General features: G+C 35.6%; 62 protein-coding genes, 1 CRISPR repeat array and 1 other annotated feature (1 of these 64 only partly in view). Of the genes, 9 read left to right on the top strand and 53 right to left on the bottom strand.

Annotated elements, in window-relative coordinates:
* Positions 1-982: the 5' portion of a peptide chain release factor 3 gene (locus tag JZO69_RS09460; protein ID WP_207112629.1), read on the bottom strand. Its footprint begins 596 nt before the window's first position; 982 of the gene's 1,578 nt are visible here — the first part of the coding sequence; the start codon lies at positions 980-982; its stop codon lies off the left edge, out of view.
* 527 nt (positions 983-1,509) lie between these two features.
* Between JZO69_RS09460 and JZO69_RS09455 the strand changes: the two genes are divergently transcribed.
* Positions 1,510-3,003, top strand: coding sequence for a helix-turn-helix domain-containing protein (locus JZO69_RS09455; protein ID WP_207112628.1), 1,494 nt, complete (start codon positions 1,510-1,512; stop codon positions 3,001-3,003).
* 48 nt (positions 3,004-3,051) lie between these two features.
* Here JZO69_RS09455 and JZO69_RS09450 read toward each other — a convergent pair whose 3' ends face one another.
* The 3 genes from JZO69_RS09450 to JZO69_RS09440 form a co-directional block, all read right to left on the bottom strand.
* Positions 3,052-4,428, bottom strand: coding sequence for a hemolysin family protein (locus JZO69_RS09450; RefSeq protein ID WP_207112633.1), 1,377 nt, complete (start codon positions 4,426-4,428; stop codon positions 3,052-3,054).
* A 166-nt stretch (positions 4,429-4,594) separates the two neighbouring features.
* Positions 4,595-5,731, bottom strand: coding sequence for an AI-2E family transporter (locus JZO69_RS09445; RefSeq protein WP_207112627.1), 1,137 nt, complete (start codon positions 5,729-5,731; stop codon positions 4,595-4,597).
* Positions 5,732-5,929: 198 nt separating this feature from the next.
* Positions 5,930-6,118: a hypothetical protein gene (locus tag JZO69_RS09440; RefSeq protein ID WP_207112626.1), complete on the bottom strand. Its 189-nt coding sequence runs from the start codon at positions 6,116-6,118 to the stop codon at positions 5,930-5,932.
* Positions 6,119-6,261: 143 nt separating this feature from the next.
* Between JZO69_RS09440 and JZO69_RS09435 the strand changes: the two genes are divergently transcribed.
* Positions 6,262-6,696 carry a GNAT family N-acetyltransferase gene (locus tag JZO69_RS09435; RefSeq protein ID WP_207112625.1) on the top strand — a complete coding sequence of 145 codons (435 nt, stop codon included), beginning with the start codon at positions 6,262-6,264 and terminating at the stop codon, positions 6,694-6,696.
* Positions 6,697-6,798: 102 nt separating this feature from the next.
* Here JZO69_RS09435 and JZO69_RS09430 read toward each other — a convergent pair whose 3' ends face one another.
* The 4 genes from JZO69_RS09430 to recX form a co-directional block, all read right to left on the bottom strand.
* On the bottom strand, positions 6,799-7,626 hold the full coding sequence (locus JZO69_RS09430) for a hypothetical protein (RefSeq protein WP_207112624.1): 828 nt from the start codon (positions 7,624-7,626) through the stop codon (positions 6,799-6,801).
* Between the two features lie 155 nt (positions 7,627-7,781).
* The gene (bph, locus tag JZO69_RS09425) at positions 7,782-8,315 is read right to left on the bottom strand and encodes a biofilm phosphatase Bph (protein WP_207112623.1); all 534 of its coding nucleotides are present in this window, start codon (positions 8,313-8,315) and stop codon (positions 7,782-7,784) included.
* Positions 8,316-8,584: 269 nt separating this feature from the next.
* Positions 8,585-9,023: a CRISPR direct-repeat array (repeat unit 33 nt; unit sequence ATTTCAATCCACTAGCTCTAAACAGAGCTAGAC).
* A gap of 165 nt (positions 9,024-9,188) precedes the next feature.
* On the bottom strand, positions 9,189-10,364 hold the full coding sequence (gene mutY, locus JZO69_RS09420; RefSeq protein WP_207112622.1) for an A/G-specific adenine glycosylase: 1,176 nt from the start codon (positions 10,362-10,364) through the stop codon (positions 9,189-9,191).
* Entirely contained in the window at positions 10,354-11,154 is an 801-nt protein-coding gene (recX, locus tag JZO69_RS09415) for a recombination regulator RecX (protein WP_086312086.1), read from the bottom strand. Before recX ends, mutY begins: the two co-directional genes overlap by 11 nt.
* A 137-nt stretch (positions 11,155-11,291) precedes the next feature.
* Here recX and rlmD point away from each other — a divergent pair, with 137 nt between their 5' ends.
* Positions 11,292-12,662, top strand: a complete 1,371-nt coding sequence (rlmD, locus tag JZO69_RS09410; RefSeq protein ID WP_207112621.1) for a 23S rRNA (uracil(1939)-C(5))-methyltransferase RlmD — start codon at positions 11,292-11,294, stop codon at positions 12,660-12,662.
* Positions 12,663-12,723: 61 nt separating this feature from the next.
* Here the strand turns inward: rlmD and JZO69_RS09405 are convergent, their stop codons facing one another.
* From JZO69_RS09405 to JZO69_RS09390, 4 genes are read right to left on the bottom strand one after another with little or no spacing between them, the layout of a single operon-like run.
* Positions 12,724-14,148, bottom strand: a complete 1,425-nt coding sequence (locus JZO69_RS09405; RefSeq protein WP_207112620.1) for a glycoside hydrolase family 1 protein — start codon at positions 14,146-14,148, stop codon at positions 12,724-12,726.
* 18 nt (positions 14,149-14,166) lie between these two features.
* Positions 14,167-14,511, bottom strand: coding sequence for a PTS lactose/cellobiose transporter subunit IIA (locus JZO69_RS09400; protein ID WP_207112619.1), 345 nt, complete (start codon positions 14,509-14,511; stop codon positions 14,167-14,169).
* 4 nt (positions 14,512-14,515) lie between these two features.
* On the bottom strand, positions 14,516-15,769 hold the full coding sequence (locus tag JZO69_RS09395) for a PTS sugar transporter subunit IIC (protein WP_207112618.1): 1,254 nt from the start codon (positions 15,767-15,769) through the stop codon (positions 14,516-14,518).
* A gap of 21 nt (positions 15,770-15,790) precedes the next feature.
* Positions 15,791-16,111: a PTS sugar transporter subunit IIB gene (locus JZO69_RS09390; RefSeq protein WP_207112617.1), complete on the bottom strand. Its 321-nt coding sequence runs from the start codon at positions 16,109-16,111 to the stop codon at positions 15,791-15,793.
* A 190-nt stretch (positions 16,112-16,301) separates the two neighbouring features.
* On the opposite strand from JZO69_RS09390, the gene JZO69_RS09385 reads away from it, so the two are divergent.
* Positions 16,302-18,200 carry a PRD domain-containing protein gene (locus JZO69_RS09385; protein ID WP_207112616.1) on the top strand — a complete coding sequence of 633 codons (1,899 nt, stop codon included), beginning with the start codon at positions 16,302-16,304 and terminating at the stop codon, positions 18,198-18,200.
* Positions 18,201-18,270: 70 nt separating this feature from the next.
* Here the strand turns inward: JZO69_RS09385 and JZO69_RS09380 are convergent, their stop codons facing one another.
* From JZO69_RS09380 to rplK, 6 genes are all read right to left on the bottom strand, one after another.
* A complete protein-coding gene (locus JZO69_RS09380) occupies positions 18,271-18,513 on the bottom strand; it encodes a GlsB/YeaQ/YmgE family stress response membrane protein (protein ID WP_010765775.1) in 243 nt (80 codons plus the stop codon).
* A 124-nt stretch (positions 18,514-18,637) separates the two neighbouring features.
* On the bottom strand, positions 18,638-18,901 hold the full coding sequence (locus JZO69_RS09375) for a hypothetical protein (protein WP_207112615.1): 264 nt from the start codon (positions 18,899-18,901) through the stop codon (positions 18,638-18,640).
* 159 nt (positions 18,902-19,060) lie between these two features.
* Positions 19,061-19,426 (bottom strand): 50S ribosomal protein L7/L12, encoded by a 366-nt coding sequence (rplL, locus tag JZO69_RS09370; RefSeq protein ID WP_025872833.1) that lies wholly within the window; start codon positions 19,424-19,426, stop codon positions 19,061-19,063.
* Positions 19,427-19,488: 62 nt separating this feature from the next.
* Positions 19,489-19,989 (bottom strand): 50S ribosomal protein L10, encoded by a 501-nt coding sequence (gene rplJ, locus JZO69_RS09365; protein ID WP_010760578.1) that lies wholly within the window; start codon positions 19,987-19,989, stop codon positions 19,489-19,491.
* A 42-nt stretch (positions 19,990-20,031) separates the two neighbouring features.
* Positions 20,032-20,159 (bottom strand) — a sequence feature (ribosomal protein L10 leader region).
* Between the two features lie 65 nt (positions 20,160-20,224).
* A complete protein-coding gene (gene rplA / locus JZO69_RS09360) occupies positions 20,225-20,914 on the bottom strand; it encodes a 50S ribosomal protein L1 (RefSeq protein WP_010760577.1) in 690 nt (229 codons plus the stop codon).
* A gap of 111 nt (positions 20,915-21,025) precedes the next feature.
* Positions 21,026-21,448 carry a 50S ribosomal protein L11 gene (gene rplK / locus JZO69_RS09355; protein WP_069645399.1) on the bottom strand — a complete coding sequence of 141 codons (423 nt, stop codon included), beginning with the start codon at positions 21,446-21,448 and terminating at the stop codon, positions 21,026-21,028.
* Positions 21,449-21,747: 299 nt separating this feature from the next.
* On the opposite strand from rplK, the gene sdaAB reads away from it, so the two are divergent.
* Together sdaAB and sdaAA are read left to right on the top strand one after the other, a co-directional pair.
* Positions 21,748-22,416 carry an L-serine ammonia-lyase, iron-sulfur-dependent subunit beta gene (gene sdaAB, locus JZO69_RS09350; protein WP_207112614.1) on the top strand — a complete coding sequence of 223 codons (669 nt, stop codon included), beginning with the start codon at positions 21,748-21,750 and terminating at the stop codon, positions 22,414-22,416.
* A 25-nt stretch (positions 22,417-22,441) separates the two neighbouring features.
* Complete coding sequence (gene sdaAA, locus JZO69_RS09345) at positions 22,442-23,329, top strand: L-serine ammonia-lyase, iron-sulfur-dependent, subunit alpha (protein ID WP_207112613.1); 888 nt, start codon at positions 22,442-22,444, stop codon at positions 23,327-23,329.
* 49 nt (positions 23,330-23,378) lie between these two features.
* Here the strand turns inward: sdaAA and JZO69_RS09340 are convergent, their stop codons facing one another.
* The 13 genes from JZO69_RS09340 to JZO69_RS16865 all read right to left on the bottom strand — a co-directional run bounded on the left by JZO69_RS09340 (position 23,379) and on the right by JZO69_RS16865 (position 34,157).
* Positions 23,379-23,825, bottom strand: a complete 447-nt coding sequence (locus JZO69_RS09340) for a carboxymuconolactone decarboxylase family protein (protein ID WP_207112612.1) — start codon at positions 23,823-23,825, stop codon at positions 23,379-23,381.
* Positions 23,826-23,903: 78 nt separating this feature from the next.
* A complete protein-coding gene (locus tag JZO69_RS09335) occupies positions 23,904-24,764 on the bottom strand; it encodes a sigma-70 family RNA polymerase sigma factor (RefSeq protein ID WP_207112611.1) in 861 nt (286 codons plus the stop codon).
* 157 nt (positions 24,765-24,921) lie between these two features.
* Positions 24,922-25,821, bottom strand: a complete 900-nt coding sequence (gene rbsK / locus JZO69_RS09330; RefSeq protein WP_207112610.1) for a ribokinase — start codon at positions 25,819-25,821, stop codon at positions 24,922-24,924.
* A gap of 16 nt (positions 25,822-25,837) precedes the next feature.
* Positions 25,838-26,305, bottom strand: a complete 468-nt coding sequence (locus JZO69_RS09325; protein WP_207112609.1) for a GNAT family N-acetyltransferase — start codon at positions 26,303-26,305, stop codon at positions 25,838-25,840.
* Positions 26,306-26,331: 26 nt separating this feature from the next.
* A complete protein-coding gene (dcuC, locus tag JZO69_RS09320) occupies positions 26,332-27,705 on the bottom strand; it encodes a C4-dicarboxylate transporter DcuC (protein WP_207112608.1) in 1,374 nt (457 codons plus the stop codon).
* A 16-nt stretch (positions 27,706-27,721) separates the two neighbouring features.
* Positions 27,722-28,642, bottom strand: coding sequence for a ribonucleoside hydrolase RihC (rihC, locus tag JZO69_RS09315; RefSeq protein WP_207112607.1), 921 nt, complete (start codon positions 28,640-28,642; stop codon positions 27,722-27,724).
* Positions 28,643-28,786: 144 nt separating this feature from the next.
* Positions 28,787-29,803: a LacI family DNA-binding transcriptional regulator gene (locus JZO69_RS09310; protein WP_207112606.1), complete on the bottom strand. Its 1,017-nt coding sequence runs from the start codon at positions 29,801-29,803 to the stop codon at positions 28,787-28,789.
* Between the two features lie 36 nt (positions 29,804-29,839).
* Positions 29,840-30,706 (bottom strand): alpha/beta fold hydrolase, encoded by an 867-nt coding sequence (locus tag JZO69_RS09305; RefSeq protein WP_207112605.1) that lies wholly within the window; start codon positions 30,704-30,706, stop codon positions 29,840-29,842.
* A 91-nt stretch (positions 30,707-30,797) separates the two neighbouring features.
* A complete protein-coding gene (nusG, locus tag JZO69_RS09300) occupies positions 30,798-31,340 on the bottom strand; it encodes a transcription termination/antitermination protein NusG (protein ID WP_086345316.1) in 543 nt (180 codons plus the stop codon).
* Positions 31,341-31,514: 174 nt separating this feature from the next.
* A complete protein-coding gene (gene secE, locus JZO69_RS09295; protein ID WP_207112604.1) occupies positions 31,515-31,685 on the bottom strand; it encodes a preprotein translocase subunit SecE in 171 nt (56 codons plus the stop codon).
* Positions 31,686-31,702: 17 nt separating this feature from the next.
* Complete coding sequence (gene rpmG, locus JZO69_RS09290) at positions 31,703-31,855, bottom strand: 50S ribosomal protein L33 (protein WP_010760564.1); 153 nt, start codon at positions 31,853-31,855, stop codon at positions 31,703-31,705.
* 512 nt (positions 31,856-32,367) lie between these two features.
* Positions 32,368-33,816 (bottom strand): ISLre2 family transposase, encoded by a 1,449-nt coding sequence (locus JZO69_RS09285; protein ID WP_207112603.1) that lies wholly within the window; start codon positions 33,814-33,816, stop codon positions 32,368-32,370.
* A 44-nt stretch (positions 33,817-33,860) separates the two neighbouring features.
* The gene (locus JZO69_RS16865; RefSeq protein ID WP_430733257.1) at positions 33,861-34,157 is read right to left on the bottom strand and encodes a CPBP family intramembrane glutamic endopeptidase; all 297 of its coding nucleotides are present in this window, start codon (positions 34,155-34,157) and stop codon (positions 33,861-33,863) included.
* Positions 34,158-34,263: 106 nt separating this feature from the next.
* Between JZO69_RS16865 and JZO69_RS16860 the strand changes: the two genes are divergently transcribed.
* The gene (locus JZO69_RS16860; protein ID WP_207112601.1) at positions 34,264-34,542 is read left to right on the top strand and encodes a DUF687 family protein; all 279 of its coding nucleotides are present in this window, start codon (positions 34,264-34,266) and stop codon (positions 34,540-34,542) included.
* Here the strand turns inward: JZO69_RS16860 and JZO69_RS09270 are convergent.
* The 12 genes from JZO69_RS09270 to JZO69_RS09220 all read right to left on the bottom strand — a co-directional run bounded on the left by JZO69_RS09270 (position 34,513) and on the right by JZO69_RS09220 (position 43,419).
* The gene (locus tag JZO69_RS09270) at positions 34,513-34,932 is read right to left on the bottom strand and encodes a hypothetical protein (RefSeq protein WP_207112600.1); all 420 of its coding nucleotides are present in this window, start codon (positions 34,930-34,932) and stop codon (positions 34,513-34,515) included. The two genes, JZO69_RS16860 and JZO69_RS09270, sit on opposite strands and share 30 nt — an antisense overlap.
* Before the next feature lie 86 nt (positions 34,933-35,018).
* The gene (locus JZO69_RS09265) at positions 35,019-35,309 is read right to left on the bottom strand and encodes a hypothetical protein (protein ID WP_207112599.1); all 291 of its coding nucleotides are present in this window, start codon (positions 35,307-35,309) and stop codon (positions 35,019-35,021) included.
* Positions 35,310-35,326: 17 nt separating this feature from the next.
* Positions 35,327-36,127 (bottom strand): ParA family protein, encoded by an 801-nt coding sequence (locus JZO69_RS09260; protein WP_207112598.1) that lies wholly within the window; start codon positions 36,125-36,127, stop codon positions 35,327-35,329.
* 157 nt (positions 36,128-36,284) lie between these two features.
* Positions 36,285-36,569, bottom strand: coding sequence for a hypothetical protein (locus JZO69_RS09255; RefSeq protein WP_207112597.1), 285 nt, complete (start codon positions 36,567-36,569; stop codon positions 36,285-36,287).
* A gap of 16 nt (positions 36,570-36,585) precedes the next feature.
* Positions 36,586-37,206 (bottom strand): thermonuclease family protein, encoded by a 621-nt coding sequence (locus JZO69_RS09250; RefSeq protein ID WP_207112596.1) that lies wholly within the window; start codon positions 37,204-37,206, stop codon positions 36,586-36,588.
* Positions 37,203-37,694, bottom strand: coding sequence for a single-stranded DNA-binding protein (locus tag JZO69_RS09245; protein ID WP_207112595.1), 492 nt, complete (start codon positions 37,692-37,694; stop codon positions 37,203-37,205). The genes JZO69_RS09250 and JZO69_RS09245 overlap by 4 nt, the downstream gene beginning before the upstream one ends.
* Before the next feature lie 23 nt (positions 37,695-37,717).
* Positions 37,718-37,849 (bottom strand): hypothetical protein, encoded by a 132-nt coding sequence (locus tag JZO69_RS16745; protein ID WP_277989628.1) that lies wholly within the window; start codon positions 37,847-37,849, stop codon positions 37,718-37,720.
* A gap of 207 nt (positions 37,850-38,056) precedes the next feature.
* Positions 38,057-38,353, bottom strand: a complete 297-nt coding sequence (locus JZO69_RS09240; RefSeq protein ID WP_207112594.1) for a hypothetical protein — start codon at positions 38,351-38,353, stop codon at positions 38,057-38,059.
* 13 nt (positions 38,354-38,366) lie between these two features.
* A complete protein-coding gene (locus tag JZO69_RS09235) occupies positions 38,367-38,669 on the bottom strand; it encodes a DUF960 family protein (RefSeq protein ID WP_207112593.1) in 303 nt (100 codons plus the stop codon).
* A gap of 64 nt (positions 38,670-38,733) precedes the next feature.
* A complete protein-coding gene (locus tag JZO69_RS09230; protein WP_207112592.1) occupies positions 38,734-39,234 on the bottom strand; it encodes a molecular chaperone DnaJ in 501 nt (166 codons plus the stop codon).
* Positions 39,235-39,780: 546 nt separating this feature from the next.
* Entirely contained in the window at positions 39,781-40,557 is a 777-nt protein-coding gene (locus tag JZO69_RS09225) for a replication-relaxation family protein (protein ID WP_207112591.1), read from the bottom strand.
* A gap of 840 nt (positions 40,558-41,397) precedes the next feature.
* Entirely contained in the window at positions 41,398-43,419 is a 2,022-nt protein-coding gene (locus JZO69_RS09220; protein WP_207112590.1) for a type IV secretory system conjugative DNA transfer family protein, read from the bottom strand.
* A 90-nt stretch (positions 43,420-43,509) separates the two neighbouring features.
* Between JZO69_RS09220 and JZO69_RS09215 the strand changes: the two genes are divergently transcribed.
* The gene (locus tag JZO69_RS09215; RefSeq protein WP_207112589.1) at positions 43,510-43,956 is read left to right on the top strand and encodes a hypothetical protein; all 447 of its coding nucleotides are present in this window, start codon (positions 43,510-43,512) and stop codon (positions 43,954-43,956) included.
* A 195-nt stretch (positions 43,957-44,151) separates the two neighbouring features.
* Here JZO69_RS09215 and JZO69_RS09210 read toward each other — a convergent pair whose 3' ends face one another.
* The 10 genes from JZO69_RS09210 to JZO69_RS09165 form a co-directional block, all read right to left on the bottom strand.
* Entirely contained in the window at positions 44,152-46,740 is a 2,589-nt protein-coding gene (locus JZO69_RS09210) for a TrlF family AAA-like ATPase (RefSeq protein WP_242586668.1), read from the bottom strand.
* Between the two features lie 100 nt (positions 46,741-46,840).
* A complete protein-coding gene (locus tag JZO69_RS09205; protein WP_207112588.1) occupies positions 46,841-49,501 on the bottom strand; it encodes an MFS transporter in 2,661 nt (886 codons plus the stop codon).
* Between the two features lie 3 nt (positions 49,502-49,504).
* A complete protein-coding gene (locus JZO69_RS16815) occupies positions 49,505-52,003 on the bottom strand; it encodes an ATP-binding protein (protein ID WP_207112587.1) in 2,499 nt (832 codons plus the stop codon).
* Complete coding sequence (locus JZO69_RS09195) at positions 51,984-52,409, bottom strand: TcpE family conjugal transfer membrane protein (RefSeq protein ID WP_207112586.1); 426 nt, start codon at positions 52,407-52,409, stop codon at positions 51,984-51,986. Before JZO69_RS09195 ends, JZO69_RS16815 begins: the two co-directional genes overlap by 20 nt.
* Before the next feature lie 13 nt (positions 52,410-52,422).
* Complete coding sequence (locus JZO69_RS09190; protein WP_207112585.1) at positions 52,423-52,734, bottom strand: hypothetical protein; 312 nt, start codon at positions 52,732-52,734, stop codon at positions 52,423-52,425.
* 53 nt (positions 52,735-52,787) lie between these two features.
* Positions 52,788-53,903: a conjugal transfer protein gene (locus tag JZO69_RS09185; protein ID WP_207112584.1), complete on the bottom strand. Its 1,116-nt coding sequence runs from the start codon at positions 53,901-53,903 to the stop codon at positions 52,788-52,790.
* Positions 53,893-54,231: a hypothetical protein gene (locus JZO69_RS09180; protein WP_207112583.1), complete on the bottom strand. Its 339-nt coding sequence runs from the start codon at positions 54,229-54,231 to the stop codon at positions 53,893-53,895. The genes JZO69_RS09185 and JZO69_RS09180 overlap by 11 nt, the downstream gene beginning before the upstream one ends.
* 17 nt (positions 54,232-54,248) lie before the next feature.
* A complete protein-coding gene (locus tag JZO69_RS09175; RefSeq protein ID WP_207112582.1) occupies positions 54,249-54,845 on the bottom strand; it encodes an EF0163 family protein in 597 nt (198 codons plus the stop codon).
* Between the two features lie 19 nt (positions 54,846-54,864).
* The gene (locus tag JZO69_RS09170) at positions 54,865-55,890 is read right to left on the bottom strand and encodes a glucosaminidase domain-containing protein (RefSeq protein WP_207112631.1); all 1,026 of its coding nucleotides are present in this window, start codon (positions 55,888-55,890) and stop codon (positions 54,865-54,867) included.
* Positions 55,891-55,952: 62 nt separating this feature from the next.
* The gene (locus JZO69_RS09165) at positions 55,953-56,813 is read right to left on the bottom strand and encodes a hypothetical protein (protein ID WP_207112581.1); all 861 of its coding nucleotides are present in this window, start codon (positions 56,811-56,813) and stop codon (positions 55,953-55,955) included.
* A gap of 59 nt (positions 56,814-56,872) precedes the next feature.
* On the opposite strand from JZO69_RS09165, the gene JZO69_RS09160 reads away from it, so the two are divergent.
* On the top strand, positions 56,873-57,502 hold the full coding sequence (locus JZO69_RS09160; RefSeq protein ID WP_207112580.1) for a hypothetical protein: 630 nt from the start codon (positions 56,873-56,875) through the stop codon (positions 57,500-57,502).
* The last annotated feature ends 169 nt before the right edge of the window (positions 57,503-57,671 follow it).

The raw sequence follows: 57,671 nt of genomic DNA, 5'->3' as shown, positions 1-57,671 counted from the left end.
CGCGTTCAAAGGTTCCCGAACAAATCCGTACAAATGCAATTCGATCTCGATGAGCAGGATTCATATTCGCTTGGATTTTAAAAACAAATCCAGAAAATTCTTCTTCGTAAGGACTAACTTCTTCACCATCTTCTGTCTTATGACCATATGGAGATGGAGCGAATTGTAGAAATGTTTCTAACATCGTTTGTACACCAAAGTTTGTTAACGCTGAACCAAAGAAGACTGGAGTTTGATCACCACGAGCAATTTTCTCTGTATCAAACTCGTCGCCTGCTTCAACTAATAATTCAACTTCTTCTAATACTTGTTGATAAACACTATCCTTATGAAGTGGTAAATCACTCGGGATATCGCCATCCACTAATGGAATGAAACGTTCACCATTATTATTTTCAGGTCTATAGACCTCTACACGCTTGTTGTAAATATCATATAACCCTTCTAAACCTTTCCCCATGCCAATCGGCCAGTTCATTGGGTAAGATTCGATGTCTAGCAACTCTTCTAATTCTTCAAGCAATTCTAAAGGTTCACGGCCATCTCTATCTAATTTATTGATAAACGTAAAAATCGGAATGCCTCGTTTTTTAACAACTTGGAATAATTTCTTTGTTTGCGCTTCTATCCCTTTTGCGCTGTCAATAACCATGACCGCACTATCTACGGCCATCAAAGTCCGATAGGTATCTTCTGAAAAGTCTTCGTGTCCTGGTGTGTCCAAGATATTTACACGTTTTCCATCATAGTCAAATTGCATCACTGAACTAGTTACAGAAATCCCTCTTTGTTTTTCGATTTCCATCCAATCGGATTTTGCAAAATTTCCAGTTTTCTTTCCTTTTACTGTTCCTGCTTGGCGAATTGCTCCACCAAAGAGTAAAAGCTGTTCTGTGATCGTCGTTTTACCAGCATCCGGATGGGAAATAATAGCAAACGTACGACGGCTGTCTACCTGTTTTTTTAAATTTGGATTATTCATTTGTTGCTCCAATCTATTATTATTTTCACTCGAAAAAAAATTCATTTAGCTTTATAATTTATTTAAACAATTATCTACATCGGAAAATTCTCCCTATATCTTTATTCTTCAACTAGTGTAGTATATCATGGAATTACCTTGACTTTCAAAGGCTTTAGCTAAGTTTCACAAAAAAATAAAAGAGACCAAAACAAAACTCAATGAATTTTGTCTTGATCTCTATAATTGGGGAAGAAATAGATACTATATTTTATTTGCTAAAATACTAGCATTGTTACTAAAAATTGTTTTACACTTAACTAAATCAAGTATAAGGTTTGTTGTTTAATTGTGCAAATGTCTAAAATTTATGTCTAATTTCTTTATTAATATTACTAATTCGTTATTTAATCATCATACATATACTGTATTTCATAGTATTTTATATATTAGATCGTTATTCAATGATTGTATTTTCCTATGAATTATTCAAAAGAATCCCACACTTTTTCTTATATTGAGAAATAGACCGTTAAGGAGGTTACACCATGCTCGAAGCAATGATGTTGGAAGATACTGCCAAACGTAAATTAACGTTATTTAAATCATTAATTAGATTTTCTGATAAACAACACAGTATCAATTTTTTTGAAAACAGATTGGACTATTCATATAGCCGGGTCGTTTATCTGCTAGAACAGATTCAGCAAGATTTAACTAAAATGACTGGAACAAAAATAGAGATCCTTCAAACAAATGGTGTCCATTATAAACAATATAGTACGTATGATATGTACTATCAATACCTAATTACTCAAAGTGTTCCTTATCAATTATTAGTGTCTATCCTATTTTATCCAGATGATACTTTGAATAAATTTTGCGAGAAAAATTATCATAGTAGAACAACAGTTGTCCGTAAATCATCTTTACTGAGCAACTACTTTAAACAGTTTGGCATTAAAATGAACACTTCACAACTAAAGCTTTATGGTGATGAACGAATGATCAGAATCACTCTTTATACGTTGATTTGGCTGGCCTCTCAAGGAACTAATCTCCCTAAACTTTCTCATGCTCTGGTCAATTATGAAGAAGTCACTGACCTTATCAACCCTTATTTTCCTGATAGCAATAGTTACTCTGCTCATAAACAAATTACACTTATGCTGGATATCGTTTATCTGCGAATAACTTCGGGAAACATTCTAACTGAACGCACCAAAATTGATCCTTATATTCCAACTAATGAAACATATGCACAATCTTTTTTTGGTCATTTAATCAAGGACACAAACGCAGTGGCAGCAGAAGCTCAATTTGCTTCCTATCTATTGAGTTCTACGCCAAATTTTTTCAGAGAAGATGACCATCGTTTGTCGTTGTTACATAATTATTTAGACACCCACATAAATTCAGCTACTAAATTAATGAATGAATTTTGTGATTTTTTTAGTAACCAATTTGTACCCGATGATTTTTCATGGGCAGCGCAACCAATCCTCTTTGGAAATATTGGGAATATTATTTTCTCTTCAGTAATTATGGAAAAACCATTTCCAACACTGTTTCGTTCAATTGATCACTCGCTCTATTCAAAAAATGAATACTATTACCTGTTATTTACACACTTTAAAACCTTCTTTCGAAAAATCTCGAAAAGAAAAAATTTTGATTGGCTTAAAGATTCTATCAATCAATTATCAGATACATTGGCAGCACTTTTAGTTCCACTTTATAGTTCTTTTCAAGTAGATAATGTTGTCCGTATTGCCATGATCGCTGAATCTAATTACTTACTTGTTCAGCCTTTGACTCAATTTATTAACGAATTGCCTTTTGTGGAGTTAGTAGCCTATAATGCTGGCGAGTTTTCTTCATTTGATTTTCTTTTGACTACATCTGCCTATTTAATACCAGAAAAATGTCATTTGCCGTCTTTTGTGTTTCGTTTTTCTTCTGATAATGATGAACAATACATCGGTCTTTATCAAGCAATCAAAGCTCTTTACAATAAAAAATCTAGTAATCATTTTAAATAAAAAAGGAAGAGATAAAAAGCCATTTCGGCTCATCTCTTCCCATCTTTATTATCTTCTTGGTTCATCGTCTTCCATTTCTTTACGGAAAAAGCGACGATATTCTTCTGGTTCTTCATCAACTGTTTCTTCATCATGGAAAACAACTTTTAAGGCTAAAACCCTTGTTCCTTCCATTTCTTCAGAAGTCAGTGTGATATTACCAACATCAAATGACAATTTCTCTCCTTCATCAGGAATTGTCCCTAATGCCGTGATCAAGTAACCTGCCATGGTGTCAACATCACTCATGTGCAAATCTGTTCCGAAGGCTTCATTGAACTCGTCTATCAGCATTCTTCCTTGAACCAAATATTCATGATCATTGATTTTAGAATATAAATTTTCTACCTCATCGGTCTCATCATCGATTTCTCCAACGATTTCCTCTAACAAATCTTCCAACGTAGCTAAACCAACTACGCCGCCATATTCATCAAGTAAAATGGCCATTTGGTTTTGCGTTCTTTTTAGCTCGTATAATAAATCATCAATAAAAATCGTTTCTGGTACAAATAATGGTTCTTGGATAATATTCTTTAATTGAATCTTGTCAAAACCTAATTTATGCGCTGCTTTTAGTAAATTTTTAGTGTGCAGTACGCCGACAATTTTATCTTTATCTTCATTGTATACTGGAATTCTTGAAAAGTTTTGTGATAAAACGGCATCAATATTATCTTGGATATCATCTTCAATATCAATCATAAAGGCATCCGTGCGCGGAACCATTACTTCACGAGCTACTTTGGTGTCTAATGAAAATACACCTTGCAGCATCTCTAATTCATCATTATCTAAAACACCTTCTGATTCTAGCATATAACGCATTTCGTCACGCGTCATTTTTGAATCAGCATCATCAAATTTCATTGGTGTAAGTTTTGAAAGTAAGTCTGTAGAAGCAGATAACAACCATACAAACGGTCGAGCGATCACTCCTAATATACGTACAAATCCAGAAGTTGCTTGTGCTACTTCTTCTGATTTGTTCATTGCAATTCGTTTTGGATACAATTCACCAAAAACAATGGAAACATACGTCAACATAGCTAAAATAATAATATTCGCTATACTTTTTGCGGCAGCTCCGCCACCAAGAACGGGTGCTAGTCTTGCTGATAAGGTATCAGCTAGGGAAGCTCCGGACAAGATATTAACTAAAGTAATCCCAACTTGAATCGTTGATAAAAAGCTAGTTGGATCTTGCAAAATCTTTAATAACTTCTTAGCTTTCGCGTCTCCTTCTTCTGCTTTTTGTTCGACACGATTCTTATTTACTGAAACAACTGCTATCTCCGCTGCAGCAAGAAACGCATTGATCAAGGTTAATACGATCAATAATAAAATTTGCGCGATAAGCGACTGACTCTCGGGGTCAGCATTCATAATGTGCACTCTCTCCTCTTAAAATTATTCAGAAAACGCTGTACTTCGTTTTCCAATTTCATTTAGTAACAAACTGTTTACTAATCAATTTGATAAAAAACGTGACCACTTTTAGTAGTCACGTTAAAATCCTATCACAAACAGCGATTAATTTCAATATTCGATGTCATTTTTCTTTCATCGACATCTCATTTTCTTCACCAGTCAACACGATTTTTTCGCTTCTACTTTCTCGAATCATTCCCATCACATGAATAGCAACCGTTTTAGCAATTGCATAGAATGGAACCCCCAAGAAAATACCCAAAAGCCCAGCAATATTTCCGGCAACCAGTAACACAATAATGATCGTCAACGGATGAATCTGTAATGATTTTCCAATTACATTTGGATAAATGATATTTCCGTCAATTTGCTGTACTACTAAAACAACTATACAACAGAATACAGCTTTGATTGGTTCATCAAAAACAGTGACAAAAACAGCTGGAGCCAAGCCTATATATGGTCCAAGGTAAGGAATCAAATTGGCAAACCCTGCGATCACTCCGAATAAAAAGGCGTAACGAACACCTATCAATGAATAACCAATTGCTGTAAACGTTGCTACGAATAAACATTCAATAGCTTGTCCGCTAATATAGTTTGCCAACGTTTTGTTGATTTTTTCCAGCAATTCAGCAATGCTCTCCCGACGTTTCTCTGGTAAAAAACGCTCGATTCCAGGCACTAATCGATCTCCATCTTTTAACATATAAAATAAGATGAATGGTGCTGTAAAAATGACGATTGTTGTTGAGGCAACGGTTGAAACAACGGATCCTAAACTATTTGACAAACCGCTTAAAAATTGCTGAATAATATTTCCATAAGAAATGTCCAATTTCTCTATATATCCTGTTAGATCAACATCTTTAAACAAAGGCAATTCAGCCATTCTATAAACCCACGCTTCCACATTACTGAAAACCGTTGGCATGTTTGAAGCCAAACTGGCTAACTGAGAAGCCAACTTAGGAATAACACTGACTAAAATCAACACAATAGCCACAACTAAAATTAATAAAACGAGTATTACGGCATATGTTCGCTTCATCTTGGCTTTCATCAATAAATTAACGATTGGATTTAAAATATAATAAAGAAAACCTGCCACTAAAACTGGAGCAAATAGCGTTGAGAAAAACGTTCCGATCGGTGCAAATAGAAAATTGATTTTCGTTGAGACAAAAATCAACGTTGCAATAACTAGCAATTCTGCTGACCAAAAAAATAATTTTGATTGTCTTAATTTTTCAAACAAAGATGATCCTCCTTTATCACTAATAATATTACCTTTTATTCCCTTAATAAATAGAAAAACAATTGCTTGTTAGTAGATTTTAGCATACCTTTTCTTAAATTGAATAGCAATACTTCTTTGTACCTATTTTTACACTCAGACAATAAACAAACATCCGTCAAAATTACAGTAACGGATGTTTAATTTAGTTATTTTAGTTTATTTTTTGAAAAAGCCTTTGACTTTGTCAGCTAATCCGCCTGCATCAATATCAGGAATCATGCCTTTTAATTTTTCGTATTGTTCACCAATCTCATCTTTGTGCTCTTCAAGGAACTGTTTTGCTTTTTCAAAATTTCCTTCACCGATCAGTTCTTTCACTTTTTGTACAATTTCATCTGTATTCATCTTCTACCCACTCCTTCTTTTTTTATTTATAATGTACACTGTTCATACTGTTTTTACAAAAGATAGACTTCAAATTATTTCAAAGTTCTAATGTCTGATTTTTTGATGTATAATATATTAAATAATTATTTTAGAGGTGCCAAATGAAAATCGTCCATACAAAAGATACTATGAGTGATATTTACCTAGATGCTGTTAAAATCCGTCATCAAGTTTTCATGCAAGAACAAGGTGTTCCAAGCGAAATTGAAATCGATAAATACGAAGCTGCTTGTATTCACTTTGTCTTATATGGTGATGACAATGAAGCGATCGCTACTTGTCGACTATTACCTCTTAAAGATGGCGTGATGAAATTACAGCGCATGGCTGTTCAAAAAGAGTATAGAGGAAAAGACCATGGTCGACTGATCGTAGAAAGTGCTGAACAATTTTCTAAAGACCAAGGGTATAATACTATGACTTTAGGTGCTCAGGTAACAGCTCTTGGCTTTTATGAAAGAATGGGTTATATCAAAGATGGTGACATGTTCCTTGACGCACATATTGAACATTATAAAATGACTAAAGCCCTTTAACCCTTTATATTTTCACTGTCTAATCATAAAGAAAAAACCGATTTCAACAGAATGAAATCGGCTTTTTTCTTTGTATAACTATCTCACACCTAGTTTAAAAAATTAGTACCAGACAATAGGGATTTCATAAATAAGCTCATGTCGATAATATTTATCAGCTGAGCTCGCACCAAGGTGAATCTCAATGTTTGTAGCTTGTTCTTCAATATTACTGATTGTGATAATATTGCCTTTCAAATCTGGCTTAATTTCTTTATTCCAAGATCCATCTTCATTACTCATAGAGGCATAATTAACGTCTTTGCTCCCATCTGAAAATTGAGTAGAGTATTTCATTGGATGTTCAAATAATATTTGTTTAAATTTTTTGTCCACAATCATTTTAGGAGCAGTTACGTTAGATGCACCATTAAATCTATTTAAGTTTTTCAAATTCGAGAGAGGGGTAAGATCAAGTACTGGATAATGATATAAATCTAAAGACTCTAGCTTTTGTAACTCAGATAGATAAGAAATATCTTGCACCATATGAGTTCCTTTATCTTCTGTAGGATATGTGTAATATTGCAACATTTTTAAATTTTTCATTTTTCCGATTGGTCGCATATCAATACTTCCCTCTTCTGCAGGGATATAGACAGCAGATTCTACATTCGTAAGATATTGAGCGCCTTCAAGTGATCTACCTGTAAGGAACACATTGTCCACCCGCTCAACTTGTCTTACTGTTGGCAGCTCATCAGTAATTACTTCTTCCTGTTCCGTTTCAGGATTCCATTTTGCTGACTCTACAATTGACTTTCTCATTTCATCAGATGGAATATAAACTTTTCTCTCATCCGCAGTGTTACTTTTCCCTAAAGCAAAACTGACACAAATGATAGAGACGATTCCCAAACCTTTTAAAAACATTTTAACACTATTTCTCATGTTCTTACCTCCATTTTTATAAACAAATTATATCATCATTCATTATTTATGCAATAAAATTTTTATAAAATGTAAATAAAATAATAAATAAAAAAACAGTAAGGAAACTTACGTACGTTTTCCTACTGTTTTCTTCATTTAGCATCTTACAATGGCTATTTCTTTGATAGCTCTTGGTATCGCTTATACCAAATATCTACATAGGATTCAGAGAAAGGACCTTTTTCATTATTAATCCAATCGACCAACGTCTTAACATTTTCTTTTAGAATAAAATCAATATCTTCAGGATAATCCATGATTTTACTGTGGAATTCATATTCATCCACATCCAATAAACGTTTTTCACCATCAGGAAAAACTTTGATATCCAAGTCGTAATCAATGTATTTCAATGCTTCATCATCTAAAAGATACGGTGACGCTAGATTGCAGTAATAAGAAACCCCCTTTTCTCTAATCATCGCTATTATGTTGAACCAGTATTTTTTATGAAAATAAACAATAGCTGGTTCCCGAGTAACCCAACGTCTACCATCCGACTCTGTCACCAAAGTATGATCGTTGACACCGATCAAAGAATACTCGCTTGTTTTTAATACCATAGTATCTCGCCATGTTCGATGCAAATGCCCATCGTGTTTGTAACTTTGAATCGTTACAAATTCACCTTCTTTTGGAATTGCCATAGTCCCCCAACTTTCCCTAGTACGAAAAATCGCTTCTAAAAGCTGATTACTCTTCGTTTGGGTGTTCATTACACCGATATCACTACAATTATATCATAATTTTCAGCTTTGCATACTAAGTAGTTTGTTTTCTTATTACAATGAGAATATCTATTAAAATAAATGGTTTGATTTTCGTTTATTTGATGTTGAAATTGGAATAGATTTGTTTTGATTTAGTGGCTTTATACAGAGTTAGATCATTCAGTTGTCTGATATTATTTTCTTTTGATTTCATCTATTAGCTCTAAACAGAGCTAGACATAAATTCGAAAGGACTGAACCGAATGAATAAACCATTTCAATCCACTAGCTCTAAACAGAGCTAGACTGATTTCTTTGCTCGCATGGGTAAAGCGCAAGTGCAATTTCAATCCACTAGCTCTAAACAGAGCTAGACCATCATTTTTCTGTACGGACAATGAACTTAGCTATTTCAATCCACTAGCTCTAAACAGAGCTAGACCACCCCTCTTTTCTTTAGAATTTTATCCATATTATATTTCAATCCACTAGCTCTAAACAGAGCTAGACCGCTACAGGAGAATGACAAAGTTGTTGTGTCTGTTATTTCAATCCACTAGCTCTAAACAGAGCTAGACCCATCTGAAGGCTTCATAGCTGTTCCTACGTTACATTTCAATCCACTAGCTCTAAACAGAGCTAGACTGTGAAATTGATAAAAATACACGACATATTTTCACAATTCCAACACTAAATCTAGTATAACATTAAATTAAAATGAGAAAAAGTGCTATTTTCCCTCTAATTTCAGCAAAATTTTGGTGCGGATCTTCTAGGGATTTTATGTGCACTTAGGGTCCGCACCAAATATTATTCTTTTGTTTTAAATTCTTTATTGTACAGGTCTAACATTTTTTGCTGAGGTTTGGGAAAAACGTAACTTGAGAATGCTTCTTTTGTTGCCCACTCTTGATTTTCCTCCAAAGCTGTTAATCCTGTTTGTCGTCCGTAAAACACAAGAACATGCCATTTTAGATGGCTGAAAATATGGGTTACCTCTCCTAAGGTTCTTTTTTGCCAAACTACTTGAGAGTATTTTTCAAAAATTGCTGGATTTTCTTCAGCAACCAATAATGGTTCTTCAAAATCAAACGATAATTGTTGATCTTCTTTTACCCACATTTTTTGTAAAAACTCAAAACGTTCTTTACTGACTTCTTCTATCGGAAACAACCACATATTTGCTAACAAGCCTTTACTCTCACGTTGCTCTAATAGAAATTCTTGTTGCTTATTCTCAATAATTCCGCCAATGTAGTAAACATCTTTTGGTTTTAGTTTTTTAGATTTTACTGGAAAATTCGTCATCGTATTGTTTTTATAACTTAAGCAATAAGATTGAATTGGGCATTCCTCACACTTTGGCGATGTTGGTGTACAAATTGCTGATCCAAGATCCATCATCGCCTGGTTAAAATCACCTGGTCGTTCTTTATCAATAATTTTGTACATAGCTTCTTCAAAAACCTTACGGCTGCTGGCTTTAGCAATATCATCACTGATCTCAAACAAACGGCTGACCACTCGCATAACATTTCCATCGATGGCAGGTTCTGGAAGTTGAAAAGCAATACTGCCGATTGCTCCAGCTGTGTATGGCCCAATCCCTTTTAATTGACGAATCTCTTCAATTGTTTGGGGCATCTGACCATTAAATTCTGTGACGATCTGTTGAGCGGCAACTTTTAAATTTCTAGCTCTAGAATAATAGCCTAACCCTTCCCAAGCCTTTAAAAGTTTGTCATCTGGCGCTTCAGCTAAATCCTGAATTGTGGGAAACCATTCCATAAAACGATAATAATAATCGATCACCGTATCCACACGGGTTTGCTGCAACATGATTTCTGAAATCCAGATTCGATAAGGATCTAAATTCACACGCCAAGGTAAATTTCTTTTTTCTTTTTCATACCAAACGATAAACTCTTTCTGAAATGAATGAAGCTGCTCATCACTCCAAGTCTCCCAATATTTTTCATTCTTCATTTTCTAATTCCTTTTCATCAAAATATTGCTGAATTAAATCTGAATCAAATCGTTTTTGAAACAGTCCTTGTTTGACTTTCATCAAGCGTTTGTATGGATCTAATTTACGATGTTTTTCCCATAATTTATCGCCTTCTTTTCGGATAACATCTAATTCTTGATCTTCGTCTTTTTCAAATGACAATTCTTCAAGGGCTAAATCAATCACTTCTCGATTAAACCCTTTTTGCATCAAATGCATTTGAACTTTTTGTAAGGCATCTTTGAAACTCTTTGTCCGGTAACGTCTCATCGCTTTTTCGGCTGTGGCTTTTGCTACTTCTACTTGTTCATCCATAGTATAAAAAGTTAACCCATGTTGAATGTCTTCGTCATTCAAGCCTTTTCGTTTTAGTTGTTGTTCAATCATTTTGGGTCCTTTATCACTTGTTCGCATCAAAGTACGGACATAACTTTCACTAAATATTTTATCGTCTAAAAGGTTCATTTCTTCTAAGCGGATCACGATACTTTTTCGATCTTCCGGTAAAATTTCCTTTTCCTTCAAATAATCTAAAATTTCTTTTTTTGAACGTAACTGATAGCTTAAATAATTTAAGGACATTTGCAATCCCACGTCATAAGAACCAGCTTTTTTTATTTTTTCGACCATTTCATCTGATAATTCTTGTCCTTTTAACAAACGTTGTCGGACTAAAGTATCCTCAGACACACGTAATTTTTCTCCTGAAGACAGCCAGATAAGATAAAACTGACCTTTGTCTTTTGTAATTTTTGTAATTGTTTCCATCTTTCTCCGCCTTTCTAGTGAGAACATATATTCTACTATAACATATATTTGGCAGAAGCTAAACTAGGTAAATTGTGCTAAAATAAGAACTATTGATATATTTGATTAATAGATCTACGGATCAAAAGGATGGAATTATGACCACACAACTATTAAAAGAAGGACAAACGATTCCTTTAAAAATAAAACGTTTAGGTATCAACGGAGAAGGCATCGGCTATTACAAAAAGACGATCGTTTTCGTACCAGGTGCTTTACCAAAAGAAGATATCTCTGTAGAAATCACAAAAGTTGCTCCTCGTTTTGTTGAAGGACAATTGAAAAAAATCGTAAAAGCAACACCTGAACGTGTCGTGCCGCCTTGTCCAGTATACGAAGCCTGCGGTGGCTGTCAGCTACAGCATTTAGCTTACCCGGCACAACTACTCTTTAAAAAAGATCTATTAAAGCAGTCGCTAAATAAGTTCAGACCAAGAAACTATGAAAACTATCAACTACCCAAAACAATTGGAATGAAAAATCCTTGGAATTATCGGAATAAAGCGCAATTTCAATTACGTAAAATCGAGGGAGAAGTTGAGGCTGGTCTTTATCAAGCAGATTCTCATCGTTTAGTTCCTATTGATGATTGCCTCGTTCAACAACCAGCGACAACTAAAGTGATGAATGCTTTAGTTGAGCTATTGAACAAATACCAATTACCAATTTATAATGAACGAAAAAACAGCGGTATCTTCCGAACGTTAATGGTACGTGTCGGTGTTAAAACAAATGAAGTCCAAGTTGTTTTCATTACACAATCCGTAAAATTTCCACAGAAAAAAGCCTTGATCGAAGAAATCACACAACATCTTCCAGAGGTCGTTTCGATTATGCAAAACGTTCAAAATAAACGAACATCAATCGTTATGGGTGATGAGACGATCCACGTTTGGGGCAAAGAAAGTATTGAAGAACAAATCAACGAAGTGACATTTGATTTGTCTCCTAGAGCCTTTTTCCAGCTAAATCCAGAACAAACGGAAGTTTTATATAGTGAGGCTTTGAAAGCTTTAGAATTACAGCCAAATGAAACAGTCGTTGATGCTTATTGTGGCGTTGGAACGATTGGTTTAAGCATTGCTAAACAAGCCAAAGAAGTTCGGGGAATGGATATTATTCCTGCTGCGATTGAAGATGCTAAGTTGAATGCTGAACGCTTAGGTGTGACTAATACCCATTATGAAGTGGGAACAGCTGAAGAATTGCTGCCAAAATGGCTTCAGAACGGTTTTAAACCCGATTCAATCATCGTTGACCCGCCTAGAACTGGATTGGATCAAAAACTGTTGAAGGCTATTTTAAAGCAACCTCCAAAGAAAATGGTTTATATATCTTGTAATGTGTCCACACTTGCAAAAGATTTAGTTGATCTAGCTAAAGTTTTTGATGTTAAGTACTTACAATCAGTTGATATGTTTCCTCAAACTGCACGATGTGAAGTGGTCGTGAAATTGACTAAGAGATAATTTGCTTAAAAAGATCCAACAATCAGAATAAATCTGGTTGTTGGATCTTTTTTGAGCACTGTTAAAGTGTTTCTCCATTACTAGCTATAATCATTTTCATCCAATCATAACTATCTTTCAAATACCGTTTTTGACTCCCTTTCCCATAATCATCTTGATCAACATAAATAAATCCGTATCTTTTACTCATTTCAGAAGAAGAACAGCTGATGATATCAATCGGTCCCCAAGCACAATATCCTCTAAGATCAACACCATCTTTGATTGCTTCTTTCATTTGTTCGATATGACCTTTGTAGTAATCGATTCGGTAATCATCGTGAATCCTTCTGTCTTCCTCTAACTTATCATAACAGCCTATGCCATTTTCTGTGATATAGATCGGACATTGATAGCGGTCATAAAAAGAATTCAGCAATGTTCTTAGTCCAAGTGGATCAATCGTCCAGCCCCAAGGATTTGCTGGCAAAGCTTTGTTTCGATAAGGTTCATCATGTTTTGCATCACAAATTTGCGTATAGTAATAAGAAAATGATAGGTAATCTGCCGTATTTTTCAGCGCAACTTCATCCCCTTCTGCAAATTCTAGCTTAATGTCATGTTCTTTAAAATAGCGAAACGCGTAGCCTGGATAATAACCTCTCAATAATACGTCAGCAAAAAAATACTGCATTTGATTGATTTTCAGCGTTGCCAAAACATCTTCTGGATCACAGGTTGCCGCATATTCTGGACCGCCACAAAGCATCATCCCTACTTCATAATTTCCGTCAACTTGATGAGCATATTCAGTCGCTAAGGCCGATGCTACCATCATATGATGCACCCCTTGATATTTTGCCTCCTGTAAATTTTCTACTTTATCCTCGGCTATCCCTAAATGATTAAATGATTCATGACCGATCAAATTGATCTGATTGATTACGATCCAATATTTTACTTTACCTTGGTAACGGTCAAAAATAACTTTACAGTAACGAACAAAGAAATCCACCACTTCTCTTGAATACCAGCCTTTATAATTCAATGTAAGATTCAGCGGCATCTCATAGTGAGAAAGTGTAATCATTGGTTCCATACCGTTTGCGATAATTTCATCGATCAGTTTATCATAAAAAAGCAATCCTGCTTCGTTTGGTTCAAGGTCATCACCATTTGGGAAAATTCGTGACCAATCGATCGAGGTTCTAAATAGTTTTAAGCCCATATCTCCTAATAATTTTAAATCCGTTGGATAGGTTTCCTTGAAATTGATCCCCCATCTCTTCGGAAAAATACCTATTTTACTATTCAAAGCTTCTTCAATGTAACTGGTAGAAATTTCTGCGTTCGATCTTTTTTCTAATGGCAGATCCGCTCTAAATTCATTGATATCAGCAACACTTGTCCCTTTTCCTTCAAACTCATACGCGCCTTCACATTGATTAGCAGCAACAGCTCCGCCCCATAAAAAATTTTTTGGAAACCCAGTTGGTACTTGATACATACTTTTGACCCCTTTTCTTTAATTTTTTTCAAGTGATATTAAACGATCATTGAGTTGCTTAGCTATTTTGATTAAGTGATTAGCCATATTGATTTCACTGTAGATCGTCATCAATGTATCTTGCGCATGCGTGAATAACAAAGAGTGCTCATGTTGGTTTGTCTCTTCGCCCATTTCACTTTGGATAGCTTGCGTTTGAATTTTATGTGCTTCAGTAATATTCGTTTTGGCAACCTTCATTTCTTCTGTAGCTGTTTCAAAATCGTTCTTTTCAGTTGCAACAAGGGCATTTTTACAATTAACTCTGGCATCTCCAGCAAATAAAATAATCTTCATAGCTTGCTGTGATAATATATCGTCCATATAATTAAGCCTCCTTTATCGTTTGATTTTCAGCTTTTGTTTCTTGATCATCATATGCTTTAAAAAATGGATACCAAATAGCTGTCGATATCGCAAAAATAACTAGCATCAAGATAATCCCAGTAATCGTCCCAGTCGTAAACCAAGTTGCAAACGGAAACGGACAATACCACAATTCAAACTGAACTTTAGGAATTGGTGCAAATGGAATTACCTTTGTAAAAATATAAATCACGATCGGTAAAATAATTCCTTGCAGCCACATTGGAATCATCAACAACGGATTCCACGCCACAGCACCGAAAATCACCGGCTCATTGATATTAAAAATCGATGGTACGATACACGCCTTGCCTAGTGCACTGATTTTCTTAGATCGCGCTCGCATCATCATTAAAACCAATGGCATCGTACAACCAATTCCACCAATCCATAGATAAGCTGAATATAAGGTACTGCTGGTAACTAAATTTAACGTCTCAACAGATGCTGTACCATTTTGAACTAGTGCAATATTTTCAGCAATTGCTTTTAGCAAAACTGGCTGAACCACAGGTGTTAAAACCCAAGTAGAAATCCCCATTGAATAAAGAAAACAAATTAAAAACATCATCCCTACAAAACCTCCAGGAGATTCCATAAAGCTCGATAATGGCATAAAAATACTTAAAACAATGTTGTATAAATCCACTTTCATGATCAAAACAACGACCCAGCCAAAAATGATAATAATTCCTATCGGCAACATAGAATCAAACCAAGCTCTGACAAAATCAGGAATCACTGATTCTTCTTTAAAGAATGTAAATTTTCCTAAGGTAACCAAGACAAATCCAGCAATCAATCCGGCAACGATTGCAACAAACATCCCGCCAGCTCCCAATGCGTCATGACCAAAACCGACCACACCATCTTTCTCAATTTGAGGCGAAATAATCATTAAAAACAAAACTAACCCGCTCATTCCAGCGACGATTCGTTGTTTACGCAATCGTTTTTTCTCCATTAAGTTAAACGGAATCAAGAAAGCAACGAACAGCGAAATTTTTCCCATCGTCCAGCCGAATGGTACCCAAAAACTTGGCAAAGCCGGAAAATACTCATTTAAAATAGCCAACATTGAAAAAATAGAACCTAAGAAAATGAACGGTAACGTCTGCATGATTGAATCTTTAATACTGACGATCCACGGATTATTATTCACTTTATTCATTTTAGGTGAGAAACTATTTTCCAACCAAAAGATCAACTTATTCATATTTACGTCTCCTTTTTCACATTATTCGTCTTCTTTTAACGAACTTAACAAATGTTCAACAGCGGCATCCCCATCTAACGTCGCATAATACTCTTTTTTCATCAGAATAACTTTTACTGGGAATCCGTGGATAATTTCATCGATTTCATCAATGATATATTCAAGATGTGGTCCCACCATCAACGCGTCAATTTCCTCAATATAGTTTTCGATTTCCGATTCACTTCTCGCAACAATACTCATGTCTAAATTTTTTACCTTGGCCGCTTTACGCATATTAGCAGCCATAAATCCACTGCTAGCACCTGATCCGCAGACTAATAATACATTTAATTCACTCATGTTTTTCCCTCCTAAATTTAACAGCTGAACAAGCTTGTTTATTACACTCCTATCATCTAGGTTTTACACACCACTATCAAATATGATTCTTTCCTCCACTTGCTGCTTTAGCGGAAGCAACTGTACTTGATTTACTATTTAAAAGAAAGAATAATGAGAGATATAAAAAAAGTGGAGAGGAGTGGATATTGTGTCCTTAAATAAGAAAGAAGCGGCACTCGTAAAACTACTGATCCAGCATCATAATTGGCTATCTTCAGCTTTTCTAGCAGAAGCTTTATCCACGTCAACAAGAACGATACGTAACTATGTAGCCCGGATCAATCAAAATGCTAACGTTGAAATGATCCAATCCTCCAAACAAGGATATAAAATCGATAGTAGTATTCAGATTGATGAATTTATCTCTTATAATAAACGAGAGTTGAATATACCTGTCGAACGCATGAATTATTTAATGAATCTATTGATAAAACACAAAAATGTTGATTACTTTGAAGTTGCAGAAACGTTATTTGTCAGTATTCCAACTATAGAAAAAGATACCATTCGGCTACGCAAAAAAATGAATAACTATCATTTAAAAATCATTAAACAAAGGCATTTTCTGAGTCTAGAAGGTGACGAATCTAACTTTAGAAAGCTTACTAGTGATATGTTACAGGATGAGGCTTTGCAAAATTTTCAATCTGTGGATTACATTCAAACAGTATTCCCAGATATTCCGATTGAAACGATTCAAAAAATTGTGATTGACCGTTTGAGCAACCAACATCTCTATATAAATGGTTACGCTATTAACAGTCTATTGCTTCATATCGCTATCGCCATTAATCGGCTTCAACATCATCAACGATCTGAAGTGGATTTTGTTCCTGAACTATTTACTAATGATCAACTTGAATATCAAATTGCCACACAGATTGGAAAAGATATCGATCAAGCCTTTGCTGTAGAGATGGATCTTTATGAAATCAACAATTTGACCCTCTTATTAATGACTAAAATCTCACCGTCAAATGACGCTTTCTTAAGGGATTATATGGGTACTTCTATCTATACTTTTATTTCAACGATGATGGAAACGGTTTCTGAAAAGTACTTTATTACCCGTATTTCAGACGAGCTAGTGTTAAATTTAGCTTTGCATGTGTCGAATTTGATCTCACGAGCAAAGAATGGCAAGCAAGTTCATAATCCCTTATCTGAAGAAATCAAGCAATCCTATGCTTTTATTTATGAAGTTGCTGTCTTCATTGCCAAACAGATTCAAAAACAAATCAATATTCCAATTTCAGATGATGAAATTACATTTATCGCTCTTCACATTGGCTCTTATTTTGAGGAAAAATTTGAGACAGAGAATAAATTAAGTTGTGTGATCTATACGCCAGAATACTATGATATGCACAAACGTTTAGTTTATAAAATCGGGGATACATTCAAATCTAGTTTAAATATTGTAGGAACTTTTTATCGATTAGACAGTAAGAATCTGACTGTAATACAACAAGCTGATTTAGTTTTATCGACTATAGAAATGAAGGAGCTGGAACATATCGTTTTAATTTCTCCTTTTTTATCAGGAAAAGATATTAAAAAAATCCAACAATCCATCCAGCTAGTAAAACAGGAGAAATTGTTGGAAACTTTAAAAGAAAGTGTCCAAACATACTTAACACCAGAGCAGTTTGAACGAAATATTTATTTAAAAACTCCAGATCTATATATTGAACATTTAGGCGCTCAATTGATTGAAAAAAAGTACATTGATTCTCATTTTATTGACTTAATAAAAGAACGAGAGAAAATGTCTGCAACCTCATTCAATAACTCCGTCGCTTTACCACATGCGATTGAAATGAGTGCTGAAAAAACAGGAATCTCGATTATTTTGAATGATCGGCCAGTAAAATGGGGAAATCACTTTGTTCAAGTGATTATTATGATTGTTATGAACCAAGATGATATGAAAAAATTCCGGCAATTATTTGATTTTATGATCGATACTTTTTCAAATCAAGAGAAGTTAGACAAGCTTTTGAAAGCTACAGATTATCAAGATTTTATTGATGAATTATTTAAATAGAGGCACCAAACTCAATAATAAAAAACCGCTAAGAGAATTTAAGCTCTAAGCGGTTTTTCTATGGATCAATTTAGTTTTTACCTACAAAAAATGACACAACTGCTACTAAAATCACAGCTCCTATGATTGAAGGAAATAGTGCCATACCGGCAACTTGAGGTCCCCAACTTCCTAGAAGTGATTGACCAATCGATGAACCTACAAGACCTGCAATAATATTGAAGATCCAGCCCATTGATTTTCCTTTACTTGTGATCGCTCCAGCAATTGCTCCGATAACGCCACCTACAATTAAAACCCATAACCAATGCATATATATGACCTCCCTTACAAATAGAATAAATGTAATAATAATTACTTAATTATGCTAACAGATTATCTATTTTCTTGCGAAAGAAATGCTCTGAAACTATATTTATATTATTTTTTTATCATTTTTATTTCATCACTTCTGTCACTAAAATCGTTACGTGATTTTTAGTACCACAATTCTTACAATCATAGTGCAAATTTATTTCATCATCTACTATAATATCATCACAAACTAGTTCAATTTCATTATCTGAAAGATTCAATTCTCCTAAAGGGATGTTTACTCTTTGATGATCTGATTTATCCGTTCTTGTATTTAATAAAAACTTGCCAGTCATTTCTTTTTCGCAATTTTTACAAGTTACTTCAACACTGATTTCTCTTTCCATCGTAAGCTCTCCTTCTTATCTTTATCAATAAGTGTATGTATATAAGTTTAAACGCTTTTATCAAAATATTCGATTGATATGCTTTGGAAAGCTAGTTTGATAAACAAAAAAAGCTAGAACCCAAATGGATTCTAGCTTTAAAATTCAATCTTAAAAAGATTATTTTACTGTTACTGAAGCGCCAACTTCTTCTAAAGCAGCTTTTAAAGCTTCTGCTTCATCTTTAGAAACGCCTTCTTTAACTGGTGCAGGTGCGCCATCAACTACTGCTTTAGCTTCTTTCAAGCCAAGACCAGTTGCTTCACGAACTGCTTTGATAACTTTAACTTTTTGGTCTCCAGCTGCAGTTAATTCTACAGTGAATTCAGTTTGTTCTTCGCCAGCTGCTGCTGGTCCTGCTGCTGCTGCTACAGGAGCTGCTGCAGATACGTCAAATTTTTCTTCAATAGCTTTTACTAAGTCGTTTAATTCTAAAATAGTTGCGCCTTCTAATTCTGCAACAATGTTTTCAATGTTCAATGCCATTATGGTTTCCTCCGTTTTAATAATTCATTATTTTTTTAATTTAGGTTATTACTAGGCTGCAATTATGCAACTTCTTCTTCTTTTTCTGCAACTGCTTTGACAGCGTAAGCCACTTGTCTGACTGGCGCTTGTAATACAGATAATAGCATAGAAAGTAGTCCATCGCGACTTGGAAGTTTTGCTAAAGATGTCATTTCTTCTACTGAAGATACTTTACCTTCAATAACGCCACCTTTGATTTCCAATGCTTTTGCAGTGCTTGCAAATTCGTCGATGATTTTAGCAGGTGCTACTACATCGTCGTTACTGAAAGCGACTGCTGTAGGTCCTGTAAATACTTCGTCCAAGCCTTCTAGTCCAGCTTTTTTAGCTGCACGTGAAAGGATAGAGTTTTTGATAACTTTCATTTCAACATTTGCATCACGCAATTGTTTACGTAAGTTAGTCACTTCTTCTACAGTTAAACCACGGTAGTCAACGATGACTACAGAAGCTGCTGCTTGAAACTTAGCTGTTGCTTCTTCGACTAGGGTTTCTTTTTTAGCGATTGCTGCTTCACTCATTTATTTTCACCTCCTGATTATTGATGGAGAAGCTTATTTGTAATTAAAACAAAATAAACTCCATGCCACCGTTGACATAGAGGGACGTAATTGTATGTATCAACAATTGTCCTCGGTAGGAAATTAAGACTTGCGTCACCTACTGTCTTCGGTACAGTTAATTATTAACCTCAACTACCTTACCATGAGACAGGTAGTTGAGTCAATAATTTTTTTACTTATTCAGCTTTTCTAATTAGAAAGAAGCTTGGTCAACATGGATTCCAGGTCCAAATGTAGTTGTTACTGAAATGTTTTTGATATATTGACCTTTTGCTGCTGATGGTTTAGCTTTCAACAATACATCGTTGATTGTATTGAAGTTTTCTAGTAATTTTTCATTATCAAATGAAACTTTACCGATTGGTACATGGATGTTTCCAGCTTTGTCAACACGGTAAGTTACTTTACCAGCTTTTACTTCGTTAACAGCTTTTGTTACGTCCATTGTTACAGTACCAGTTTTAGGGTTAGGCATAAGGCCTTTAGGACCTAAGACACGACCTAATTTACCAACTTCAGCCATCATGTCTGGAGTTGCTACAACTACGTCAAATCCAAACCATCCACCTTGGATTTTTTGAACCATGTCAGCGTCGCCTACGTAATCAGCACCAGCTGCTTCAGCTTCTTTTGCTTTTTCGCCTTTAGCAAAAACTAAAACGCTTTGTGTTTTACCAGTTCCGTTAGGTAATACTACTGCACCACGGATTTGTTGGTCTGCTTTTTTAGGGTCTACATTTAAACGGTAAGCAACTTCAACAGTTGCGTCGAATTTTGCAATATTTGTATCTTTAGCCAAAGCGATTGCTTCTGCTACAGGGTAAACTTTTGTTGCTTCAACTTTTTTTAATGCATCTTGCATTTTTTTGCTTTTTTTAGCCATTTTGTTTCCTCCTTGATTGTGGTTATAACGGTCGAACCTCCCACGTAATTCATATCTTTGAATATGAAATAAACTGAGAAGCTACTTCTTTAGGGTACTTAGAATAAAAAATTATCCTACAGTGATTCCCATGCTTCTTGCAGTTCCTTCAACCATGCGCATAGCCGCTTCAACGTCTGCTGCGTTTAGGTCTGCCATTTTAAGTTCAGCGATTTCTTTGACTTGATCTTTAGAAACATTCGCTACTTTATTTTTGTTTGGCTCACCAGAACCTTTTTCGATTTTTGCAGCTTTTTTAAGTAATACTGCAGCTGGTGGTGTTTTAGTAATAAATGTAAATGAACGGTCTTCATATACAGAGATTACTACTGGAATAATCAAACCAGCTTGATCAGCTGTACGAGCGTTGAATTCTTTAGTGAATCCCATAATGTTGATACCCGCTTGACCTAGTGCTGGACCTACTGGCGGAGCTGGTGTTGCTTTACCTGCAGGAATTTGCAATTTAACTAATTTTTCTACTTTTTTTGCCACGAGACATACCTCCTTGAGTCCGTGATGTGGTTAATTGGAGATGAAGATTTCTCCTCCCACGTCATTCTTTGACGAATCAAAGAAAACCTGTATGCAAAAATGCACACTTAAATAGTATACTCTGCTTTCATTTAAATTTCAATACTTTTCTGCTTTTTTCCTCTCTATCTTCAAATTTAGAAATGAGAAAAAGATAAGTTTTTCTCGCATTTTTATTGCCATTCTAGTTTCTTCAGCTTAATTGTGATAGACTTTCGTTAGAAAAATCCTGATATTAAATATGAAATAGGTGAAAAAACATGGAAAATTTACGCTACAAAAGTGTTTTTGATATTATCGGTCCTGTAATGATTGGACCAAGTAGTTCTCATACTGCTGGAGCTGCTCGAATCGGAAAAATAGTCCGTAGTATTTTTGGTGAACAACCAGATACAGTTGATATTTACTTATATGAATCTTTTGCCAAAACTTACCGTGGTCATGGTACAGATATTGCCCTTGTCGGTGGTTTGTTAGGTATGGAGCCTGATGATGAACGCTTAGCAGATTCATTGAAAATTGCTCACGAAAAAGATATGGAAGTCTTATTTGTTCCGTTAAAAGAAAAAGCAGAGCATCCAAATTCAGTCAAATTGCTTGTCTCTAAAGGTGATCGAAAGCTTTCTGTAACGGGTATTTCAATCGGCGGCGGTAATATTCAAATTTCCGAGCTGAATGGTTTTAAAATTTCTCTAACGATGGGAACACCAACATTTATTATTGTGCATCAAGATACTCCAGGAATGATTGCACAAGTTACAAATTTACTTTCTGAAACAAGTATCAATATCGGAACGATGACTGTGACTCGTGAATCAAAAGGAGAAAAAGCAATCATGATCATTGAGATCGATCATGCGGATATTGGGGATATTACAATGAAATTGGTGCAGATCCCTCATATTTTTAGTGTAAATTATTTCGATTAATTTAAATTAAAGGAGCAAAATTGTTATGTTTCTATCCATAGAAGAATTAGTAAAACAAGCAGCCGATTTTCCATCTGTAGCTGAGTTGATGATCGCTACAGAAATAGAAAATCACGGACATAGTCGTGAACGGATCATCGAAACGATGGAACGAAATCTTGCTGTTATGAAACAATCGATCGAAGAAGGCGTGGATGGTGTAACTTCTGTAACTGGTATTACCGGTGGTGACGCTACTCGTTTAAATGATTATATCCAAGCTGGAAATTTTCTAAGCGGAGAAACCATTTTAACAGCCGTCAGAAATGCAGTTGCAGTTAATGAAGTCAATGCAAATATGGGTTTGATTTGTGCAACGCCTACAGCAGGAAGTGCCGGAGTTGTTCCTGGTGTTTTAATGGCCGCTATTGAACGTTTGCAGTTAACGCATGAACAACAAATAGACTTTTTATTTACCGCTGGTGCTTTTGGTCTTGTGATTGCCAATAATTCATCCATCAGCGGAGCAGAAGGCGGTTGTCAGGCAGAAATTGGTTCAGCAAGTGCCATGGCGAGTGCAGCTCTAGTTTGTGCAGCTGGCGGTAATGCGAATCAAGCAGCTCAAGCAATTGCGATTACTTTAAAAAATATGATGGGCTTGATTTGTGATCCTGTCGCAGGTCTCGTAGAAGTTCCTTGCGTGAAACGTAACGCTCTAGGTTCTTCCCAAGCCTTTATTTCAGCTGATATGGCCTTAGCGGGTATTCGCAGCGTGATTCCGCCAGATGAAGTTGTTGCCGCAATGTATCAAGTTGGTCGTCAAATGCCGCAGATTTTTAAAGAAACAGCTGAAGGTGGTTTGGCTGTTACACCCACTGCCCAACGATTGGCAAAAGAAATTTTAGATAATCAAACAGAAAATCCAGATAAATAATAGAAAAAGGAGCAGCCAAAATCAACTCATTTTGACTGCTCCTTTTCTATTAATCCATTTTCGGTTGTAATAATGTAGTAACGCCAATACGATTATACATATTAATCGTTCCTACAAGTACAAGCAACTCTCCAATTTCTTTTTCACTGTAGTACTTTTGCAATTCTTGATATGTTTCATCACTCACTCCACCTTGACTGATCAGTGTGACTTCCTTCGTGAATGCAAGTACTGCACGCTCTTCTGCTGTATAAAATGAAGCCTCTTCCCACGCTGTTAATCCGATGATTCTTTGTAATTTTTCCCCTTTAGCTAAGGCATCTTTTGAATGCATATCAATGCAAAAAACACAGCCATTTAATTGAGAAGCGTAGATTTTGATCAACTCTTGTATGTTTTCATTGATACTAACGGGTTTTCCAATTTGATCCAGTTCAGCAATCTTTTGATAGGCTTCTTTGTTTTCCTTTGGTAATAAAAATCTTGTTTTACTCATAATAACATCCTCCTAAATTTGTTAACTTTTATTATTACACTAATTAAGACCATTTAATCTAGTAAAACGTGACAGGTTTTAGGAAATATTTTTTAATTTATCTGGATTATTAATAATATAAATATGCTGAACCTTGGTCTTTTCTGGATTTAGACCTAAAAACAAAATGCTTTTTAATTGATTTTTCTCTTTGATAAACAAACAAGGCTGATGATAAACTTCCGCAATATACCGTTCATCACCAAAAAAATCATGTGGCATAACCCCTTTTAAAAAGGCAAAAATACGTGTTGATTTGATTAACGTCCTCAATGGCGCACGACGTTTTTGACCACCATCGATCGACATTTTCGCATCTTCAGTTAAATATGTTAACAAAGGTGTTAAGTCTCCTTTTTCTATGGTTAGATTAAAAAGATCGATAAATTTTTGATTTTCAGGATTATTGGATCTATCTACTGAAACATTATTATCCTTAATGGCTTTTTTGGCTCGGCTCAACAATTTCCGACTATTTTCAGGTTTAATATCCAATAGCTCGCTAATTTCCCCATGTGAGTAATCAAAAACTTCTTTCATTAAGAAAACGACACGTTCTTGTGGGGTCAATTGTTCCAGGACCACTAATAACGCATAGGTAATTTTTTCTTTTCCAATCAAAGGATCTTCATACTGTTCCATTTCTGGTTCTGGAATCCACGGCCCATAATAGTCGACACGCTTAACTTGAGCAGAGTTTAGATAGTTGATTGAACGGTTGACAACAAGCTTTGATAAGAATGCTTTAGGATTTTCAATTGAATCCATTGTTTGTTCCAACCATTTTAGCTGAACTTCTTGTAAAATATCTTCCGCTTCTTCTCTGGAATGACAAATTCTATAAGCAATTGAATATAGTAGAGATTTAAAATCATTAAAAATTAAAATAGCTTCATCCATGATAATACTCCCTCATTTCCATTGATACACTAACTAAGAGTTCATTATAGTTGTTACTACCTTTTGTTACAATGCATGTTGATGCTTTATTTTGTTCAAAAAAACACTGTTTTCTTCAATTAATTAAAAGAAAACAGTGTTCACTCTATCTATCAATTTAAAATGCGTTAATTTCAGCTAATGTTGGCATTCCAGTTTGTGCGCCTAATTTTGTAACTGAAAGTGTCGCCCCTTTGCCAGAAAGCTTAACTGCCTCGGAAACAGTCATTCCTTTGGCTAAACAAGCTGCTAAAATCCCATTAAAAGTATCTCCAGCTCCAGTTGTATCAACCACAGGAACCTTTTCAGCGGCAATTGTAACGACTTCGTTCTTGGTCGTATAAGAAATTCCTTGTCCTCCACGCGTTACGATCAATTGTGTTTTATTTTGCAGTGACCAGTTTAACATTTCCTCCTCAAATTGAGCTGGATCAGTGATTGAATAGCCTAATAGCCCTTCAAATTCTGTTTCATTTGGAGTAATGATATCCACAAATGGTAACATGTCAATCACTGCTTCGTTATATGGAGCTGGATTTAAAATCGTTATTGCCCCTTTATCTTTGGCTGAAGCTAAGCCTTTTTTCACTGTTTCTACAGGAATTTCTAGCTGTGTCAAAAGTACATCCTGAGCGTTTACCTTTTCGTTTAGCTCGTCAACGATGTCACTCAACAGCATGTTTGCTCCTGGTAAAACCACGATTGCGTTATCTTCTTTTAGTTTAAAAATAGAGGCAACGCCTGTAAAAATATTTTTTTCAGAGGTAACAGCCGTCACGTCGACTTTTTCTCTTTCTAGATGCTTGTATACTTTTGAGCCAAATGTATCATCTCCGATTTTCCCAATCAAAGACACATTTGCGCCAACTCGAGCTGCGGCCACCGCTTGATTAGCGCCTTTGCCGCCGACATAGTAGTCGATACTTTCTCCTAAAAGCGTTTCTCCAACCTTGGGTAAACGGTCTGTTTCCATGACCATATCCATATTGATACTTCCTAAAACTATTACTTTTTTCATCGCGGACTCTCCTTACTTATATTTTCTTCAAATACTTATAGAAAGAACCCAGATGCTCTCTTTCAATTTCAGTGTATTCTGAAATCTTTTCAAAACCGTGCTTTTTAAAAAAGTGCTGCATTTTGAGATTGGAATGATTTGTACTTGAATAAATATGTTTTCCATTTTTTTCTTTTACTCTATTTATTATATCATTCAGTAAAACAGAAGCATAACCATTTGACAGATAGTTAGGGTCTGTTGCAATTCGCCTTAATGTAAACTCATCATGTCCTGAAATATCCAAAGTTGCGACTGCCACGATTTTATCTTGATCCGCTAATTTGTATAACTGATGATCGCTAATATCATTTTGAACGATCAGTTCATTAGGATACGTCGTTGTCCATTGATGTATATCCGCATGAATCATTTGGCTTTTGGCGGCTTCAAATAAATGATTGATTTCTCTAAAATCTTTAGGATTAGCCAATGTTATCTTCATCTATACTCATCTCCGAAAATACTACATTAATATGGCAGTAATAAAATCGATAAGACAACCACACAGATAATACCTATAATAGTTGGCACACTGGTCCGTTTTAAAATACGAACTGGACTAACACCAACAGTTGAAGCAACAATCATTACAACTGCAGCAACAGGTGAAATCGTTCTTGCTAAATTAGCAATCATTTGCATTGGTAAAGCAATCAAGATACCGTCGATACCAGCTTTGGCAGCAATATCAGGAATCAATTCGATCACCGCATAAAACATTGCTAACCCACCGCCGCTTAAAATACCAAATAAGGTAGTTGCACCGCTAAAGATCAAGGTTGTAACTAATCCAGCTGACGCTGATGATTCAACTGACGCCATTAAATTATCAATAATTCCAAGAGACTGAACTGCAGTTGTAAATAAAGACCCACCAACAACGAGCATCACAACTTGGCTAAAACCTTGTCCCATCCCTTTAAACATTTCAGCAGCTGAATCTTGGATTTTTTTATACGATTTGTGTCGAATTGCTTCAAATGCAACCGCAACGAAAAATGAAATAAAGGTTAAGACAAAAATATCCATTTGAATTCCTTTAACAAACATTCCGGTAATTCCAACGATCAAAATCAAAATCAGCGGTAACAATGGTAACAACGCATAAATTTTAGGTGCATCTGTTTCTTCCTGTTCCACTAATCCATCATCTTCAATTGTGACAAATGCCGTATCCCCTTCTTTTTTGTCACAATACTTTTGCCAAAAATAATGAGCAATTGCCATGATTAATAAAGTTGGAATTGAGATTTTAGCATTCCAAGCAACATAATTTAAAAGATCATAACCTAATGTTTCAGCTGCAATCACATTATCTGCTCCAAGTGGTGTCGGCATGATCGTTGCTGTCATAGCAATCACGCCTGCTGCAGTCAATGAAGAAATCCCCATACTAGACAACATTGGATATAAAATCGCCATCAAAATAATTGCTAAACTAGAAGCACTCGGAACAACTAGTGACATTAAATTTCCAACTAAGAAAACAAGTGGAACAAACAATGCTTTTGATTTGATTTTTTGTAATGGTTTGACCAGACTATTCACCGCTACCTGATTGGCACCGATTACATTCATATACCCAGAATAACCAAATAAAATCATGATCACGATTCCTGCTGAACTAACTTGAGCGATGATCGTATCTTTAAATTTCAAAAAGACATCGAAAAATGCTAAGCCAGTTCCTTCACCTGCTGGATAAAGTGGATGTCCTAATAAAACAGCAAAAAGTAGTAAAATCAACGCTCCGCTGATCAAACTTAGAGCAGGATGGTAATTTTTAATAATCAAATAAGCAACAAGAGCTAAAACAACTAACACTAACAATGACTCAATCATAGTATGAACTCCTTTTTTAGTTTATTTTTTCTAAATTTGACACAACCCATTTTTGAAACGCAGGAATATCGATATCCAAACAAACGGCAGCATTCGTTGTATCATGATATTTCATTTTCAAATCAGCGACAGTTGCTCCTGCAGCGGGTCCATCTAAAGCAATTTCAACAAAGGTTTCTTGAACGGTGAATAACGTAGGATCGGTCAAATAGGCAATGGCACAAACATCATGCATTTTTAACCCAGTTTGCAAGCTGCCACCGCGATAATGTTGAAATAGTGAGTAGAACATATTACCGACTTTACCAAATTCTTTGATTTTTTCTGTTTCATTTTTTGTTAGAACAGCTGTGCTAGTAACATCTAATCCAACCATCACGATCGGAATTCCTGATTGAAAAACGATTTGTGCCGCATGAGGATCGACATAAGTATTAAACTCAGCACTTGTATTCGTATTTCCTCTTGATAAAGAACCGCCCATCATAACGATTTCTTTGATATTTTGCTTTGTTTCTGGATACATGCTCAAAAGCAAAGCAATGTTTGTTAAAGCTGCAATAGGAACTAAAGTAATCGGCTCTTCACTTGAAAGAATGCACTCTTTCATCGCTTCAACTGCATGAACATCAAGCGCTTTTGCTGTAGCTGGTGGAAAATCGTACCCATCCATGCCGCTTTCTCCGTGAATTTCAGCTGAATCTTCAAGTTGAATCAATAATGGTTTATCACAGCCTTTTGCAACAGGGACTTGTTTACCGAAAAATGACACTAGTTTCAATGTGTTTTCAGTTGTTTTGTGTACGTTTACATTTCCAGCTACAGTTGTTAATAATTGAACATCCAACGCTGGGTGATTAAGGGCGATCGATAAGGCTACTGCATCGTCAATTCCTGGATCCGTGTCAATAATAATCGGTCTCTTTTCTTTTAGCATAAAACCTTCCTCCTTCTTAGGTTAAGCGCATTACCAAAATGATAGAAAAAAATACCTTTTCAATAATTAAAAAAGTATCTTTTAGATTAATCGCTTAACCTATCTGGTTATTATGATAGCGTTTTATTTTCAGTTAGTCAATGACTATTTTATTTTTTTTACGCTTTCACCTTTAAATAGGCTTGGCTTCAAAATAATCGACTCCGTTTTTTTCTTTTGATTTGTGAGTATGTTTTTCAAAAGAGTAACTGCTTGTTCTGTTAAAGAAGAACTATTTTGTTCCACCGTTGCCAATGAAATCCCTAGAATATCTGCTATCTCTAAACGGTCGTAGCCAATTACGGAAAGATTTTCTGGAATCGCCTTTTCATTGATCAATGCTTGTTTTAAGATACCAAAAGCAACCATATCATTGGAGCTGATCACAGCTGTTACATCAGTTAATGCAAAAAGTTCTTTTGCTTTTTTCATGCCGTCGTTAAAACGGTAACCAGTTTCAATAATATAGTCTTCTCTTACTTTTATGCCATAACTTTGAAGTGCTTGTTGATATCCCTGAATTCGATCAAGCGTACTTGGAACTTTAACATCTCCGGTCATAAAGGCGATATTTCGATGACCGTTTTCAAGAAGATACTCTGCCGAAAGCTTGCCACCCTCTTGGCTATCAAAATACACTTGGTTCACTCCAGTAAACGAAACCTGTCTATCAACTAAAACAAATGGTGCATCGATTTCCCTCAAAAACTGTTCTTGTTCTTCTTTGAATGAAAAAGACTCATTCGATAAGGCAATGATCAATCCATCGACACCGCGATTTAACAGCATTTGGATCAAATTTTTTTCTACAGTAAAATCATCATTGGAATTGACGATAATAGTCAAATAGCCCATCGCTCTAAACTGTTCTTCTAATTGCTTACAAAGCTTTGAAAAGAATGGATTTTCAATATCAGGAATAACAACGCCGATTGTTTGAGAAGCATTTTTAGCAAGGCTTTGCGCCGCAATATTGGGAACGTAGTTTAGCTCTTTTGCGATTTTTTTTATTTCTTGCTTCTTTTTTTCAGAGATTCTAGAAGGTTTATCATTTAAAACTAAAGAAACTGCAGCTTCAGATACATTTGCCATTTTTGCAATATCTTTCATCCTAATTTTCATAGCGTTCTCCTTTATTGTTATACTTGTTTTCGTTCTTTATTTCCATAAAAAATCTGCAACAAGTTGATCTACTTCTTTATTTTCGTGTAGCTGGCTATGCTGTGCTGATTTTCCGAAAAAGATTTTTTCTTGCACCTCATTACCGTGTGTTTTAAACAATGAAACAGCACTTAATGCATCCGCGACAGGAACAGCCTCATCACTTAAACTGCCATCTTCCACATCCCCGGCGATGATCATCACTTTTATGTCTTTAGACACTTTTTCGATCCCGTTAACATAGTCAACATAACGTTCACTTTGAACTGCAGGGCCATTATTGATGACATCATCGATCGTTTCCCCGTTTGATAACTCTACAAAATTATTGAATGGTGCTGCTATACCGACAAACTTGTTGATTTTTGGAAGGCTTGTATCATCACCAAATGTAGTCAAATAACGTAAAGAACTTGCGCCACCCATTGAGTGTCCGACCAAATTGACTTCTGTTACACCATAATTCTCTTGAATATAAGTTAAACAATTCTTGATCCACTCTGCCTGATTCCATTCATTATTCTTATTGTCTTCAAAAAGAACTTGGACACTGGGATTGCTTTTAATACCAGTCAATTTGCCTTTTGCTTGAACTTTCCCATCAACACTGACGGTCAAAACTAGTTCTTTTTTTGTATGATCATTACCTTCCATCCGTTTGATCATGCGCCCAAAAGAATTATTGCCGCCACTGTAACCGTGGATAAAAAGTGTGGGAATAGATGATTTTTGAATCGTTTCGGTAGCCGTAGAATTTTTAGCCGCTTGCTGATGTTCATTATCAGATATTTTTTTATTAGTACAACCAGCGAAAAATAACAAGACACAAATCATTGCTAGCAAATAATACTTCTTTTTTTTCATTTTACCACCTTTTCATTCATCACTATAGTAAGAAGAGAGCAGGACAAAACTATAGTTAGTTTTGCTCCACTCTCTCATCTTTCAACTTCTATTAAATTGAATCTACTTGTTCATAATCTAATTCTGTACTTGTTTCACGACCGAACATGTCGATATTAACTTTTAATTTTTGACGTTCTTCATCGACTTCTGTTACTTCACCTTCAAGACCAGAAAACGCGCCTTCAATGATGCGAACAGTATCGCCTAGGGCAACATCTAGATCAGATTGACGTGTGCTCATACCGATTGAACGCAAGATGTGGTTGATTTCTTCTTGCAATAACGGTGCTGGCTTACTTCCGGCACCGTGTGAGCCGACAAAACCAGTAACGCCTGGAGTATTACGTACTACATACCAAGAATCATCTGTCATAGTCATTTCCACTAAAACGTAACCAGGGAAAGTTTTATGCACGATTTCTTTTGATTTACCGTTTTTTACTTCTGTTTCTGTTTCTTCTGGAACAACTACACGGAAAATGAAATCTCCCATGCCCATGCTTTGTGCACGTGATTCAATGTTTGCTTTTACTTTGTTTTCGTAACCTGAGTATGTATGTAATACATACCAATTCTTTTCAAATGATTCCATTTCTGATTCCGCTCCTTTGGAGTTAATAGTTGATAGTTCATAAATTAAAAGCCACAAGCACTTTCTTGCAACTCATCTTCTTTTTTTCATGTGAAAATAAAAAAACCTCAGTTCCCCGAAGTTTTTTCCTCACTTATTATTATAGCACTGTTTACAATGAAATACTAGTTTGAATTATTTAAGAATCCAACCAAAAGTAGTTTGAATCACTGTGTCCATTACAAAGAATAATACTGCAAATATAATTGATGTTTCAATAACAACCAATGTATCTTTGCGCAATTGTTTTTTTGATGGCCAAGTAACTTGCTTCATTTCGTCTACGACACTACGTAAAAATTTCATTTGAACGCCTCCATTATCTATTTCGTCTCTTTATGTAACGTGTATTTTTGACAGTATTTACAGAATTTTTTGATTTCTAACCGTTCTCCACGCTTTCCTTCACTGACGGCTTTAGAATAGTTTCTGGAGCCACAATCTGAACAAGCAAGTGCTGATTTTTTTGTTGCCATTGTTCAACCTCCTCTATTCACAAATTTACTCAATAACATTATCATTCTTTTAGCAAAATGTCAATGGATACTCAATAAACGTATGTGTCGAGTTGTTGACGGTAAACACTATTTCATTAAATTTAGATTAAAAACAGAATGAAATAAAAAGTCATTTCAAGCCGTTATTTTTTAAAAAATCACCTAGAAAACTTGTGGTGTACTACTTATAGTATACTACATTTCTCCTGATTTTTCATGCCTTTTTTACTAAATAGAACAAAGAAAAAAGGAACATGCACAAAGCTATAGCCTTGTCATGTTCCATAAAAAGAAAATGCTTTCTCTCTTGATTCTCTCATAATCCTATGATATCATAGGGCTAATTAAGAATACGGGAACACAAAGGTAGTGCTTTGTGATACCTGCCTCCACCAAGCCTGAAGAACTTGGTGGAGGCTTCTTTTTTCCTGAACTGTCTTGTTGTGGATAAGTCTAGCAAAAAAGAAGGGGTTTGTAAATGAATTTTTTACTTATTGTGGATAACCATAACTAAATAAACGTGCTAATTCTTGCCGTTCACGCTCTGAATCCCTGTCTAATGCAACTTTATGAGTTTTTCCTGCATACTTCGTTTTAATCGCTTTTTTCTCCGCTTCATCACTCACAAGTAAGTAATCTGTGGATTGCTCTTCCTTCTTCTTAATAATTCGCTGCCATACATGTTCATAGGCTTGTTCCAATATTCCTTGTTTATCGCCAATGATAATTTTTGCTAAATGTTCCGCACCAGCTCCCCAGTACATACCACGTTTCTTTTCCCTGTATGTTATTTTCTTATGGTTGCTTTCTATCGCACCTAAAGCGAGATCTGACTTCTTAAACGAAACACCCAACTCCTTCAATCTCCAGTTTAACGGCTGTAGATATTTCCAATTTCTTCTAAGATATCTTCTTAGCTTTTCTGTATTTTCCAAGTGCTGATCATTCACTGCGATTGATTCCATTGTATCTAATATTACGTTTCTACCTTTAGTAGAATGTTGATATACAGCACTTCTCATTTTAGGCATTAATTCATCACAAAAACTCATACGATCCATTATTTTCTTATTCCAATGATATTCGTCTAAAACATGAAAATGCTGCTTTGCTCCTACTGCAAATTCTTTAAAGAAATTTTCTTTAACACCGGGTCCATTATCTGAGTTACTGATAACGATTGTATTTTTTAAGCGATATGTCTTGTAAATATATGCCTGGGCTAATCTCTTTACTTCTCCTTTATTTTCACCAATAAATTCTCTTGGCTCAACTAAGCCAGCACCTCTTTCGGGCGATTTTTTTCCCTCATGGACTAATACATGTAGCATCTCTTTCCCTCCCTCGGAAAAACGAGACTTAACCATAATTCCATCAGCTTCAATGACTAACTTCTCTACTTCTTTTGTTCCTTCAGACAAATAAGCATTTTCTAATTCGTACATTTCAAAGCGTTTAATCGATTCTCCAACTTTGTGAACGGATACTTTAACCGTATCTTTACTAATGTTTAACGGCGCCAATAAACCCGTAATTTCTGCAACAGCTCTATAGGTACTAAATTTTGCCATTCGTGCTAATGTTACCGTAATACCGTTTGAATACCTTGAATATCGATCAACGCCTAAAATACAATCTACTGGATAGATTGTTTCCTTACCTTTGATCCAGCGCTTTCTTGAAAATGTAATTGTACCGAATAAAAACGTTACTGTACGCTCTACTTCTTTTACTTCAGTATATCCTTCTGATCTCATAACTGCAGATTGTTTCCGATCGTATGCAGAAATCCACATACGAAGCAGCGTTGCAAACAAATGATACATCAGCTCAAGTAATTGCCGCTCTTTCTGAAACATATTCTTGTCTTTAGTGTGCAAGATCTTATCAATCTTTTCTATCACATATGCTTCAATCATTATCCCTGCTTGCTGCTCCATACCCCAAAATTCCCCTTTTATTGTAATTCAGCATTCACTCATAATTAAGTGAACATAATGCCTAATGTGTTCCATAACATATGAGCTATGATAGGCATTTCAATCCGATTAGTTTTTTTATATAGCCAACCAAAAGACAACCCCATGCCTATATAAATAACTGCGCTCCCTATTGTTGTGGGCGTATGGCTTAGCCCAAAGATTATTGCTGATACCAGTAGTCCTAAAGTTTGATATTTTCTAGGAAATAAAGATTGGATCCCAGCTCTGAAAATATACTCTTCACTGATTGGCGTTGTAAAACCAGCTACTAGCCAAAATAACCCTTTTGGAACTTGCATGAATAGCGTATCTAACGCTTTTTGATTAGTCGTTATAGTAATTCCTTCAAAATTCATTAATAGACTGCCTATAAGTGTTGAGATCCAACAAAGGAAGCAAGCTAGAATGATCCAGTGTAAAAATCTATATATATCCTTTAAATTCCAGCTGATCAACCGCTGCCTTTTTAAGCTGCCTAAAAAGTATAGGCAGACAAAAAAGCAAACGACTGGAATTATTGACCCTTCTAGTAAACTTTGTGTCTGCTTTGTTCTCTCTGAAATGATTCCAAGCATTAATAATGGTAACTGGCTAACTATAAACAATACTATGAGACTAGTAACTTTTTTCATTATGTTCATGAAACGCTTAATTTTATTCATTCGTTTCTCCTTCATTAAATAAATCATCATAGAAACCACTCTCCCAGTCTCCCCTAAACTGTTTTTGACTTAAATGGTATAAAAGTGCCAACGAATTAGGAAATCTCTTAAATCTTTGATCAATACTTATTTTCATGTGTGCTTCATAAATTCGTTCATAAAATGAATTGATATTTTGAAAATCCTTTTCTAATTCAAATAGTCTTTCTTTTGAATTTTTTAGATATTCTTCTGAAGAAATCAGAGCGTCGGGAAATTCAGAACAAAACTTTTCTGAAGTAAAATTTTTAATTTCTTCTGCAGCAGTATCTTTCATTCGCTCTATTCCCTGATTGGTTATACCTACAAGACTAAAAAGTTCAGATAGTTCTGTAGCAGTGACTTTTAATGTATACATTTTTTCTTTACTCATAGTGAAATCCTCTTTTTAATTTGATGACAACCATACACAAGATTCTTGCGCAACAATCTTGTGTATAATTGTTGTGTAAATTTTTTTCAGCCACCAAATGGCTGATCATTTTCTAAACACCATATAATGTGAGTTAGAAACTCTGAAGCATTTGCTTCACCGCTGGGCTTAATAAACCCATAATTTATAGCCTGCCGATCTAATGATTCTCTATCTTTCTTATATAGAGAAAAGTTAAACCGTTCTTTTTTTGGCTGCTGTTCTATTTTCTGAAGGTTGGCGTTTCCTTTTCGGACGTTGGGCACATGGTGTACTTGTTTATCCGCTCCATTTTGCCCTTCTGCATTTTGTAGAATATTTTCAAATGGATTAGTCATTTTCCAATCTCCTTTTATTACAATGTATCTAAGGTTTCTCTGATTCTATCAATCAGATCTATAGTATCTCTCTTAAATTCATCATACTTCTTATCTTGATAATCTTTTTGCTCAAACAAATCTAGTACAGAGATTCTTTGCATTGCTGCTTCATTAAAAGCGGTTCTATCGTGAAAATAGCCTAAATATCGTGGATTTCCTTTCATGGCTTCTTTGAACTGCCTACTAATTCTAGTATTGTGTCGAATCAAATTTCCTATAAAAAACACCTGGGCTTTGACATAACTTTCATTAGAAATTGGGTGTGTTAGTTCATTTTTTAAATACTCAATATGTCCGACTAAATTTGTCAGTGCCTCAAATCCATCAGCTGAAGGATCTGTTACACCTAAAATCATATCACTAGCTACTAGCATATTATTAGTTATAATATTACTATCATTTCTAGTATCAATCACTATATAATCATATTTTTCTGTTATTTTACTTTTGTTTAGATAAGATAAAAAGATTGTTGTGTTATTGATCCTACTGACTAGCTCAACGTTAACCGCTTCAAGTTCAGCACTACCAGAAATAAGATCCAAATTGTGACGAACATTCATCGGAACAACTTCTTTTGACCGGAAAAGGTTGCTTAGTTTTGATCGTTCATCAGCTGCAGGTGTAAAGCGTTTAGTAGCATTTCCGCTTTCATCGGCATCAATGAATAAAACCCGTCCATAATAAGAAAGCTTAACCCCAACATTTACTGCAGTAGCGGTTTTCCCAACACCGCCCTTTTTATTATTAACTGACAAAATTTTAGTTGATTTCATAGTTTTCGTATCTCCTCACGTTTATTATTTATACACACGTTTCTTGTGTACGTTTCTTGTGTACGTTTCTTGTGTACGTTTCTTGTGTACGTTTCTTGTGTAACCGCCACTGGATCCCCTCGGCGGTTACATAAAATAGGCTTAGATCCATGCCAGGCTATTTATAAATAACCGCTGGTACTTCTGTTTCATCGATACCCCCCAACTGATAAGGAATAAGCACCGGTAACAGTTCATTCAAGAATGATTTATCCACGCAATTATTGATCATGTTTCCAAAAGTATCTAAAATGAAGTTATCTCCAGTATCAGTTACTATGCAGCGGTGAGTCTCTTCTATTCTAAAAATATAAGCAGCTAAGTTTTCAGCGGTTCCTTCAATTCTTTTTCCACCCCTATGTTTTCCATCTTCATGCATATCGTAAACAACAAATGTTTTCATTTAATTCCCTCCCAACTTAATTTTGAAATCCTTTTTCTGTAACATAGCCATCAATACTCCAAATACCATATTTCGCATTTTTAGCCTGTTTTTCGCTGTTCTGAAGTTCGGACAAATATTTTGTACTAGGTGCGTTTATATACGCTATACGAGCTAAACCTTCACGAACTAATCGATCTTGAAGTAGTTCACCATCGATAAAAATGTAAGCTAATAAACGATTATATTTATCTCTTGATTGCCCTTGATCTAGTTCAATTTCTACGGTAGTTGCTTCAGTTAGTAGCTTTTTTGTCTGTTCACTTGCTTCTTTTCCGAATAGCTGGGGGTCAGTTCCAGGTTTAACCGTTTCCGGGGTATCAATCAATAAAAATCTTACTGTTTCAGTGGATCCATTAACTGTAAACTTTGCTGTATCGCCATCAACTGCTTTTACAAACTCTGAAAGAATCCGTACATTTTTTTGGATCTCTTCAGCTGAAGAATCAGAAAATAGTTTGTTATGAATATCTGATTTTATGCTATCAGTTAGCTTCTCTAATGAATTGTTGGCTTGCTCCTTTAGTGAACAGCCTGAACCAATTAAGGCGGTGACTGCTAAAAGCAGCAGCCACCATTTATTTAGTTGTTTCATCATTTATTCGTCCCCCCTGGAGTATTTGCGCCGAAGTTGTTTAGTCCATCGATCGGCGGCTGCTGAAAACTAGCTGCTTGTGATTGCTGATTTTCATTTTCTTGCCCTGGATCCTGTGGCAGGTTGTCGTTTCCTTCTTGTTGTCTATTTCGTTGTTCAGTCATGTTTCGACTTTCTAATAACTCCACATGTTCAACCTCAAAGATCAGTTCATAACGATCGATATTATTTTTATCTCTGTAGTTGTTATTCATAAACTCGCCTATAAGCTCAACTAGTGAACCTTTTCCAGTATATTTTTCTAATACGTCAGCCCGTTTACCCCAGGCTTGAAACTGAATAAATGCGCTCTCTCTTTCACCATTTTTCTTGAATTTTCTTCGCTTCACTGCAATCGTTCCTGTTGCAACTTTTGACATACCTTTTTCTGTTGGAAAAGTTCTAACCTGTAATTCTTTTGTTAAACGTCCTACTAAGCTAATGTTCATCATGTTTTTTTCCTCTTTTCATTTTTTTAGTTTTGGTATTTTTTTTCGTACTGATTAATTCTTGCTTGAAAAAATGCTGCGTTTTCTTTCGTTGCTGCTTGATCAACCAGGATCAAGGCTTCTTCATATAGTTCGCTTTCTTGTTTGGTTGGAACCACTGTTCCTAAGACCTCTGTTAACAGCTGCTTAACGGTGCTGCTTCTTCTTCATTTAGTGATTGCCCTTTTTCTAATGTTTCATGGGCTGCCCACAAATTAACTGCTAGTTGTTTATACATACTGATCACCTCATAATTTTTATTTTCGATCTGAAACGCTCGCAATTTCTATATAAATTCAGGGCAAGGCATATGCCCTGGTATTTTTCTATCTCGGGTTTTTTTCCCCGCAATAGCTACACCTTTGATAAGTTTTTTGACAGCTCCACATTCCAAAATGCATAAGAAAGCCGTAATCTCCTTTTTCACTGATAATGACGGAACCTTTATTTGCAAACCCACAAGCCTGACAATGATTATCTTTTTTTGCTTGCTCATATCTTTGTTGTTGAGAAAGCAGCTCCTCATACTCTTTATTGGATAAAGGACGTTTAAGCCCTTTATTCCAGTAAGATAGATAATCAAAATCCGAGTTGATCATTTGAGAACTTTCTTTTTTTTCCATGTTTTCACCTTCCTTAGTATTCATCAGCTAGTAACATTGTTCTGTATTCGCCATCATCAATAATGTAGATAGTAGTTTCACATACATCTGATTCAGTTAGCGGTACAAAGCTATTTTCAATTAGTTCGGGTTCTTCTTGTCTGTGCTGGATCAGCTGCAGCCGTGGAAGATAGTTAGACCCTGTAAGCTCAAAAACTTGTAAATAGTCAACGTTCTCAGCTGTAAATAATCTTTTGTGGTAAAGAACTAGAATAAATTCAAGCACCTCTTGTGGTATATCGTTTTGTATGCCTGGTGTAATATAGAATGGTTTCATTTGTAAATCCTCCTAGAAATTGCTGCGCCTACGCTCATTTGAAACAGAAAAACAATCATCTAATTTAGTTTGTTATAAGTTTTCCCTCCCGGACTTTACGTTTCACTTGTTGCGATCCGTACATTTCCCTTATTTCATCTAGTTCAAACTTTTGTTTTCCGTATTTCTTATATCCTGGAGGCGACAGATACCAGGCGGATTTATTTTGGCTCCATTTCAACCCTAGCCCTTTTTTTCCTAGCTGTTCTTTATAAGGTTTGGTGTTACCTGATACCCAAAGGAACGAGCCTACAACCTCAATCACAACACCGATCATTTTCAGAGCTAACAACTTAGAAATGATCTCTCGCCATTCTTCCGGCGTTTCTTCCGTTTCCTTTTCGTAAAACTCACCTTCTTTATTTTTATGAATATGCTTTAACCTTTGAAAAAGTTCGTCATACTCATTATTTAATGCTTTCATGTCTTCTTCATCGCCGCCACAATCCGGGTGGTGTTTTAGCGATAAGCGTTTGTATTCACGCTTCAATTCTTCTAATGTTTCAACGTTTTTAATGAATTTCATTGTCTTGTCCCTTCCTTTTCGCTTCTTTTCAACAGAAATGTTTATTAAATTTTTCAGCCGCCCCTACCAACCTTTTCGGCTGCGGTAGTTTGGCTGGGGTTTGGGGCAAAGCCCCGAGGTTTTAAAGATCTTTAAACGCTTTGCGTTTTTAAGGCGTGAGCCTTACTCTTTAGATGGTTGTTTTTCTGTTGTCAAAGATCGTGAGTGAAAATCAGTTGTTAGATTTCCTTTTCGTATAGCTGGCGTTCGGCATAAACGTCTCGAAGCTATGTTCTGAATTTTGACAAGGGCGAGCTTGCTCGTATATTTACCCTTGTCAAAATTCAGGTTATCGCTTAGTTTATACTGTCCGAATGCCTGGTATGCGATTAGGAAATCTTCAACTGATTGGAACGGGCATCGACACAACGGCAAGACATTCTCAAAGCAGGACTACTCGCTGAAAAACCTGCGTTTCAATGTGAAAGCTTGCTTTCACATTTTTTGCGGTCAAGCGTGCGCACGCTTGGACGGGGTGTGGGGCTGGCAGGTCCCACGGTCTTGCTCTTAATCTTTTTCACGGAATAGCCGACTACAAATTAGTTCATACTCTTCTTTAAAAGAGGACTGGGGAATAATATAAAATCGCTCAAACTCGGTATATTGGTATCGATTAATAAAATATTCTCTGATCTGATTAAGCTTTACATAGATTCCAGGATTTCCCGTAACGTAAAATAGAACATCATTTGGATAGCTTTTTAATTGCTCCCTATACCAGGGGAAAATCTCTTTCAAATAACGATTCTTTGATTTGATTGATAGTTCAACCTCAAAATAAAATCGTCTCTTCGTCTGATTCTCTTCTTCAAAATGCAGCTGAAAATCCGGAACATTCATTGCTATTACTTGTTCAAAATCTACACCGTCTCTCATTTCAAAGAACGCACGTTGTTCTGTTTCCACATATGAAAATGTTGGTTGCTGCTTGGTGATTTCTAAGGAATCGATCAATACATCATTAATTTGCATAAAGTGATTTAAATGATAATCAGGATTTTTTACAGGTACATAAAACGAACTGATCGATTGATTCCCTTTTTCGGTTAAAAAATACTTTCTTCCATTTCCAATCCGGATAAAATCCAGATATTCCTTCTCAACTAATTTTTTTACTACTCGATAAACAAATTTTTCTGATACAGCTTTATCTAAACAAATAACCTGGTATAGCTGCCGAATAGTGGTTATTCGTAATTCATTAAGTACAAGCAGCACCAGCTCCCGGACTGTTCGTTTGGCTAGATCCTCTTTACTGGAATAATCTCGTAATAACTCGTTCATTCTATGTCTCCTTATCCGTATAAATTGCGTAATGTAAATTTTTTTGTGATTCATTTCAATAGAATCTTTTTTAGCTGCTTCCACTACACAAAGTGAAGTGCTTGCTCTTCAGCGACAGTCCCCTCTTAAAGATTAAGAGGGGACGCAGGCGCAAGGGGTGTTTTTGAGACCCCATGATTGGGGTAGGGGTTGATACCACTCTCTTCAGTTGTAAATAAGTTTCAGCTGCTACTACTATAAAAATTTAGTGCTTGCTCTTCAGCGACAGCCCCCTCTTAAAGATTAAGAGGGGGCGCAGGCGCAAGGGGGTGTTTTTGAGACCCCATGATTGGGGTAGGGGTTGATCTCTTCTCTTTCTATTTTTATTTCCATCTGTTTTATTGTATTTTTCATTTTTTCCATTTCTAGTTTTAACCGTCCGTCCACGCCGATTCTGATAATTGTTGTTATTTGTTTATTGCCGGTTTCCTGACCTCACACTATATACTTGGCTTTAGCCACGTAGAGAGTGTGAGGTCAGGAAATTTTTCATATGCACCGCATATGAAAAAAGGCAACTAAACACCGCTATAACAACGTTTCCGCCTCAGAATCGGCGTGGACGGACAATCCCATAAAGTGCACCAGTTTTCTTATATAAAGTAAACGTGTTTTCATATAGAAAGTGACGCAAAAAAAAGAAAGAGTATTTAAGACAATATCTACTCTTTCTTGTTATTTTCAATAAAAATTACTGTAAGAATTATTTTGTTTTTCACTATGAATGGAATATGAAACAAGTATGTTTTGAACGCTATTCATATTTCTAAATCGAATGATCCGCAAATAAATGAGGAACATTTAGCTTACTTTGCGCATATAAACTACTTTCGGACGTTCATTAATACTATCTGCTTTTCTGTAAACATAATACTCACCTTTACGTAACGCTCTAATCCGTTTCGGATCTAAATAGTACCTTTCAACGTCACGAACAGTCCCACGTTGGGCAAGAAAATCTTTCTTTCCTATATCATATAATCCAGCTTGTTGTTCGATCATTGACGTTTTTTCAATGTCTTCATACGTTCCGGCTAATTTCGCTAGATAATCGATTTGTACCCCACTGTTGATTTGTCCGATCATGTAAGTATTTACGCTTCCAATTAACAACTCGAGCATACCTTCTTCTTTATCTTCAATGTCTTGTGGTGTTTGTGGACTGAAAATGCACCCTAGACCTGCACCACGTCCTTTATTTACACTGCTTATCGCATTCTTGGTTAAATAACTTTGTGGCTCGTCACCAATTAACAGAAATTCGGATTTATCAAAGTTGGCATATTTTTCACTCGCCATAAAGTTCAGTTCTGAGATCACAAAGTGTCCCAACATAGAAATGTATTGATCGTAGACTAAGCCATTTAGAGTAATAAAGACGATTTCTTTTTTCTTATTCACTTCAAGAAAATCAAGTTCCTCTGCAGTTGGATCCGTTGTGTCAAAGAGATACCCTAGTTCACTATCAAGTAACATTGATAGATTCACTCTGAGCATTTCAGAACTCTTGTAAAGATACATGAATCCTTCTTTTTCATACTCATACTCTTCCATAAGCTGTATGAATAAGCGGCGGTGATCAGGTATAAGCTTCTCTTTCTGCTGTTTAATCTTTGTAAATCTTGTCTCAATAAGGGTCTCTTTCTTACGTCGTTTCTTTGCTGTTTTCTGCACTTCTTCAGACTTTTCGACAAATCCACTACCAGCAAATAGATCCTCTTGTTCGCCGACAATAGACGGTGTATCTTGTGTCAATCCTAGCGCTTCTTCAAATAAGGAAAGTACTTGACCTACATTAATATATTTACGGACGTTGTGCAGCGTCCTGGCAATTTTGAACGTATCGAGTAACTGGATTGTATTCATTAATAGTGTTTGAGCATTTGCAGTATAGAAAGAACTCTCTGATTTTGCTAGAGTGACTAATCGATCTCGTATTGCTACACTATTCCCATGCTTCACAGGGTTATAACGCAGTTGATCCAATTCACTTAGCACTTTAACCTTTTTACCATATCGAGCAGCAATTCTTTCAATATCAGCTAAAGTCTCTCTAGCTCCTTTTCCATCAAGGAAAACCAATGGCAAATCATACTTACAAGCATGTTCTACAAAAATCATTAGTGCGGTGGTCTTACCAGATCCAGTTGTCCCGGAAAGTAATACATGTTGAAATAATTCAACAAAACGGATATAGTTTGGTTTCCCGTATTCATCGATACCTAATGAAATCTGTTGTTTCCCCTCTTCTAATTTGATGGTTAGATTTCGTTTTTTCGCTTCTCTAAAATTTGTTTCCAATTCTCGATTCTCGGCAGCTGCTTCCTCAAATCGATTTTTCCGGCGTTCCTGGTATGCTGTGCTACTCTGTACCTTGCGTTGCTTCTCTTCAATTCCTTCTACTCGTCTTCCAGCAACAAAAGCATGAATAGATAATAAAAAGAAAACACCCCATGCAACGCCCATAGGGAGTGCAAGAAGTGTTTGAGCATTAAATGATACCGTTGTAAATGGTAAATAACAGGATAGAAAACCGTCCATTAAACCTCCGATAAATAGTAATGGATTAATAACAGTTAACAGCCCTACAATGATCAACCAAAATTTAAAATTGCGGACGATCAATGATTGAAAATTGGGATCTTCCGGTTCGTATTCCATACGCTCTGCTTTATCTTTATACAAAAGATAAAAGTAGAATAGGCTCCCTACAAGTATGTAGGGGTAGCCAATTAGTCCAATGATCATCGTTAAAACAATCAAAGGGTTTGCTTCTTTCTTGTCTTGTTTCTGCGGCTTTTGAAACCAGTCTTGTTGAAACATAAATCTTAATCACTCCTTATTCTGTAATTCTTAAACTCATTTATTTATGATAAAATAAATAAAATAGTTTAAATAGAGGTGTATTATTTAATGGAGAAAAAAATCGAACAATTTTTACTAATATTTTTAGCAGTGCTAATACTACTTGGTTTACCGTTTCTTAGCTTTACGTTAGGATTAACACCATTCTTAAAATCAGAACTCACATTTTCAAAACTTAAATTTGTAATAACATTCATACTACTGCTATCCTTACTGTTCTATTTCTTTGCCTTTTTCTTATTAAAAAAGTTCTTTATTAAAGACAGTATTAAAACAGAAAAAATAATCGAAGTATCTAAAGATATTTCATATTTAGTTTCTCTTTTTTGTACATTAATGATCAACTTTACTAATTCAGTTGTCTCGGAAGAAGGACGAATTTCATCTGATTACAAGAATGAAATTCGTTCTTGGACAATGCGAGCCATGATCATTGGATCTGCCGCATTTGCTCTTACCATTTATCAGTTTATTATATATAAGAAAAAAGAATGAAAAGTGTAGTATTTTAATTAAGTATATCTTTTTCTATCTATCGCTTTTGATCATGATTCAGTCTCATCGGAGTATGTTAAATTCTGAAACGACAATGACTATCAAATTTCCATGAAAAGTATCAACTTCAAAAAAATCCTGTAACAAAAAATTGTTACAGGATTTTTGCTTAATATTTATATTTTGTTCTTTCTATCAATAATTCTTCCATAAATTGTAGATCTCTGTTCTTTTATTAAACGCTTCCTGCCCTCCTTCCATAATATCAACAATTTTATTTTGAATTAATTTATTATCAACACTACCTGTTTGGATATCAATTTTTTTCTCATCATATGAAACTGTAATAATTTGTTCTGAATCTCCAAGAACAGGGATATTTGCATTGTGTGTAGCAAAAATGAACTGTACGTCTGTCTTTCTATTTTTTATTTCTCTTATGATCTCGTTATAGATTACTTGGTTATCTAAATCATCTTCTGGTTGATCAATCATTATCAAATTATTTTCTTTTTGAGAAAGAATAAACAATACCAGTGCAGAAGCCCTTTGTCCTATTGAATGCTTTATAATCGGTTTACCATGGTATTTTATTTCTATTTGATTAGGGGTTCTGACCTTAATTAGAGATTCGTAATTTCTCCTAATTTTTTGTTTTATTTTTTGTAAATGTGAATCTGATAAAAGTTTAGATGTCTTTTCAGATTTACCAAGTAGAATATCTGTAATAAGCGAAGCAAAATCGGAAAATTCATTGGCTAATGATTCATATCCTGGATTCTTAATTCCTGTTCCTTTGAAAAATTCCCTCATCTTAGTTAAAAAGAAATCTTTATTTCCTTTGAAAGTAATAGTCAGATCTAATGCACTTTGACTAGAGTTAATTTTATCTATTTCATGTTTGTAAGCTTCTAATTCACTAATTAAAGCTTGATTTCTCTTATCCATCAATCCATTGATTACATTAATAATTTTTTCTTTTTCTTCTTCTTGTTTAGATATCTTTTTAATAGTTTCTTTAACTCTCTCTTCATTGATCTTAAGTTTTGAAAAATCATCTGGGTTTAAATTCGGGATGTTGATTTGTCTTTTTATTTCTGCAAATTCTTCTTCAAGAGAATCAATGATTTGCTGAATATCAACTACATATTTATCTATTTGGCTTTTAGATGTTTTAATACTAGTTATTATTTTTTGTACTTCACTTTTAGTATTTGTAACTTTTACTATTTCTGTTGATAATTTATCTAATAGTTCTGGAACCTCTTTGGATTTAATTTTCTCTAATTCGGACAATTCTTTGAGATCATTACTTACTAAAATACTTTCAAGATTATTTAAATATTGCTGAACTAAAGTATTAGCTCTTTCAATTCTTACTCTATCTTTTTGAATGTTCACTTGCTTTGATAATTTTTCAGATAAACCGTGTTCTTCAAAAACATTGATTTTATATCTAATATCTTGTAAAGTCTTTTTTAATTCATCAATATTATTAATTCTATCTTCTAAGTCAATTAGTTCCTTAATTTTTATAACTAAGTCATTCTCGATATCAGCTAAATTTCCTTCAGAAATTTTTTCTCTTTTTCCAACAAGCTTATCTAGTAATTTTAGCTCGAAACCATTATCCATGGCAGACAAATCTTTTTGACCAAAATATAATGGAGTATTAAGAATAGTATTCATTTTTGCTCCAACTACTTTATCATTCATATCGAGTATGTGGGGATTCTCTCCCAATATTCTTTTAATTTTATAAATGTTTCCAAAATTATCTTGCACTTCTAAAATTATTTGTCCGCCAGAAACTAATAAATTTTCCACAACTTCCTTCTTATATATTCCATCAGATTCTGAAGGTTCTAAATCTAAGGCATATCTGATAGCCTCAATAATACTGGATTTCCCACTTCCTCTAATACCAATCAAACTATTTAATTCTGGAGATAAATAAATTTTTTCACCATTTAATTTACCTCCCAAAAATTCAATAGACCGAATATAGCCGTGAGAAACTTCATTTTGTTTTAATGATATACGATTTTTAAAGTCCTTGAATGCCAAAACTACGGAATCATAGCAATTATCACCAATTTTAATAAATGACTTCTCTCCTTTTCCTATGTCACTTATTGATTTGCAATCAGATCCCTCAACGTAAGGTAGTTCATATCCCATCCATTGTTTTAATTGAGCCATTTTATCTCGAGTTCTTCCTTTTTGAAAACCTAGTACTCTTGTTTTAAAATCCATATTTTTTGAAAGCGAACCTATGAGCCCTCCAGAACATTCACTTAAAAATCCACTTTTTTGTTCAATATGAGCCATTAAAATAAAGTATTCTTTTCCATATGAGTTAAGACATTTAATTACATTAGGTAGATCATCTTTACATCTAGTATTTTCATTTTCTCTATTATCAATATTTTTAAACACTTCATCCAAAAATTGATTTATAAACTCCTTCCCTCCAGTTATCCAGTCACTTTCTTTAAAAACTACTAAACAATGAACTCCATTGGATCCCTCTTTTACAGATAATTCTACTCCTGGTAAAATCATTATATCTTCTTTACTAGCCTTTCTTTTTATACCTTTGTATTCACTGAAATCAAACTTATTGTGATTAGTTATCACTCCGAGTTTAATTTCCTCAGACTTTAATTTTTCTACGTAGTCAGAAATAAATCTATCGGCTTCTCCGGTATAAGAGAACTCCTTATCCGCCTTTGTGTGCAAATGAAAATCAGCCCTAACCCATTCAGTCCCACCATTAAACATATTATTCCTCCTATACAATGATTAATTATATTCACTTTAAGTATAACATTTTAATAGTAAGAAAAATGGGATTTTGAAATATAATCGAAAATCAAAATAATTATTTCGTTCTTTTAAAAGAACTTTTTGGCAACGGTTTTGGATTTTTTCGACTTTGATTCTCTTCTGAAAATCCTCTCTTGTCCCAACGATCTGCACGTGCTCTCTCGTGAGCAGACGTTTGGTCTGCATAGCCTTGTTTCATATCAGTACCAAATTGACGGACACTTTGTATTCCTCGACCAACAGCTTGTATAGCTGGATCTTGCTTAATTTCTTTCGCAACTCTATTTCTTCCTCGCTGGATATATTTAACAGTTGCTTTACTCTGTTCATTCGCACGTTTTGGAATATGACGGGTATATGCAGCCATTGCACCAATGTTTTCAGCTGAACTTTTTGGTACTTGATTATAGTTCCCTAATCCTGATTGAATCTCTAGTCCTCCAGATCTCTCCACCCTTTTAACCATTAGTTCACGAGCTGCAGCTCGTTCTGATTTCGTTTGATCAGAGGATTGCTTGGCTCCAGAAGCACGTCCAATGCTCCCTCTTTCTGCAGCTGGTGTCTTACCTGCTTCTTTAGGGTTTTGTTTAGCAGCTGGTTCATTCGCTGCAGGTTGTTTCTTCTTATCGGTTGATTTCTCAGAACTTTCAGCACCTTTTTTACCTTCAGAGGTAGCAGAAGACTTATCTTTTTTCTCTTGCTGCTTACTCCTATATTTTGCTTGTCGTTCTTTGGCTTGTTCATTCCGTTGATCCGCTTTACCAGCATTTGGATCATTTTTAGTAGCAGAATTTTCAGCTGCTTCATTTTCTCTCGAAGCTCCTTTTCTTTCTCCACTAACTCCAGCTGTTTCTTTTGCCTCTTTCGGATTTTGTTGATTTTCTCCGGAAGCGGTTTGTTCGTTTTCTTTGTCTGGTGCTTCTTGACGGCTGGACGCTTGGCGATCTTCTGAAAGAGATTCTTTCGTTTTCGCTTGTTTTGTTTGTTCCTGATCGTCAGTCCCCGTTTCTTTTTTGTCCTCATTTTGCTGCCTATCTCTATCCTGATTACGATCTTTCGATAGTTCCCGCTTCTCTTTAGCGTCTTTAGGACTAGAGGACGCTTCTTCTTGTTTACGTTTTTCAGCTTCTTCTTTTTGCCGATCACGCTCTTTCTGCTGTTTTCGTTCTTTGGCTTCAGCCTGGGCAAGTTTCCTAGATTTGGCAATATCTCGCCTCATTTTTACATTTCTTGCCTCTTGCATGGCTCCCCTTAGATCTCCTTTTACTGCAGCGATGAAGAAATATCTGAAGTAATAGAAAAAGACCGGCAAGAAAATGAACAGTAACATCATGAAAAATCGACCGATTCCGGATTTTCCAGCTGTTGACTGAAAACCAAAACTAATAATTGTTGAGTACATTAATAGCAGAAAAAAAACTCCTGCTTTCATAAACACTAATGTTCCAGCACTTTTTCCATATTGAATTAGCACGCTTCCATCTGATTTAAACAGCGAAATGATCAATACGATTACGAACGCCGGTAGAATAAATAAACAGAAAAAAGCAAAGATATTTTTCAAAATCACTCCGATAAAAAGAATGATCACCTGGAAAAATCCTACAATACTGTATAGTAATGAGTTACCAGCGACCCCCATTGCTTTGCTAGGTGTCACTGTTTTATTTTCCAACGTATCTAATTCATAGGTTGTCGCTGCTTCTAAAAAGCTTTGTTTCCCTTCGTTATCTAACAGACCTGCGATCCGGTCGTATTCCTCACCGTCAATTTCAAGTTTCTTTTCCTTGATCTTAGATACATTCGCTGTTCCATATTGCATTTCTAAATATGGAATGAAAAGATTATTTTTAAAGTTGTTAGCCGCTAGTATTGTTGCACTTTTCTTTAATGGTGCTTCACTGGCTTCAGCGTTCAGCTCTTCATTTGTTTTTCCAGTAGTCGGTGGCGCTGGTTGAGCAGTGTTATCTTCTACTACTATTTTCCCTTCAGCATTTAGAGTGGGTGACGCTTTTAATAGTGCATATTCTATATCGTCCCCGGTGTTTTCTATAAAATCTAAAGCCTCGTTACTGTAATCTTTCAGAAGTGCTAAGCAGGTGAAAATAATAACAGCTAATCCAAAAACTCGAATAGCTCCTAATACTTTACCAGTCATAGCATAGCGATAGACTAGGACAAGAACCGCAAATCCAGCAATAATACTGCCGGACACACTTGTCATACTAACTGCTAATGCTTCAGTAAGTGTTTTAACAAAATCTCTCAGTGTACTTGTAATATCAACAGCATACGTAAATTCAGCCAATGTCATAGTTGCACGCCCGAAAAACAGGGCAATTCCCCAAAAGATCGATTTAAGCCCGACACCAATTTGTTGCCCGATTTTACTTGTCAGGCTTCCTTCTATCTCACTTGTCATAAGCTCGAATGAATGATCTTTATATTGTTTATAAAGCTCTTCATTTGTTTCTGGCAAGGGTTGATTAATATACTCTTCTTTCGCTTTCTCCTTCTCATTCTCTGTCTTATTTGGCTTTTCAACAGGCTTCCCTTGATCAGGGGTTCCAACGTTTGTAGCGTCACCGTCAATAGGTGTCTCTATGTCTGTTTGAGGCATTGCTGGGTCTGTGTCTGCTTGTGCTTCAGTAGCTAAAACACCAATGAGTAAAAGGAATAAAACAACTAAAGGAATAGATTTGAGTAGTTTTTTCATTTCCTAACCCACCCTCTCCATTTCAAGGGCGAATTGTGTCTGCTCGCTGTTTTGTTTCGTAGTTTTTAGCATTTCATGCCATTCTTCAAATAATGCGTCTACTGCAACTAGACCTTTTCTTCCCTGGTGATCACTAAATAATGCAATACCTGGTTTCATTTGTTTCACCATTTGAATATTGGCTGCATTTGGTACCAGTTCAAAGTAATTTAGTAGGTTCTCAATCGATTCGTCTGACTTTGGCTTGTAGGCGAACTTATACGAAATAAGTTCGTCTTTGTTTGCAGCGTCTACTAACATTTGAGAAAGAAGCACAATATCTGTACCATTTGCACGCCCTTTTCGTAAGTTATCTTCAATAATAAAACTACCTGCTGGACTATCTTCAATCGATTTAAATTCATCGATGACAACCATAGCGTCCTCGTCTTTGTTGATAGAAAAGACTTGTACTAACTTGTTCATAACTTCAAGTACAATAGCACTTGCTCTCATGTCGTCCGTTTCCATTCCTGCGTCAAGGATTTCCCTAGTAGCCGGCTGTGCTCCCTGCATACCTACAACATTGATTGTATTGTCGAAAGAAATTACCTTACTCTCCGGTGTCCCGATCAGAACTTTTCCTATACCATCGCTGTAGCTTTCTAATGTTTCCGCAAGCTCTTTATCTGAAGCATAGATTCGTTGGATTGCGCCACTCATACATGGGCGTTGTGCTTCGTCTAATTCATTAGAAATTGCTTTATTGATTACTAACTCTTTTGTTGCTTGAATTTTTGGATCTAAATGTACCTTCCCTAAACGATAAAGGACTTGTCTTGCAGTAGAAAGAGCTTCTTCTCTTTCCATGAATAGCAATGGATCCAAAATTCCTCGATTTTCTTCTTTCTTGTCGATCGTGATGAAATGGATCCGATCTAACAACGCCATAAATTCGGGAATATGGGAATATTTCTCACGGGCTTCAGCAACAAATTCAATCATTTCATTTTTAGGCTCCAGGTATAGAACCTTTTGCCCAAAAAAGGCACTCCACAAGAAAATTAATTTGGCAAGATAGCTTTTTCCTTCCCCGGGCGGTCCGACAATTAACGTATTCCCGTTTGCTATACTTGCTCCAGGTATCGCTTTTTTTGCTAACCCCAAAAATAACCATACAACCTGCGCATTGACCTGGATAGCTTGTGCAACGTCTTCTATATTTTTTAAGCTGGTAACTAAACGACCTAGAGGAAAACCTACATTGTTTCCTAAACGCTGCACAAGATTCATTCCTAGATCTGCAATAAATCCAGTTGATACCGTTTGTTCAAATACTCGATAGTTGAACGGGCTACCTATCAATCCTTGATTGAAATAAGTTAACTGATCCTTTTCTGGTCGATACAGTTTAAACTTAGAATTTTCATGTGCATATTCAAGGCGTTCTACTCGCTTCTCCAGCTCTTCCAAACTATCAGCAGCAACAGTTAAATGAAGATCTGCACGTAACAAACGTTGTTCACCTTCATTAAGCCCTTTATGCAACCCCTGCAGCCGTTCTTGACCAAAAAGAAGCACTTCGTCTTCGTCAAAAAGTGCTTCCTCTTCTGCTTTCATACTTCTATCTTTTTCCTGCTGGAACAGTCGTTTTCTCATTTTTCGATTGATCCTTTTATCTTTTTCATTGTTTTCAAAGCGAAAACGGGTTTGAGGCATAATTGCAAAGCTAACACTATCCTGCAGCTTTTGGATCCAACTAGAACCGAATACAGAACTAGGGGTGTCAACCATTGCTAGTGTAGCGATATAATGCGTTCTATCTCTCTGCTCAATCTTAATGTACCCGTTATGATTTGAAATAGCCCCCTCATTGATCTCTGCACTGGATAATTCTCTTGTAGGCAAATAAGGATCTGCTGGGTGATACATAAAGTAAGTACATAATTCATAGTCAGCTTCAGTAATTCGTTCAACGGGTTCATATAAGTTTAAATGACCGAAAAGATCCTCTTCTTGCTCAATAAATGAATCAACCACTTTGTCGCTTACTTCTTTAAAACCAAACATTTCTACTAAACTATGCCCAAACGTTTGCCGTGCCATTTTGACATACTCAATCGGATTACTTGGCAAGGGAACATTTGTCAATTTGACAAATAGATATGTCCGATAATTAATGCTGCTTGCTTCTTTCACTAAAATATTTGATGTAACATCAAGGTAGGTGTTGGCAACGTCTTTTAGCTCCCCTTGAATGTAGTGATCTTTCAATAATCCTATTTGATTATCGATGTCAAACGCTTCAGGAATGTTTATTTGATGATATTCATATTGATCATGATCATACAACCCCTTGCCGTTTTGGTTGTGTTCCTCAAAAAAGTTTATATCATTTATTGGCAAATCTTTTGATTTCATACGATAGCCAACCCACACATGACCACCGCTATTACTGAAAATAAAATTTTTAAAATAGTCATAAACTGGTGGCTCTACAAGTCTACGCTTTGTACTTCGCACAACGTTTCCCCCTTTTCATTCTTTTATACTTGAATGTTTGATTTTCTTCATAAATCACAGCATGCCCATGTTCATATTGATTTCCTTTACTGGTATAAAAAAGACCTCTTCCTAATACAAACTGGAAAATGTTCTTTTGATCCCAGTTCATGCTAAACAGCGTCCAAACTAGCAAAACTAAAACGATAATTAAATGGATCCAGTGTTTCAGATAAAAGGTAACGATCCCTTCATTTCCGGTAATTACTCCGAAAAATAGAATAAGCAGGCACCCCAATGTAAACACGCCAAAAACAATCAATCGATAAATGGATAAGCCGTTCGGTGCCCATCGATTCAAAGAAATCGGACCCAAGTTATAAACTCGGTGTCCGTGATTGTATTCTTTTGTAAAATTAAACTCCATGACTTACTCCCTCCTAAAGCAGCATTTTAAACAAATCAAGTAAGTCTGGAAAATAGATCATTCCTGTACCTGTAAACTTGATAATGACATTCGTAATTGCTTCTCCAATTTCCTGCAAGTGAGCCATCAACGTGATTCCCACCGCTAAAAGAAGAGGAATAACGATAGAAAGCACAAGTCCGACAATACTTTGTTGTGAAATTGAAATAACAATAAACAGCAATGCCGCAATTCCTAGCGCCCAATAAGCCTGCGTTTGAATACTTTTAAAGAAATCCTCTAGTCCTCCACTTACACCTAAATAGAATAGTGTTTGATTAAACATTTTTGTTTTTCCTCCTAAAAAAGATCAATTCTATTTATGAAAGAATTGATCTGTTAATTATTTATTGTTGTAACAAAATAACCATTTCCTTCTTGTTTAAAGGTCACGGTAAAACTTGTTGATAATTGGATCCCACTTGTTTCAAAGGTTACCTCTGCGGTTCCGTTTGCCTTGTACTCATTTTTACCAGTCTTCACTAAATTACGAATGGTTACATTTTTAGCTTCAGCTGGCGTAGGAAATCCGGATTCATGAGTAACGATGTTCAATTTTTCGTCATTCGCAGCATACATTTGATAGAATTTTGTTAAAAAGTCCACCATAGCTGGCTGTTGATCATCAGCGACCTTTTCGCCCCTGGCATACAACGCCGTTCCGTCATATGGAACAATTTTATCTTTCGATAGATTGCTACTCTTACCAAAACTAGCTATTTCTGGCAATCCTATTACTCGAAAATCACCTTCAGTAATCGCTGCTGGAACAGTCACTTGAAGAAAGACTGTTTCCTTTCCTGAAGGCTCCTTGCTTTTTGTCTCTTCTGCTTCACTGGCTTCTTTTGATTCTTCTGTAGAAACCTTGTTTGCCTGAAGAGTAACTTCATAAGAAAGATAGACAACACGATCATATAATGTATTTTTTTTCGTTTCTTGTCTTGTAAACTGAATATCTAACACTTGGCTTTCTTCACCTAGCTTCAATGTTGGCAAGCTTAACCCATTTGATAAATAGCTACTCAACCAGGTATCTCTACTTTCTTTTTCCTCGTTTGTTTTCGGTGCTAAATAGTACCAATAAAGGAAGGATTGACCTTGATAAACAACAAAATCGTCCTTTTCATTTTCTTGCTTTTGATTCGCCTGAATTTTTTCAACTGATCGATTCAAATTAGCAATACTTGAAAGAGTGCTTCCTGAAGTAAATACATTCAATAGAAGAAAGAATGCCATACTAAGCAATAAAAACCATAAAAAAGCTGCGACAATTTTATTAGGTGACGTTCGATTAAACTTGATACTTCTTGTTCCTTCTCCTATGTTTCCTTTATTCCAACCCCAGCCCTTTTTTTCTTTCTTTGACTTTTTCTTGAAAAATCCGGATTTTCCTGTTGATTTCTTCTCTTGTTTTGCAGCTGGCTGAAGTGCTGCTAAATTCACTTTATTTGCCATGAACAATCACCCCGTACCGTTCAATAAGAGTAGCAGGCACTTTTTCTTCAATCACTACCTCATTTACGATTAATCCAGCACCTTCTAAAAATTCTAATGCCATTTTATACGCATTATTAGGAACGGTTATTTCTTGCGATAGTCGTTTATAACTAAGAATTGTTCCCCTTTTCCATTTCTTGTTTTCAATTTGATAGAGAACGTAAATTTTCACTTTATCTTTATTCTCTATCTCGTGGCTAAACTGAGTAAAGTTCTTAATTTCCCCGGTAGTTTCCGCGCTCAAATGTGTATGTTGATCATGCGCTATTTGTTGCTGTGTCTCCACTATTTTCACACTCCTTCCTAGTAAGCTTGTTTCACATAATGAACCGTCAATTTACTTATTTTTAGTGCAGCATTCTCTTCCTGAAGAGAAACAGTAAGAAGGATCCCCTGCTCACCAGCTGACGATCGTTCTTTTCCAACAATGATATAGGACTGGTTTTTATCAGATTCAAACGGTCTATAAATCTGAATAACTTCTCCTTGTGCCGTAAAATCAGCATTTACTTTGACTGTCATACCGTTTTCTTTGGCACATTCTTCAGTTAAAAAGCCTTTAACTGCTCCGTTTCTTTCGTCAATACTCTTGTAATTTACAAACTTTTCACCAAATTCTTTTAAAAACGTCTGAATTTCTAAATCATTCATAGAAAGTTCTTCAGCTGACGATTCCGTTTCTTCTTGTTTCTCTGTTGATTCCTCAGTGGAAGCCTCGGCACTGCTTTCTTTTGTTTTTGATTCTGTACTATTGTTTTCCTTAACAGTGGAACTTTCAATCAAATGTACTTCTTCACTAGAATTGACTGCCTTATCTTTCCCTTTCTTTGAGGTACTGCAAGCTGTTAGTGTCATTCCTGCTAAAAGTATGAAGCACAGGAACAAACTTGTTTTAGACATATTCGTCATTCTCCTTACATTATTTTTTTACTTTCCGTACGATACTAGTGATCGGTGCTGATTGCATGGAACGATTGTGTTTTGTTACAAATTCCCCAGCACTATTTTGTTCATAAGTAGAAAAACTCCCACCGGATCCTACTGCATAAATCACGCCCGTATGACCATATTGTGTTATAGCAATTCCACCAGCTCCCCAGTTGATCACGTCCCCGGTTTTTAATTGTTCAAAAGTCGGATTGAAAATAACTTTCCAGCCATAATTACTCCAGTCATAATCACTGCCTATTTGACTAGCATAGATTTTACCGGAACCGTCTAGCTCGGGACCACCTTGTGAGCGCACATAGTAAGCAGTTAGCGCATAACATTGACCTGAACCTACTTTAGATCCTAGAACACTCTCCAAAACAGCAATCTTACCATTTCCAATAATTGGATCTAGCCCTGGAAGCTCTAACCAACGAGAAATTGCAACTTGATCATATTGTTCAGATAATCGATTACTCTGAATAATCGCCAAGCAGTTGGTATAATATGGACTAGTTTCAGTGATTCCAGCAGCAGCATAACCACCACGACCTAGAATAAGTAGACATTCTCCTGGGCTTTTATTTCCCACACATGCGTTGAAATTAGACTGCTTAGCCACCATGTACCCATAATAATTAAAGGCTGTCTTTGCGTCCGGAAAACGCATATACCAGCCGCCCTCACTGCCGCCAATCCCCCGGGCTGTCCCTTTTGGAAAAGGACACCCTTCAAACCAGGTGATACCCAAAAAATTGTTATCTGCTGTTGCACTATGTGAACGTCCCCACTCGCTCTCATAGGCGAATTGTGAAAGAATCACACTAGGTAATAAGCGATATTTGATCGCTGTAGCTACAGCGAGTTGAGCCGTTTCATCTGAAAAATTTCCTGTTCCTTTAATATCCGGAACAGCTGGAAGATCCGGTGTAAACTCTCCAGTAAAAGCGATTGAATCACCGGAAGGTTGAGCAAGCTCTTCTTCCTGTATACCAAAAACTAAAGCAATACTCATAATCAGGATCAGAAGCGGCGCTACAGTAAACAATAAACTAGCGATCAGCCATTTCTTCACGACTAGATCCCTTCCATTTCCTGTGTATATAGTACAATTTGATTCGTTAATTCTTGAATTTCTTCTACATTTTCAAGCGGTTTGAGCTGAAGCATAGAAAGCTTTTCTTGACTTGCCTTTACCAATGCCTGCAGCTGATCCATTACAAGAATATCTTGTGTAAGTGCTGAACTGATCAGACCTTGATTGACTGTTTTAGCCTTTTGAAGCTGGTCTGTACGTAAATAACAATAGCCTGCTGCAATCAATTCATTTCTTCCGCTCAATATTGCTGTATAGCCTTCATACAATCGAATAGCTTCAGGATAGTTTTCAGTATCTAAAGCAGTTTCAAATCGCTGCATAATCTCCTGGTTCAAGGGTTGAACAATGGAACGCTGCATTGGAACAACTATTTGTTGATCATTTGATGCTTCCACAATAACCTCAGCTTGTTTTTTAGACTGTCGTTTGAAAAATTTAGCTAAAATAGATTTTTTGTTTTTTTTATTTTTAGGAACGGGCTGCGTTTGTTCTAATGGTGCTTGAATCTGAAGAGGTCTTTCAGCTCTTCTAATTTTCTTCCCGAATCCTTCTTCTAACCAGGGGACAATGACCTCTTGCTCTTCTTCTGAAAAAGTGGGTAATTCTTTTATTATCGATCCTAACAAGGAAAAGTTAGGTTCAGGAAATTTGTAGCTGAATTGTACGACGTCCACATCGTCCTCATTTAACAACGAATAAGTAAACGTCATTTCAGATTGTTCTTCCACTGCATAGCTGTTTTCTTTTTCTAGTAAAGCTTCTGCTTGGCTAAGTGGCAGCGGCTCTTTTAACGGAACACGCATATTACTTGTTTTCTCAAATTGAAACTGTATGGCCATTTTTTCACGCCTCTCTGTATAATAATGTGATAAACTGATAGAAAAAAAGGAGTTTTCTCATGAACACTGCTATTACTACGATTCAACACTTGACCACAAAATCAGTCATATTGCTGGAAACTTTAAAAATTCTTTTTATTGCGTCACTCTTTTTTCCTGAAGGAACACACGCTCTTTTCTCGATTGCTATTGATTTACTCCCTAAAGACTTTAATCAAGCATTCACTATTGATCGAATGATTACAGTCCTAGTTTTATTTTCTGCAACTGCTGCAGCTATTCTTTTCATTCAGTTAACTGGAATTTCTTTTGATATTATAGATAGCAGTATGACAAAACCAAAGCCTACAGAAGACGACTATACATTGTTAGACAAAGTAAGCTCTGGCTTCATGTCAATCGTATTAGCGATGGTCTATTTGCTGTTGATTTACAAGCAATCATTTTCTACCAAATTAATTATTTCCTCTAATCTCAGTTTAAATGTTGTTACTATAGTTATTCTGATGCTTTCGTCTTTTTTAATCTTTCCATTTCTTCTACATTTTTTTAGTTTTGCATCAATACTTTGGAATGCTATTAATAAGTCTTACGTCGGCGTCTCTATCAAGAAATTTCTATTAAAAGCAGCAACACTGGGTAGTGTTGTATGGTTGTTTATTCAACTATTACAAACAATTATTGACTAAAAACCAAGAAAGCTATAACGGAAAATAAAATAGTGTAACCGACTAAAAACCAGCCTGTATCACTTTTTTCTTTCTCCGTCATGGCTCTTTTATAGCGGTCTGTTATATATATCCACTTTAAGAAAAAGTAACTGAGAAAACTGAATGCACTTGTAATATATAGCCTGAA

The sequence above is a fragment of the Candidatus Enterococcus ikei genome (assembly GCF_017316105.1).
GTDB lineage: Bacteria > Bacillota > Bacilli > Lactobacillales > Enterococcaceae > Enterococcus_L > Enterococcus_L ikei.
Note: the sequence above shows the minus strand (reverse complement) of the source record. Positions and strands in the feature narration are given on the sequence as shown.

Excerpts from the sequence above, each read along its gene's own strand:
- JZO69_RS09455 (WP_207112628.1), top strand. The coding sequence starts at position 1,510 with ATGCTCGAAGCAATGATGTTGGAAGATACTGCCAAACGTAAATTAACG.
- JZO69_RS09450 (WP_207112633.1), bottom strand. The coding sequence starts at position 4,428 with ATGAATGCTGACCCCGAGAGTCAGTCGCTTATCGCGCAAATTTTATTA.
- JZO69_RS09440 (WP_207112626.1), bottom strand. The coding sequence starts at position 6,118 with ATGAATACAGATGAAATTGTACAAAAAGTGAAAGAACTGATCGGTGAA.
- JZO69_RS09435 (WP_207112625.1), top strand. The coding sequence starts at position 6,262 with ATGAAAATCGTCCATACAAAAGATACTATGAGTGATATTTACCTAGAT.
- JZO69_RS09430 (WP_207112624.1), bottom strand. The coding sequence starts at position 7,626 with ATGAGAAATAGTGTTAAAATGTTTTTAAAAGGTTTGGGAATCGTCTCT.
- bph (WP_207112623.1), bottom strand. The coding sequence starts at position 8,315 with ATGGCAATTCCAAAAGAAGGTGAATTTGTAACGATTCAAAGTTACAAA.
- mutY (WP_207112622.1), bottom strand. The coding sequence starts at position 10,364 with ATGAAGAATGAAAAATATTGGGAGACTTGGAGTGATGAGCAGCTTCAT.
- recX (WP_086312086.1), bottom strand. The coding sequence starts at position 11,154 with ATGGAAACAATTACAAAAATTACAAAAGACAAAGGTCAGTTTTATCTT.
- rlmD (WP_207112621.1), top strand. The coding sequence starts at position 11,292 with ATGACCACACAACTATTAAAAGAAGGACAAACGATTCCTTTAAAAATA.
- JZO69_RS09405 (WP_207112620.1), bottom strand. The coding sequence starts at position 14,148 with ATGTATCAAGTACCAACTGGGTTTCCAAAAAATTTTTTATGGGGCGGA.
- JZO69_RS09400 (WP_207112619.1), bottom strand. The coding sequence starts at position 14,511 with ATGGACGATATATTATCACAGCAAGCTATGAAGATTATTTTATTTGCT.
- JZO69_RS09395 (WP_207112618.1), bottom strand. The coding sequence starts at position 15,769 with ATGAATAAGTTGATCTTTTGGTTGGAAAATAGTTTCTCACCTAAAATG.
- JZO69_RS09390 (WP_207112617.1), bottom strand. The coding sequence starts at position 16,111 with ATGAGTGAATTAAATGTATTATTAGTCTGCGGATCAGGTGCTAGCAGT.
- JZO69_RS09380 (WP_010765775.1), bottom strand. The coding sequence starts at position 18,513 with ATGCATTGGTTATGGGTTTTAATTGTAGGTGGCGTTATCGGAGCAATT.
- JZO69_RS09375 (WP_207112615.1), bottom strand. The coding sequence starts at position 18,901 with ATGGAAAGAGAAATCAGTGTTGAAGTAACTTGTAAAAATTGCGAAAAA.
- rplL (WP_025872833.1), bottom strand. The coding sequence starts at position 19,426 with ATGGCATTGAACATTGAAAACATTGTTGCAGAATTAGAAGGCGCAACT.
- rplJ (WP_010760578.1), bottom strand. The coding sequence starts at position 19,989 with ATGAGTGAAGCAGCAATCGCTAAAAAAGAAACCCTAGTCGAAGAAGCA.
- rplA (WP_010760577.1), bottom strand. The coding sequence starts at position 20,914 with ATGGCTAAAAAAAGCAAAAAAATGCAAGATGCATTAAAAAAAGTTGAA.
- sdaAB (WP_207112614.1), top strand. The coding sequence starts at position 21,748 with ATGGAAAATTTACGCTACAAAAGTGTTTTTGATATTATCGGTCCTGTA.
- sdaAA (WP_207112613.1), top strand. The coding sequence starts at position 22,442 with ATGTTTCTATCCATAGAAGAATTAGTAAAACAAGCAGCCGATTTTCCA.
- JZO69_RS09340 (WP_207112612.1), bottom strand. The coding sequence starts at position 23,825 with ATGAGTAAAACAAGATTTTTATTACCAAAGGAAAACAAAGAAGCCTAT.
- JZO69_RS09335 (WP_207112611.1), bottom strand. The coding sequence starts at position 24,764 with ATGGATGAAGCTATTTTAATTTTTAATGATTTTAAATCTCTACTATAT.
- rbsK (WP_207112610.1), bottom strand. The coding sequence starts at position 25,821 with ATGAAAAAAGTAATAGTTTTAGGAAGTATCAATATGGATATGGTCATG.
- JZO69_RS09325 (WP_207112609.1), bottom strand. The coding sequence starts at position 26,305 with ATGAAGATAACATTGGCTAATCCTAAAGATTTTAGAGAAATCAATCAT.
- dcuC (WP_207112608.1), bottom strand. The coding sequence starts at position 27,705 with ATGATTGAGTCATTGTTAGTGTTAGTTGTTTTAGCTCTTGTTGCTTAT.
- rihC (WP_207112607.1), bottom strand. The coding sequence starts at position 28,642 with ATGCTAAAAGAAAAGAGACCGATTATTATTGACACGGATCCAGGAATT.
- JZO69_RS09310 (WP_207112606.1), bottom strand. The coding sequence starts at position 29,803 with ATGAAAATTAGGATGAAAGATATTGCAAAAATGGCAAATGTATCTGAA.
- JZO69_RS09305 (WP_207112605.1), bottom strand. The coding sequence starts at position 30,706 with ATGAAAAAAAAGAAGTATTATTTGCTAGCAATGATTTGTGTCTTGTTA.
- nusG (WP_086345316.1), bottom strand. The coding sequence starts at position 31,340 with ATGGAATCATTTGAAAAGAATTGGTATGTATTACATACATACTCAGGT.
- secE (WP_207112604.1), bottom strand. The coding sequence starts at position 31,685 with ATGAAATTTTTACGTAGTGTCGTAGACGAAATGAAGCAAGTTACTTGG.
- rpmG (WP_010760564.1), bottom strand. The coding sequence starts at position 31,855 with ATGGCAACAAAAAAATCAGCACTTGCTTGTTCAGATTGTGGCTCCAGA.
- JZO69_RS09285 (WP_207112603.1), bottom strand. The coding sequence starts at position 33,816 with ATGGAGCAGCAAGCAGGGATAATGATTGAAGCATATGTGATAGAAAAG.
- JZO69_RS16865 (WP_430733257.1), bottom strand. The coding sequence starts at position 34,157 with ATGCAAGTTCCAAAAGGGTTATTTTGGCTAGTAGCTGGTTTTACAACG.
- JZO69_RS16860 (WP_207112601.1), top strand. The coding sequence starts at position 34,264 with ATGATCCAGTGTAAAAATCTATATATATCCTTTAAATTCCAGCTGATC.
- JZO69_RS09270 (WP_207112600.1), bottom strand. The coding sequence starts at position 34,932 with ATGAGTAAAGAAAAAATGTATACATTAAAAGTCACTGCTACAGAACTA.
- JZO69_RS09265 (WP_207112599.1), bottom strand. The coding sequence starts at position 35,309 with ATGACTAATCCATTTGAAAATATTCTACAAAATGCAGAAGGGCAAAAT.
- JZO69_RS09260 (WP_207112598.1), bottom strand. The coding sequence starts at position 36,127 with ATGAAATCAACTAAAATTTTGTCAGTTAATAATAAAAAGGGCGGTGTT.
- JZO69_RS09255 (WP_207112597.1), bottom strand. The coding sequence starts at position 36,569 with ATGAAAACATTTGTTGTTTACGATATGCATGAAGATGGAAAACATAGG.
- JZO69_RS09250 (WP_207112596.1), bottom strand. The coding sequence starts at position 37,206 with ATGATGAAACAACTAAATAAATGGTGGCTGCTGCTTTTAGCAGTCACC.
- JZO69_RS09245 (WP_207112595.1), bottom strand. The coding sequence starts at position 37,694 with ATGATGAACATTAGCTTAGTAGGACGTTTAACAAAAGAATTACAGGTT.
- JZO69_RS09240 (WP_207112594.1), bottom strand. The coding sequence starts at position 38,353 with ATGGAAAAAAAAGAAAGTTCTCAAATGATCAACTCGGATTTTGATTAT.
- JZO69_RS09235 (WP_207112593.1), bottom strand. The coding sequence starts at position 38,669 with ATGAAACCATTCTATATTACACCAGGCATACAAAACGATATACCACAA.
- JZO69_RS09230 (WP_207112592.1), bottom strand. The coding sequence starts at position 39,234 with ATGAAATTCATTAAAAACGTTGAAACATTAGAAGAATTGAAGCGTGAA.
- JZO69_RS09225 (WP_207112591.1), bottom strand. The coding sequence starts at position 40,557 with ATGAACGAGTTATTACGAGATTATTCCAGTAAAGAGGATCTAGCCAAA.
- JZO69_RS09220 (WP_207112590.1), bottom strand. The coding sequence starts at position 43,419 with ATGTTTCAACAAGACTGGTTTCAAAAGCCGCAGAAACAAGACAAGAAA.
- JZO69_RS09215 (WP_207112589.1), top strand. The coding sequence starts at position 43,510 with ATGGAGAAAAAAATCGAACAATTTTTACTAATATTTTTAGCAGTGCTA.
- JZO69_RS09210 (WP_242586668.1), bottom strand. The coding sequence starts at position 46,740 with ATGTTTAATGGTGGGACTGAATGGGTTAGGGCTGATTTTCATTTGCAC.
- JZO69_RS09205 (WP_207112588.1), bottom strand. The coding sequence starts at position 49,501 with ATGAAAAAACTACTCAAATCTATTCCTTTAGTTGTTTTATTCCTTTTA.
- JZO69_RS09195 (WP_207112586.1), bottom strand. The coding sequence starts at position 52,409 with ATGGAGTTTAATTTTACAAAAGAATACAATCACGGACACCGAGTTTAT.
- JZO69_RS09190 (WP_207112585.1), bottom strand. The coding sequence starts at position 52,734 with ATGTTTAATCAAACACTATTCTATTTAGGTGTAAGTGGAGGACTAGAG.
- JZO69_RS09185 (WP_207112584.1), bottom strand. The coding sequence starts at position 53,903 with ATGGCAAATAAAGTGAATTTAGCAGCACTTCAGCCAGCTGCAAAACAA.
- JZO69_RS09175 (WP_207112582.1), bottom strand. The coding sequence starts at position 54,845 with ATGTCTAAAACAAGTTTGTTCCTGTGCTTCATACTTTTAGCAGGAATG.
- JZO69_RS09170 (WP_207112631.1), bottom strand. The coding sequence starts at position 55,890 with ATGAGTATTGCTTTAGTTTTTGGTATACAGGAAGAAGAGCTTGCTCAA.
- JZO69_RS09165 (WP_207112581.1), bottom strand. The coding sequence starts at position 56,813 with ATGGCCATACAGTTTCAATTTGAGAAAACAAGTAATATGCGTGTTCCG.
- JZO69_RS09160 (WP_207112580.1), top strand. The coding sequence starts at position 56,873 with ATGAACACTGCTATTACTACGATTCAACACTTGACCACAAAATCAGTC.